General features: G+C 59.4%; 46 protein-coding genes, 3 tRNA genes and 3 rRNA genes (2 of these 52 cut by a window edge). 37 read left to right on the top strand and 15 right to left on the bottom strand.

Features of this window, described 5'->3' with window-relative positions:
* A protein-coding gene (locus HYG82_RS33240; protein ID WP_179261323.1) for a hypothetical protein crosses the window boundary here: on the bottom strand, positions 1-528 show its 5' portion. Its footprint begins 30 nt before the window's first position; the window shows 528 of its 558 coding nt (coding positions 1-528); the start codon lies at positions 526-528; its stop codon lies beyond the left edge, outside the window.
* A 419-nt stretch (positions 529-947) separates the two neighbouring features.
* Positions 948-2477 carry a molybdopterin-dependent oxidoreductase gene (locus tag HYG82_RS33235; protein ID WP_179261322.1) on the bottom strand — a complete coding sequence of 510 codons (1530 nt, stop codon included), beginning with the start codon at positions 2475-2477 and terminating at the stop codon, positions 948-950.
* A gap of 349 nt (positions 2478-2826) precedes the next feature.
* On the opposite strand from HYG82_RS33235, the gene HYG82_RS33230 reads away from it, so the two are divergent.
* On the top strand, positions 2827-3483 hold the full coding sequence (locus tag HYG82_RS33230; RefSeq protein WP_179261321.1) for an HAD family hydrolase: 657 nt from the start codon (positions 2827-2829) through the stop codon (positions 3481-3483).
* A gap of 5 nt (positions 3484-3488) precedes the next feature.
* Here HYG82_RS33230 and HYG82_RS33225 read toward each other — a convergent pair whose 3' ends face one another.
* The 3 genes from HYG82_RS33225 to HYG82_RS33215 all read right to left on the bottom strand — a co-directional run bounded on the left by HYG82_RS33225 (position 3489) and on the right by HYG82_RS33215 (position 7218).
* Positions 3489-5843: a DEAD/DEAH box helicase gene (locus HYG82_RS33225; RefSeq protein WP_179261320.1), complete on the bottom strand. Its 2355-nt coding sequence runs from the start codon at positions 5841-5843 to the stop codon at positions 3489-3491.
* Positions 5844-6033: 190 nt separating this feature from the next.
* Positions 6034-6645 carry a DUF7978 family protein gene (locus tag HYG82_RS33220; RefSeq protein WP_179261319.1) on the bottom strand — a complete coding sequence of 204 codons (612 nt, stop codon included), beginning with the start codon at positions 6643-6645 and terminating at the stop codon, positions 6034-6036.
* 57 nt (positions 6646-6702) lie between these two features.
* A complete protein-coding gene (locus HYG82_RS33215) occupies positions 6703-7218 on the bottom strand; it encodes a PH domain-containing protein (protein ID WP_179261318.1) in 516 nt (171 codons plus the stop codon).
* Between the two features lie 165 nt (positions 7219-7383).
* On the opposite strand from HYG82_RS33215, the gene lipA reads away from it, so the two are divergent.
* The 5 genes from lipA (at position 7384) to HYG82_RS33190 (ending at position 13979) form a co-directional block, all read left to right on the top strand.
* Positions 7384-8367 (top strand): lipoyl synthase, encoded by a 984-nt coding sequence (gene lipA, locus HYG82_RS33210; RefSeq protein WP_179261317.1) that lies wholly within the window; start codon positions 7384-7386, stop codon positions 8365-8367.
* A 267-nt stretch (positions 8368-8634) separates the two neighbouring features.
* The gene (gene pdhA / locus HYG82_RS33205) at positions 8635-9744 is read left to right on the top strand and encodes a pyruvate dehydrogenase (acetyl-transferring) E1 component subunit alpha (protein WP_179261316.1); all 1110 of its coding nucleotides are present in this window, start codon (positions 8635-8637) and stop codon (positions 9742-9744) included.
* Between the two features lie 2 nt (positions 9745-9746).
* On the top strand, positions 9747-10739 hold the full coding sequence (locus tag HYG82_RS33200; protein WP_179261315.1) for an alpha-ketoacid dehydrogenase subunit beta: 993 nt from the start codon (positions 9747-9749) through the stop codon (positions 10737-10739).
* Between the two features lies 1 nt (position 10740).
* Positions 10741-12405: a 2-oxo acid dehydrogenase subunit E2 gene (locus tag HYG82_RS33195; RefSeq protein ID WP_179261314.1), complete on the top strand. Its 1665-nt coding sequence runs from the start codon at positions 10741-10743 to the stop codon at positions 12403-12405.
* A gap of 62 nt (positions 12406-12467) precedes the next feature.
* Complete coding sequence (locus HYG82_RS33190) at positions 12468-13979, top strand: dihydrolipoyl dehydrogenase (RefSeq protein WP_179261313.1); 1512 nt, start codon at positions 12468-12470, stop codon at positions 13977-13979.
* A 146-nt stretch (positions 13980-14125) separates the two neighbouring features.
* On the opposite strand, the gene HYG82_RS33185 is transcribed toward HYG82_RS33190, so the two are convergent.
* Together HYG82_RS33185 and HYG82_RS33180 are read right to left on the bottom strand one after the other, a co-directional pair.
* Positions 14126-14422 (bottom strand): DUF7521 family protein, encoded by a 297-nt coding sequence (locus HYG82_RS33185; RefSeq protein WP_179261312.1) that lies wholly within the window; start codon positions 14420-14422, stop codon positions 14126-14128.
* Positions 14419-14796, bottom strand: coding sequence for a winged helix-turn-helix domain-containing protein (locus HYG82_RS33180; protein WP_179261311.1), 378 nt, complete (start codon positions 14794-14796; stop codon positions 14419-14421). Before HYG82_RS33180 ends, HYG82_RS33185 begins: the two co-directional genes overlap by 4 nt.
* A gap of 909 nt (positions 14797-15705) precedes the next feature.
* Here HYG82_RS33180 and HYG82_RS33175 point away from each other — a divergent pair.
* The 18 genes from HYG82_RS33175 to brxL all read left to right on the top strand — a co-directional run bounded on the left by HYG82_RS33175 (position 15706) and on the right by brxL (position 41167).
* Positions 15706-17179: ribosomal RNA gene (locus HYG82_RS33175) — 16S ribosomal RNA — on the top strand.
* Between the two features lie 160 nt (positions 17180-17339).
* Positions 17340-17411 (top strand) — tRNA-Ala (locus tag HYG82_RS33170).
* Positions 17412-17635: 224 nt separating this feature from the next.
* Positions 17636-20556 (top strand): 23S ribosomal RNA (locus HYG82_RS33165).
* A gap of 145 nt (positions 20557-20701) precedes the next feature.
* Positions 20702-20823: ribosomal RNA gene (gene rrf / locus HYG82_RS33160) — 5S ribosomal RNA — on the top strand.
* The 16S, 23S and 5S rRNA genes sit together here with 2 tRNA genes alongside, the layout of an rRNA operon.
* Before the next feature lie 156 nt (positions 20824-20979).
* Positions 20980-21055 (top strand) — tRNA-Cys (locus HYG82_RS33155).
* A gap of 747 nt (positions 21056-21802) precedes the next feature.
* A complete protein-coding gene (locus HYG82_RS33150) occupies positions 21803-22555 on the top strand; it encodes a CPBP family intramembrane glutamic endopeptidase (RefSeq protein WP_235217685.1) in 753 nt (250 codons plus the stop codon).
* A 149-nt stretch (positions 22556-22704) separates the two neighbouring features.
* On the top strand, positions 22705-23175 hold the full coding sequence (locus HYG82_RS33145; RefSeq protein WP_235217684.1) for a hypothetical protein: 471 nt from the start codon (positions 22705-22707) through the stop codon (positions 23173-23175).
* Between the two features lie 68 nt (positions 23176-23243).
* Complete coding sequence (locus tag HYG82_RS33140) at positions 23244-24230, top strand: hypothetical protein (protein WP_179261310.1); 987 nt, start codon at positions 23244-23246, stop codon at positions 24228-24230.
* A gap of 79 nt (positions 24231-24309) precedes the next feature.
* On the top strand, positions 24310-24561 hold the full coding sequence (locus HYG82_RS33135) for an AbrB/MazE/SpoVT family DNA-binding domain-containing protein (RefSeq protein ID WP_179261309.1): 252 nt from the start codon (positions 24310-24312) through the stop codon (positions 24559-24561).
* Positions 24562-24996, top strand: a complete 435-nt coding sequence (locus tag HYG82_RS33130) for a type II toxin-antitoxin system VapC family toxin (RefSeq protein WP_179261308.1) — start codon at positions 24562-24564, stop codon at positions 24994-24996.
* 266 nt (positions 24997-25262) lie between these two features.
* Complete coding sequence (locus tag HYG82_RS33125; protein WP_179261307.1) at positions 25263-25751, top strand: hypothetical protein; 489 nt, start codon at positions 25263-25265, stop codon at positions 25749-25751.
* Positions 25752-26204: 453 nt separating this feature from the next.
* Positions 26205-26855: a BrxE family protein gene (locus HYG82_RS33120; protein WP_179261306.1), complete on the top strand. Its 651-nt coding sequence runs from the start codon at positions 26205-26207 to the stop codon at positions 26853-26855.
* Positions 26856-26864: 9 nt separating this feature from the next.
* The gene (locus tag HYG82_RS33115) at positions 26865-27674 is read left to right on the top strand and encodes a BrxA family protein (protein ID WP_179261305.1); all 810 of its coding nucleotides are present in this window, start codon (positions 26865-26867) and stop codon (positions 27672-27674) included.
* On the top strand, positions 27664-28233 hold the full coding sequence (locus tag HYG82_RS33110) for a BREX protein BrxB domain-containing protein (protein ID WP_179261304.1): 570 nt from the start codon (positions 27664-27666) through the stop codon (positions 28231-28233). The genes HYG82_RS33115 and HYG82_RS33110 overlap by 11 nt, the downstream gene beginning before the upstream one ends.
* A complete protein-coding gene (gene brxC / locus HYG82_RS33105; RefSeq protein ID WP_179261303.1) occupies positions 28226-31870 on the top strand; it encodes a BREX system P-loop protein BrxC in 3645 nt (1214 codons plus the stop codon). Before HYG82_RS33110 ends, brxC begins: the two co-directional genes overlap by 8 nt.
* A 364-nt stretch (positions 31871-32234) precedes the next feature.
* Positions 32235-35921: a BREX-1 system adenine-specific DNA-methyltransferase PglX gene (gene pglX / locus HYG82_RS33100; protein WP_179261302.1), complete on the top strand. Its 3687-nt coding sequence runs from the start codon at positions 32235-32237 to the stop codon at positions 35919-35921.
* Positions 35922-36147: 226 nt separating this feature from the next.
* On the top strand, positions 36148-38574 hold the full coding sequence (locus HYG82_RS33095) for a PglZ domain-containing protein (RefSeq protein WP_179261301.1): 2427 nt from the start codon (positions 36148-36150) through the stop codon (positions 38572-38574).
* A gap of 565 nt (positions 38575-39139) precedes the next feature.
* Positions 39140-41167: a protease Lon-related BREX system protein BrxL gene (brxL, locus tag HYG82_RS33090; protein WP_179261300.1), complete on the top strand. Its 2028-nt coding sequence runs from the start codon at positions 39140-39142 to the stop codon at positions 41165-41167.
* A gap of 399 nt (positions 41168-41566) precedes the next feature.
* On the opposite strand, the gene HYG82_RS33085 is transcribed toward brxL, so the two are convergent.
* Together HYG82_RS33085 and HYG82_RS33080 are read right to left on the bottom strand one after the other, a co-directional pair.
* On the bottom strand, positions 41567-42211 hold the full coding sequence (locus HYG82_RS33085; protein WP_179264491.1) for a helix-turn-helix domain-containing protein: 645 nt from the start codon (positions 42209-42211) through the stop codon (positions 41567-41569).
* Between the two features lie 306 nt (positions 42212-42517).
* Positions 42518-43411 carry an alpha/beta fold hydrolase gene (locus HYG82_RS33080; RefSeq protein ID WP_179261299.1) on the bottom strand — a complete coding sequence of 298 codons (894 nt, stop codon included), beginning with the start codon at positions 43409-43411 and terminating at the stop codon, positions 42518-42520.
* 270 nt (positions 43412-43681) lie between these two features.
* Here HYG82_RS33080 and HYG82_RS33075 point away from each other — a divergent pair, with 270 nt between their 5' ends.
* The 9 genes from HYG82_RS33075 to HYG82_RS33035 all read left to right on the top strand — a co-directional run bounded on the left by HYG82_RS33075 (position 43682) and on the right by HYG82_RS33035 (position 50673).
* The gene (locus HYG82_RS33075) at positions 43682-44533 is read left to right on the top strand and encodes a DsbA family protein (RefSeq protein WP_179261298.1); all 852 of its coding nucleotides are present in this window, start codon (positions 43682-43684) and stop codon (positions 44531-44533) included.
* On the top strand, positions 44533-45498 hold the full coding sequence (locus tag HYG82_RS33070; RefSeq protein WP_179261297.1) for a glutathione S-transferase family protein: 966 nt from the start codon (positions 44533-44535) through the stop codon (positions 45496-45498). The genes HYG82_RS33075 and HYG82_RS33070 overlap by 1 nt, the downstream gene beginning before the upstream one ends.
* A 10-nt stretch (positions 45499-45508) precedes the next feature.
* The gene (locus tag HYG82_RS33065; RefSeq protein ID WP_179261296.1) at positions 45509-46267 is read left to right on the top strand and encodes an AzlC family ABC transporter permease; all 759 of its coding nucleotides are present in this window, start codon (positions 45509-45511) and stop codon (positions 46265-46267) included.
* On the top strand, positions 46257-46577 hold the full coding sequence (locus HYG82_RS33060) for an AzlD family protein (RefSeq protein ID WP_235217682.1): 321 nt from the start codon (positions 46257-46259) through the stop codon (positions 46575-46577). Before HYG82_RS33065 ends, HYG82_RS33060 begins: the two co-directional genes overlap by 11 nt.
* A 451-nt stretch (positions 46578-47028) precedes the next feature.
* A complete protein-coding gene (locus HYG82_RS33055) occupies positions 47029-47445 on the top strand; it encodes a DoxX family protein (RefSeq protein WP_179261295.1) in 417 nt (138 codons plus the stop codon).
* Between the two features lie 6 nt (positions 47446-47451).
* Positions 47452-48654 carry an MFS transporter gene (locus tag HYG82_RS33050; RefSeq protein ID WP_179261294.1) on the top strand — a complete coding sequence of 401 codons (1203 nt, stop codon included), beginning with the start codon at positions 47452-47454 and terminating at the stop codon, positions 48652-48654.
* Between the two features lie 42 nt (positions 48655-48696).
* The gene (locus HYG82_RS33045) at positions 48697-49629 is read left to right on the top strand and encodes a winged helix-turn-helix domain-containing protein (RefSeq protein ID WP_179261293.1); all 933 of its coding nucleotides are present in this window, start codon (positions 48697-48699) and stop codon (positions 49627-49629) included.
* A gap of 73 nt (positions 49630-49702) precedes the next feature.
* Positions 49703-50287, top strand: a complete 585-nt coding sequence (locus tag HYG82_RS33040; RefSeq protein WP_179261292.1) for an NADPH-dependent FMN reductase — start codon at positions 49703-49705, stop codon at positions 50285-50287.
* Between the two features lie 2 nt (positions 50288-50289).
* Positions 50290-50673 (top strand): winged helix-turn-helix transcriptional regulator, encoded by a 384-nt coding sequence (locus HYG82_RS33035; protein WP_179261291.1) that lies wholly within the window; start codon positions 50290-50292, stop codon positions 50671-50673.
* A gap of 192 nt (positions 50674-50865) precedes the next feature.
* On the opposite strand, the gene HYG82_RS33030 is transcribed toward HYG82_RS33035, so the two are convergent.
* Entirely contained in the window at positions 50866-51228 is a 363-nt protein-coding gene (locus HYG82_RS33030; protein WP_179261290.1) for a winged helix-turn-helix transcriptional regulator, read from the bottom strand.
* 239 nt (positions 51229-51467) lie between these two features.
* Between HYG82_RS33030 and HYG82_RS33025 the strand changes: the two genes are divergently transcribed.
* Positions 51468-51836, top strand: coding sequence for a DoxX family protein (locus HYG82_RS33025; protein WP_179261289.1), 369 nt, complete (start codon positions 51468-51470; stop codon positions 51834-51836).
* A 365-nt stretch (positions 51837-52201) separates the two neighbouring features.
* Here HYG82_RS33025 and HYG82_RS33020 read toward each other — a convergent pair whose 3' ends face one another.
* On the bottom strand, positions 52202-52993 hold the full coding sequence (locus HYG82_RS33020) for an alpha/beta fold hydrolase (RefSeq protein ID WP_179261288.1): 792 nt from the start codon (positions 52991-52993) through the stop codon (positions 52202-52204).
* A 217-nt stretch (positions 52994-53210) separates the two neighbouring features.
* On the opposite strand from HYG82_RS33020, the gene HYG82_RS33015 reads away from it, so the two are divergent.
* Entirely contained in the window at positions 53211-53897 is a 687-nt protein-coding gene (locus HYG82_RS33015; protein WP_179261287.1) for a helix-turn-helix domain-containing protein, read from the top strand.
* 394 nt (positions 53898-54291) lie between these two features.
* On the opposite strand, the gene HYG82_RS33010 is transcribed toward HYG82_RS33015, so the two are convergent.
* The 4 genes from HYG82_RS33010 to HYG82_RS32995 all read right to left on the bottom strand — a co-directional run bounded on the left by HYG82_RS33010 (position 54292) and on the right by HYG82_RS32995 (position 56447).
* Positions 54292-54365: transfer RNA gene (locus tag HYG82_RS33010), tRNA-Lys, on the bottom strand.
* An 81-nt stretch (positions 54366-54446) separates the two neighbouring features.
* The gene (locus HYG82_RS33005; RefSeq protein ID WP_179261286.1) at positions 54447-55148 is read right to left on the bottom strand and encodes a DUF7119 family protein; all 702 of its coding nucleotides are present in this window, start codon (positions 55146-55148) and stop codon (positions 54447-54449) included.
* 56 nt (positions 55149-55204) lie between these two features.
* Positions 55205-55345, bottom strand: coding sequence for a hypothetical protein (locus HYG82_RS33000; RefSeq protein ID WP_179261285.1), 141 nt, complete (start codon positions 55343-55345; stop codon positions 55205-55207).
* A gap of 730 nt (positions 55346-56075) precedes the next feature.
* A complete protein-coding gene (locus tag HYG82_RS32995) occupies positions 56076-56447 on the bottom strand; it encodes a DUF5518 domain-containing protein (RefSeq protein WP_179261284.1) in 372 nt (123 codons plus the stop codon).
* An 82-nt stretch (positions 56448-56529) separates the two neighbouring features.
* Here HYG82_RS32995 and HYG82_RS32990 point away from each other — a divergent pair, with 82 nt between their 5' ends.
* Together HYG82_RS32990 and HYG82_RS32985 are read left to right on the top strand one after the other, a co-directional pair.
* Positions 56530-57513 carry an NOG1 family protein gene (locus tag HYG82_RS32990; RefSeq protein WP_179261283.1) on the top strand — a complete coding sequence of 328 codons (984 nt, stop codon included), beginning with the start codon at positions 56530-56532 and terminating at the stop codon, positions 57511-57513.
* Positions 57514-57645: 132 nt separating this feature from the next.
* Positions 57646-57671 carry the 5' portion of an SDR family oxidoreductase gene (locus tag HYG82_RS32985; protein ID WP_425495343.1) on the top strand. 844 nt of this gene lie beyond the right edge of the window, so 26 of the gene's 870 nt are visible here — the first part of the coding sequence; its start codon is at positions 57646-57648; its stop codon lies beyond the right edge, outside the window.

The following is a 57671-nucleotide window of genomic DNA, read 5'->3' as shown; positions in this document are numbered from 1 at the left end:
GCTCTCCTCCGAGTCGTTCTGTTCGTCGACGGACTGTTCGTCTTCGTTCGACTGCGACTTCTCGGTGGTATCGTCGCTGACTTCGCCGTCGCTCTCATCCTGTTCGGACTCGGTTTCACCGGCGCCGTCGCCGCTATCCGTTTCATCGTCTTCGTCGGCCTCGTCGTCACCGTTACCCGGCGTCACTTCGCTGATGGCGTCGCCGAGGGATCCCTCGAGATCACCGCTCAAGTACGATGAAATTCGGTCGTGGATCGCTGTGACGTGATCGGGGACTTGATCTGGGAGGCCAACGGCCGGCCCCTGTCCGTTGCGTTCGTCAGCGGGAGTGGCGGACGCGGATTCGTTGTCGTTTCGGTTCTCGTATCCGTTGGCGTGTGGCTGGCCGTCGGGAGCAGCGGTTGGTTCGTCGGCATCGTCCGCGCCCGTATCTACGGGCGCGGGTGCATTTCCGGGCGCTGCTGCAGCGAACCCGGTTGCCATGATCAGTACTCCGCACAGGGCTGCGATGATGGTCGTTCGTTTCATAGCTCGCAACTGACTCTCGACGCTCGGATGAACTTCAAGGGGGGATGCCGTGAACCCGATTTTCGAGCAGTTGCGGCCATTTGATGGACGTTTTCCCCGGTTTGTGGCCCGTTCAACGCCGATCGATGGAGGGCGGGTCGACAACGTCCGGTGAGCCGATGATGTATCGAGCGAGGGAAGCGAACGGGCGCGGTGCGCGACCACTGTCGAGCGAGTGTGGTCTCACAGGATCGTCCGCCAAGCGTTGTCGACGCTTCTCTCCGGGATGCGTTGCTTCGTACCCCGCCCGAATACCCATTCTTTCCGTCCGGTCTCGAGAATCGCGGGACGAACCGATCCAGAAAGCGTTGTGGTACCTCGTTGCCTCGCGACCGAGGGTGACGGCGCTCGTTTCGCTTGCCCCTCCCGTTGCTGGCGGCTTATCGTTCGACCGTCACCGAGGCCCACCCGGTCGGTCCGTCGGGTTTCGGTCCCGACGGGGATTCGGTCTGAACCGTTCCGGTCCCGTCGATCGCCCGGGCGACGACGTCGTGACTGTCGCCGGTCGGCTCGAACGTATGGCGCCACTGTCGCCAGACGTCGTGAGGTTCCCCCTCGAGCGGTGCGGAGAGTTCGGCGTCGGTCCAGGTGGTTCCGCCGTCAGTCGAAACCTCGACCGCCCGGACGCCCTGAAGCCCCGCGTAGGCGTGACCACCGACGGTGATCGTACCGTCTTCAGTGCGATCGACCGACCAGATCTTTGCGACGGTCTCGACCTCGCCCGTTCCGTCCCAGCCGCGTTCCTCCCAGTAGCCGCTTCGATCCTCGTCGGTGAGTTCGATCTCGCTGATCCACTTGACGTTCACTTCACCCCAGTTGCCCGGGACGAGCATGCGAACCGGGTGGCCGTGTTCGCGTGGCAGAACGCGGCCGTTCATCCCGTAAACGATGTACGATCGCTCGAGGGCTTCACGGGTGACCGTGTTCCAGTAGTCGTCGACGGCCCGGACCACGGCGTATTCCGCCGCGTCGTCGGCGTCGGCCTCGTCGAGCAGGTCGGCGACGGGTACCCCGGTCCAGACGGCGGTGTCCATCTCGCGGTCGTTCAGGTACTCACCGACGCAGCGAAGCGTGCTATAGAACCGGGTCGCGTCGCGATCACGGAGGTCTTTGTACTCGAGTTCCGTCTCGGAGCTGACCGCGCCGGTGATCGACAGCGACCAGTCGTCTCGATCCACGACCGGATCGATCGAGTTGATGTCGACCGTGTAGAAGCCGCCGATTTCGCTGATCAGACCCGGTGCGTCGGGGAGGTCGAATGCGCCGTTTCGCGCCCGAGTCAACAGTTTCTGTTCGGCGGTCGGCGGTCCTGTTCCTCCATCGAGGTATTGAACGCTCGAATCGGGCGTGCGACGTCGGCCGACGACGTAACCGAGGCCGGCAAACGAGAGAGTCGCCAGGCCGGCCTGAAGCGTGGCTCGTCTGGATCGGTCGACGGTCCGATCCCTGCGGACGGATAGCGGGTCGTTCGCTGCGAGGACTTCGACGATCCCGACGACCCCCGCAGCGGGTGCGCTGGCAGCGACTGCGGCCACCGGCGCACCGGTGGCGACGACGGCGAGCACCCAGACGACGCCGCCCGTAAGCGCCACCGCGAGGTACTGGATGTCGACTGCGGCCTCGAGTTGAAGAGTCGCGAAGACGAGGACGGTCAGGACGGCGACGACGAGTGCCAGCGCGAGTGCGAAACTCGTGGGCTGTGCGAGCGGACCGAGCGCGTCGAGGGCCGCGTTGACGATCACGGCCGGCATAGCTCTCGTGACGACCCTGGCCGCAGGTTCGCCGACGAACGCCGGACTGAGTCCAGCGTAGGCGAACGAACCGGCTGTCGCGGCGACGGCCGCGAAGGTCGCCTCGAGTACGCGCAGTGTGACGACTTCGTTCGTCACACGAGATAGCGTGGTAGTCATCGTATGGTGTGTTGGGCTGTAACATGGTAAATGTGGCCACGATAGTAGCGTACCGACTGAGAGTCAGCCGCGTCGTCGAACCGCGACGAGGCCGCCGCTGTGACGTGGTCGACGATGCGTTCGTCGACGGCGATATTCTCACCGCGACGGCGTTCACCCGGAGATCGATCTGGCGCTGTGAGGTCTCGAGTGCGATCTCGGCGAGGTCGCGGCGGCTGAGGTCACAGGCGAATGGGGTCCGAACGCTGCAGCGAGCTCTTCGGCTAACAGCGATTCCGGGCAGCCTCGACGTATCGCCGACGACGGCGTGCCAAATGGCTATACGAGACGACCAACTACCCTGGTGTACATGTCTGCTGTGTTGTTCGATATGGATGGCGTGTTGGTCGATAGTGAGGACTACTGGGTCGATATCGAGCGCGAGGAGATTTTCCCCGCAGCCGTCCCTGACGCCGACGTCGATCTCGCCGAAACGAGCGGGATGAACTTCCGAGAGATCTACGATTATCTCGACGAGGAGTACGGGACGGCCATCTCTCGCGAGGAATTCATCCAGCGGTTCGACGAAGCCGCCGAGGAGATTTACACCGAACGCGCCGAGGTGCTGGACGGCCTCCACGACCTCCTCGCCGAACTGGACGACCGCGGCGTCCCCACCGCGCTCGTCTCCTCGTCACCCCACGATTGGATCGGCATGGTCACGGAGCGCTTCGACCTCGAGGGGTCGTTCGATCGCGTCATCAGCGCCGACGACATCGACGGCGCGAGCAAGCCAGCCCCGGACGTTTTCGCGTACGCGGCCGACGAGATCGGCGTTCCTGCCGCAGAGTGCGTAGTCGTCGAAGACTCGGAAAACGGGATCGAGGCGGCCGCTCGAGCCGGAACCGTCGTCGTCGCCTACCGGATCGAGGCCCACGGCGACATCGACCGCTCGCCCGCCGACGAGATCGTGGACTCGCCCGCGGCGCTTCGGGAATGTGTGCTCGAGTTGACGGCGGAGGAATAGCGGCGCTACCGCACGTCGACCGTCCGACTTGCCTCGATCGGTAACAGCGGCGTCTCGGGGAAGGCGACGCTGACGGTAAACTCGAGGCTCTCGGCGTCGGCACCGAAAACGCCGACAGGGACGGTCTCCGAGTCGCGTAGGTACGTGTTCGCACTCGTCATTTCGACCCCGTTGACGGTGACCCGGATACCGGCGCGCGCCGGTTCGCCAACGTTTCGCACCGTGACCTCGCAGACTTCGTTTTCGCCCGCCGCGATCACGTCGGGGAACTGCCCCCACTCGAGTTCGATCGAGGGAAGCGACTGTGCGCCCTCGTAGACGCGCTCTGCGACGCCGTCCGAGAGCCCGGCGTTGACTAGCCCCTCGACGCCCGTCTCGACGACGTCGCCGGGGGTCGACACGCCCTCCGTCGCGAGCTTGCTCGCCCGGCCCGGGCCGACGCCGTCGATCGCGGTCAGCCCCACCGCATCTTCAGCCACGCCGTTCTCGATACGGGCCTCGACTCGACGCGCGAGGTTCGCCGCGTGGGGGCCGACGAACCGATCAAGGAAGGCACCGAGCGCCGAGATGAGCCGCGTGGCGTTGCGCCGAATGACCCAGGCGTCGCTGCGAAGTTCCGCAGGCGTGCTTCCGCTGGCCGCCCCGCGGAGGATCGCGAGCACCTTCTGCTGGCCCGCGTCGAGGTCGTCCGTATCCGCGCCCACGAGCACTGCGTTGACCGCGTCGCGTTCGTCCTGACGGGCCGAAACCGAATCGAATTCCTCTGCGGTCGCAACCGTCTCGAGGATGTCCTCGGCCTCGAGCCTGCCGGATGTCGCGCGATCGCAGAGGTCGGCGAAGTGTGCCGCCGTGTCAAGCCGGAGGTAGTACTTCGAGGTGAGTACCCCGAGCGGCGTCGCCTCGATGGAGAGGTCCTCCCCGGTCTCGACGAACCCCCGATCGACCAGCCCCTCGAGGCAGTCTCGAACCCGCTGGCGCAGGTTCGGGAAGTCGTAGTCGTCGGGTCGTGACTGGCCGCGGACGTAGTAGAACGTCGTCTCGAGCCAGTCCATGACGTCCTCTAGATCGGTGATCGTCCCCATCGCTATCTCGGCGTTCAGGTGGGTCTCGAGGCTCTCTGCGAGGCGCGACTCGATCTCCTTTCCGTCGCGGAGCAGTCGGCGGTACTTGTCCGCCTCGGCGGCGTCGCAGACGACCCAGCCGTAGCCGACGTCGTCGTACCCCGGTCGGCCGGCGCGGCCGAGCATCTGCAAGACGTCGAGCGGGCTCATGTCGACTTCGCCTTCGAGGGGATCGTGGTGTTTCGTGTCCCGGATCACGACACAGCGGGCCGGCAGGTTGACGCCCCAGGCCAGCGTCGAGGTCGAGAAGAGCAGTTCGATGTGGCCCTCCTTGAACCACTCCTCGACGAGGTCGCGGTCGTTCTTCGAGAGCCCGGCGTGGTGGAAGGCCACGCCGTCGAGCACCGACTTGCGGAGCGTGGCGTCGTCGATCTCGTCTTTCGATTCGGTGTGGAAATCGTAGTCGCCGCGAGCGCCGATCGGGACGTCTCGCTCGGCGATCTCGTCCCGAGCCTTCTTGGCGGCCTGGACGGTGTCCTGTCGGGAGGAGACGAAGACGAGCGTCTGGCCGTCCTCCCGGAGGTGGGGTTCCGCGAGATCCAGCGCCCGGTACAGGCGGCGGTACTTGTCCGCAAAGGAGTTATCGCCGTGGGTATAGGTCTTGACGCCGGCGTTGAGTTCGACCGGCCGGTACTCCTCGCCGAACTCGAAGGTCGTCTCCGCCGGGGCGTTGAGCCACGCCGCTACGTCGGAGACGTTCGGCATCGTCGCCGACAACGCGACGATGCGGGGGTCACAGAGCCGGCGCAGGCGAGAGATCGTCACCTCCAGTACTGACCCGCGGCGGTCGGCGTCGAGCAGGTGCACCTCGTCGATGACGCAGACGTCGATGTCGGTGACGAAGTCGTAGCGTCGCGAATCGTGTTTCCGGGTCGCCGAGTCGAGTTTTTCGGGGGTCATCACGAGGATATCCGCTCGGCGCGCGCGGCGAGGATTCAGATCGCGCTCGCCGGTGACGACGTAGACCGAGTAGTCGAGCGACTCGAAGCGGTCCCAGTCGTCTTCCTTTTCGTTCGTAAGGGCTCGAAGCGGCGCAATAAACAGCGCCGTGCCGCCGTCGGAAAGGGCTTTACAGATCGCCAGCTCCGCGAGCGCGGTCTTCCCCGAGGCCGTCGGCGCGCTCGCGACGACGTTTTCGTCTCGCTCGAGCAGTGCGGGCAGCGCCTCACGTTGCATCCGGTTGAACTCATCGAAGGCAAAGGCGTCGGCAAATTCGGGCAGAACCTCGGCGACCTCCATCACACGGAAACGAGGAGTGCCGGGTGAAAGGCGTTTCTGTCCCGGCCCGGGCGACCGGGGACCGGTCCGACGCCGCTTCGCCCTACCCGCTTACGGGCTGCCTGCCGCCCCGCCTGTCGGTGCGATCCGCTCGATCGCTTCGGTCGCAGCCGTGATCGGACCTGTTCTCGAAACGGGGTGTGAAGCTCGGTTACCGCTTGCGGACGGCGACGGGCAGCGCCGCTCCGACGGTGGCAAACACGAGCGGGTAGATAATTCCACCGAGCAAGACGGCGGGCACGAGCGCGGGTGCAAACGAACTGCTCGCCTCGATTCCGAACGCGGTGCCTTCGGCGCTGTACTCGGACACGACCGCACCGATGCCCAATACTACGGCGTAACCGATTGCGACAGGTGCCCCGACGACGACGGCTTCGCCGAAATCGCTACCGTTCCATCGCACGGCGAGAAACACCCCGACTGCGAGCAACACGAGCGGCGGCACGACGTACAACAGATCGGCGTTCGAACTGCTCGACTCGGCGATGAAGTTCACGGTATCCGTCCTTCCCCACGATCCGATACTGCCGGTGGTCTCGATGTCGATCATGTGGGCGTTATAGAAGTACCAGGCGACCCCCTTCCATTCGGGGAGGTTTTCGGCGACGATATCGGGGGTATTCTCGCGAATCTCGCCACTGATCAGCGCGTACGTCACGAGATACCCGATCACGGCGGCGAACACCCCGGACCCAGCACTCGCCGCGACGGTCGAACGACGCGATCCGGCGGTGGTCTCGAGTGCTGCCGGCTGTGACACCATTTCGTCACACACAAACAACCGTTGATATAATGTTCTTACGACCCGAACCGAAAACAGTTATATTGTCGACCTGTCCGTTGCGATGCTCTCGAGCTGGTCGCGTATCCGGCTGCTGGCCCGATCTGGCCGCGGCACGCGCTCGAGGGTCATCTCCGGGTCACCGGAACCGGCGGTAGAGACAGTCAGGTCGCCGTACCCCAATAGGCGACCGATCCCTGACTGGCGTAGGCTGGTGTTCTGGACTCGATCGAGACGGAACTGGGTAACGTTTCTCGAAACGACGCCGCGTTTCTTGTACAGTTCAGAGGAGGTGATGACGTAGCGGGTAGTCGTCCAGACGAGGTAGCGGGTGAGCGCGACGACCGCGCCGACGACTGCAATGAAAACGCCGAAGACCGTCAGGAGACCGATGCCGTCGGTCCCGCTCCAGCCGGCGATAAGAAATCCGGCAAGTGCGAGCGCGACTCCGACCGGTAGCCCAGCCCCCATCGTGATCGGATGCGGACGGCTTTCCCAGACGATGCTCTCGTCGTCGCTCGCGTGGAACCAGTCGCGCGTCGAGCCAAGGGGCATCGCCCCCGCCTATTCCGTACCCGTTCGTAAAGCTATCGGGGTAATGGACTGCTTACCGGCAGTGTTGGGGTGATTCAGGTGATTTGACGGTTCGTTCGACCGCGTCTCTGCGGAGATGATAGCAGGATTGCCACGGTTTTTCACTGTCCGACCTAATGAAGAACCATGAGCCGTGCGCAAAAGCCCGACTGGCTAAAGAGTCGACCTCCATCGGGCCGGGAATTCGCCGGCATTCGGGAGACGCTTCGCGAACACGATCTACACACCGTTTGCGAGGAAGCGAACTGTCCCAACCTGGGCGAATGCTGGTCAGGACGCACCGACCCCGCCGAAAACGATGGACCGGGAGACGGCGATAGTGGCGGGACGGCGACGTTCATGCTGATGGGCGATCGCTGTTCTCGAGCCTGCAACTTCTGTGACGTGAAAACGGGCGGGATGGAGCCGCTCGATCCCGACGAGCCCGAAAACGTCGCGAGCGCCGTCGCGGAAATCGGCCTCGACTACGTCGTCCTCACGAGCGTCGACCGCGACGATCTCCCCGATCAGGGTGCCGGCCACTTCGCCGAGACGATCCGCGAGATCAAGGCCCGCCACCCCGGTATCCTCGTCGAAGTTTTGATTCCCGACTTTCAGGGCGAGCAGCGCCTCGTTCGGAAGATAATCGACGCCGAACCCGACGTGATCGCCCACAACGTCGAAACGGTCGAGCGCCTGCAATATCCCGTCCGCGATCGCCGCGCGGGCTACGAACAGAGCCTCTCGGTCCTCGAGTGCGTCGAGCGCGAATCGGACATCTACACGAAGACCTCGATCATGCTCGGCCACGGCGAGTACGACCACGAGGTCTACCAGACGCTGACGGATGTACGCGAGCGCGGCGTCGAGATCGTCACGCTCGGACAGTATCTCCGGCCGTCGCGCGATCATCTCGAGGTTCGTCGCTACGATCACCCGGACAAGTACGAAACGTGGCGTCGCGTCGCCGAAGAGGAGTTAGGATTTCTATACTGTGCCAGCGGCCCGATGGTGCGTTCGTCGTACAAGGCCGGCGAACTGTTCGTCGATGCCGTTTTGCGCGAGGGAAAAAGCGTCGCGGACGCGAGAGCCGATGCGCGCCGGATACCGCCACGACAGTCCGAATCCTGAGCGGTACGTCGACTCATCTGCCCAGCCCGTCCCCGCCGATACGTCTGTCGAGTAACTCCGAGTTCGTCCAGTCTTCTCCCTGCCCCGGACATTAAATTCGACGAATGCTAAAAAATAACCACATCCGTCCACCTACGTCCACTACAGTCGCCCGTTGCACGGTGGTTCTGCGGATGCCTGGCAAGAATCTCATTGATAGTAAACTACTTGGGAAAATCCTTTACCCTGAGCGATAGTTCACTGGGGTATGTGCAGGTGGGTCTTCCCGTGAGCACGATACAGCGCGATCCCCGTGAACGAGTACAGGTCCTCGACGAAGCGGGCAGGGTCAGGGAGGGAGCCACCGTCCCGGACCTCTCCGAGGATCGGCTCGTCGAGATGTACGAGCAGATGCGACTCGTACGGCGCTTCGACGAACGCGCCGTCAGCCTTCAGCGCCAGGGACGGATGGGTACCTATCCGCCTCTGTCTGGCCAGGAGGGCGCACAGGTCGGCAGCGCCCACGCCCTGGACGCCGACGACTGGGTTTTCCCCAGCTATCGCGAACACGGCGTGGGACTGGTTCGCGGACTGTCCCTCGAGCGCACCTTGCTCTACTGGATGGGCCATGAACGCGGCAATTACGTGCCCGAAGACGTCAACATATTCTCGGTCGCCGTCCCGATCGCGACCCAGATCCCCCACGCAACGGGTGCGGCCTGGGCCTCGACACTACGCGACGAAGAGAAGGTCTTCGTCTGTTACTTCGGCGACGGCGCGACCTCGGAGGGCGACTTTCACGAGGGGCTCAACTTCGCTGGCGTCTTCGATACGCCGACCGTCTTCTTTTGCAACAACAACCAGTGGGCCATCTCCGTCCCGCGCGAGCGCCAGACGGCGAGCGATACCCTCGCCCAGAAGGCGAGCGCCTACGGCTTCGAGGGCGTACAGGTCGACGGAATGGACCCGCTCGCCGTCTACAAGGTCACCCGCGAAGCCGTCGAAAAGGCGAAAGACCCCGATGCGGACGAACTGCGGCCGACGCTGATCGAAGCGGTCCAGTACCGGTTCGGGGCTCATACGACGGCCGACGATCCCTCCGTCTATCGGTCCGACGAGGAGGTCGAACGCTGGAAACAAAAGGACCCGATCCCCCGACTCGAAACGTACCTGCGATCGAACGGCGTACTGGACGACGAGCGGGTCGACGCGATCGAATCCCGAATCGAGGACGCCGTCACCGACGCCATCGACGCGGCCGAGTCGGCCGAACGTCCCGACCCCGAGGAGATATTCGCACACGTCTACGAGGGGATGCCGCGGCGATTACGGGACCAACTCGAGTACTTCGAATCGATCCGCGAAGACCACGGCGACGACGCGCTTCTGGAGGGATAACTATGGCAGCACAATCACAGTCGGAGAACCTCACGCTAGTGCAGGCGGTACAGGACGGCCTCCAAACCGAGATGGAACGCGACGACGACGTCGTCGTCATGGGCGAAGACGTCGGGCAGAACGGCGGCGTTTTCCGCGCCACCGAGGGCCTGTACGACGAGTTCGGCGAGAACCGGGTGATCGACACCCCGCTTGCGGAGTCGGGAATCGTCGGGACGGCGATCGGGATGGCCGCCTACGGGATGCGGCCGGTCCCCGAGATCCAGTTCATGGGATTCATCTATCCCGCGTTCGATCAGATCGTTTCCCACGCCGCGCGATTGCGCACGCGCTCGAGGGGACGGTTCACCTGTCCGCTGGTCGTTCGAGCCCCATACGGCGGCGGCATCCGCGCGCCGGAACACCACTCCGAATCGACGGAGGCGATGTTCGTCCACCAGCCCGGCCTGAAGGTCGTCATCCCCTCGACCCCCTACGACACCAAGGGACTGCTAACGAGTGCCATTCGAAGCCCCGACCCGGTTATCTTCCTCGAGCCGAAGCTGATCTATCGGGCGTTCCGCGAGGAGGTGCCCGACGAATCCTACGAGGTGCCGATCGGCGAGGCAGCCGTCCGTCGCGAGGGCTCTGACATCTCGGTCTACACCTGGGGCGCGATGACCCGGCCGACCCTCGAGGCTGCCGAAAACCTCGCGGGCGAAATCGACGTCGAGGTGGTCGACTTGCGGACGGTGTCACCGCTGGACGAAGAGACGATCGTCGACTCCTTCAAGAAAACCGGTCGCGCCGCGGTCGTCCACGAAGCACCGAAGACGGGCGGTCTCGGCGCCGAAATCACCGCGACTCTGCAGGAGGAGGCCCTCCTGTACCAGGAAGCGCCGGTCGAACGCATCACGGGCTTCGACACGCCGTTTCCGTTGTACGCGCTCGAGGATTACTACCTGCCGGAAGCGGCTCGAATCGAGGACGGGATACGGGATGCGGTGGGGTTCTAACATGGTCAGGGAGTTCGAATTACCGGACGTCGGCGAGGGCGTTGCTGAGGGTGAACTGATCACGTGGCTAGTCGAGGAAGGCGATCCGGTCACGGAAGATCAGCCTGTCGCAGAGGTCGAGACCGACAAGGCGCTCGTGGAAGTACCCGCACCGGTCGACGGAACGGTTCGCGAGCTACACGTCGAAGCAGGCGAAGTCGTCCCCGTTGGAACGGTGATCATCTCGTTCGACGTTGCGGGCGAGACGGACGAAGCGGTCGACGCGGGGACCGATTCAGAGGGTGAGCGGACGGGTGAACCCGCGGACCGCGTCGAATCCGGCGAGTCGGGGGTCGAAGGCGACGCATCCGCTGGTAGTTCCGGTGCTACTGGGGCAGACACCGAGGCGGCTGCACCGCCTGACGATCGGATCTTCGCACCGCCGCGAGTGCGTCGCATGGCCCGCGAGCAGGGGATCGACCTCTCTCATGTGCCGGGCAGCGGACCCGGCGGTCGCATTACCGCGGCCGACGTGCGGGCGGCGAACGACGGCGAGTCGGGCGAGCAACGGGACCGATCCCGGCCACAGACGGGCGGACAGCCGGCCGACGAGACAGAATCTGGACTGGAAGACTCGAGCGGTGCACCCGAAGCCGCCGGCGAAGCTCCGAAACCGGGTACCGAGGCCGGGACGACAGCTTCGAGTTCCCGGAGGACCGAACCGCCGGCGCAGGTCGAGTCAGCGGACCGCGACGGGACGCTCGCCGCCCCCGCGACGCGGCGGATCGCCGACGAAGAGGGCGTCGATATCGACGCCGTTCCCGCAGTCGAAAAGCGGGACGGGGGCGCGTTCGTCACGCCGGAAGCAGTTCGAGAGTACGCCGAGGCGCAGCGACAGGCTCAAGAGGCGGACAGGGAGGCCCTCGAGGCCGGCGAGCAGGTCGGGGCGAAAGGGACCGAATTCGCCGAGGGCGAGCGCGAACGCCGCGAACCGTTCCGCGGGGTGCGAAAGACTATCGCCGATGCGATGGTCGAGTCGAAGTACAGCGCACCCCACGTCACTCATCACGACGAGGTCGACGTGACCGAACTCGTCGCCGCTCGCGAGGAACTCGAGTCCCACGCTGAGGACCGCGGAATCCGGCTGACCTACATGCCGTTTATCATGAAAGCCGTCGTGGCAGCGCTGAAAGAATACCCCGAGATGAACGCGGTCATCGACGAGGAAGCCGAGGAAATCGTCTACCGCGATTACTACAACATCGGGGTCGCGACCGCGACCGACGTCGGACTGATGGTTCCTGTCGTCGAAGACGCCGACCACAAGGGGCTGCTACAGCTCTCCTCGGAGATGAACGAGGTCGTCCAGAAGGCCCGCGACCGCACGATCAGCCCCGGCGAACTGCGCGGTTCGACGTTTACGATCACCAACGTCGGCGGCATCGGCGGCGAGTACGCCACGCCGATCATCAACTACCCCGAAGCGGGAATCCTCGCGATCGGTGAGATCAAGCGCAAGCCGCGCGTGGTGACCGACGGGAACGGCGCCGAATCGATCGAGCCCCGCTCGGTGATGACGCTGTCGCTGTCGTTCGACCACAGACTTATCGATGGAGCCGTTGGTGCTCGATTTATGAACACCGTTATGGAGTATCTGGAGAACCCGAGTCTCCTCTTGCTCGACTGATCGACGATGGTGCTATCGAACATGATCACACTATTTGCACGCACGATGGAGGACAATAACTGATGGTCGTCGGAGACGTCACCACCGGAACGGAGGTGCTCGTCGTCGGTGCGGGCCCCGCAGGCTACGTGGCCGCGATCCGCGCCGGCCAACTCGACCTGGACGTTACGCTCGTCGAGAAAGACGCCTACGGTGGGACCTGCCTCAACTACGGCTGCATTCCGTCGAAGGCGTTGATTACTGCCACGAACGTCGCTCACGAAGCTGCCACCGCCGAGGAAATGGGTATCCACGCCGATCCCGCGATCGATCTCGCCGGGATGATGGACTGGAAAGACGGCGTCGTCGACCAGCTTACCGGCGGCGTCGAGAAACTCTGTAAAGCGAACGGGGTCTCCCTGTTAGAAGGAACCGCCCGCTTTGCAGACGAGAACACCGTCCGCATCTCGCACAGTGGCGACGGGCAGGGTTCGGAGAGCCTCGAGTTCGAACACGCGATCGTCGCAACCGGCTCTCGTCCCCTCGAGATCCCGAACTTCGAGTTCGACGACGAGCCCGTACTCGACTCGAGGCAAGCGCTGGCCCTCGAGTCCGTCCCCGACTCGCTGGTCGTCGTCGGCGCCGGCTACATCGGGATGGAACTCGCGAGCGTCTTCGCCAAACTGGGGACGGAAGTGACCGTCATCGAGATGCTCGACTCGATCCTTCCCGGATACGACGACGACCTCAAACGGCCCGTAAAGCAGCGAGCGACCGAACTCGGGATCGACTTCGAGTTCGGCTACACCGCATCGAACTGGCACGACCGCGACGGGGGCGGAATCCGCGTCGTCGCCGACCCGGCCGAGCAGGCCGCCGCAGACGGAGGGAGCGAGGCGCGCCGCGCCACGCAGTCGACGGATGAAACCGCAGACGGTACGAAAACGGCTCCGGACGAACGCCTCGAGTTCGACGTCGAGAACGTGCTCGTCGCCGTCGGGCGGGAACCGGTTTCGGATACGCTCGAGTTGTCGGCGGCGGGGGTCGAGACCGATGATGGAGGCTTTATCGTAACCGATACGCGCGCGCGTACGAACAGCGATCACATCTTCGCCGTGGGAGACGTCGCCTGTGAACCGATGCTCGCACACAAAGGCAGTATGGAGGGGAAAATCGCTGCGGAGGTGATCGCCGGCGAGCCCGCGGCGATCGACTATCAGGCGATGCCGGCCGTCGTCTTTACCGATCCCGAGATCGCCACCGTCGGTATGACCGAGTCCGAGGCACAGGAGGCGGGCTTCGATACCACCACCGGTCAGTTCCCGTTTCGAGCCAGTGGACGGGCCCTGACGACCGGACGTACCGATGGCTTCGTCAAGGTCGTCGCGGACGATGGAGACGGGTTCCTCCTCGGTGCGTCGATCGTCGGCTCCGAAGCGTCCGAACTGGTGGCCGAACTCGGGCTCGCAATCGAATTGGGCGCGACGCTCGAGGACGTCGCCACGACGGTCCACGCCCATCCGACGCTCTCCGAGTCGGTGATGGAAGCTACCGAAAACGCACTCGGCCATGCGATTCACACGCTGAATCGGTGACGCTGTCAGCGTGCGTCGTCCCGTGTTCGGTCGCGATTCGGTCGTCATTCCGTCCACGCGGCTCGAATACGGTTCGTTGCCGGTGGATCGTTCGAGTCTCACCTGCCAGTCCTCGATGCCCCACGGCAACTCCCCGCCAGCGATCGTTATTGTACGTACATCGAGTACGCGATCACCAGAAAGCCGACGAGTACCAGGCAACTTTCGAGCAGGATTCCCGTCGCGAGTTCGACACCGAGTACCTCGTATAACATTCCGGCAAGTACCAGACCGAGCGTCACGAGGCCGAACCCGCCCGCGAGATAGCCGAGCGCTCGCTGCCGGGTCCGGCGGTACGCTTTGAACGCGAAATACGTGATGACGCCCCCGACCACGAGAACGAGCGTCTTGACGATGGCCAGTGCGAGCATCGTCTCGGTCGGCCCCGTTGGGAACGGATTCATGTTTCCTTTCGCACCTCCGACCACAGTTCCGCGAGTCGTTCGTCTGCCGTCCGGGCCGGTCGCTCGATCTGCACCGACAGCGATCGATCCTCGTCCAGGCCGAGCGTGATTTCGTCGAATGCGACCAAATACTTGCTCGCGTGGTGTCCGTCCTGTCGAATCTCCGTTGTCTCCTCGAGCAGCGTGGACTCGGTCAACAATTCGAGTTTCCGGTACAACGTCGATTGTGGGATCTCACATTGTTTCGTTAGCTCAGACGCCGTCATAGGTTCCTCGAGCTTCCGAATTATTTCGCGGCAATCGGGATCGTCCAGCGCGGAGCAGATTTCCTCCGCGGATGGCGACGTCTCCGAAGCGAACGGGTCCCGGACCATTCGTGTCTCTCTTACAACGCACGTGGTTTATCGGCATCGATGCGTCTCCTCCCGGTCGCCGACCCTACACGACACCTTCTTGCGCGTGTGTGCTCGAGTTCGACCACGCGGGTATCATCCGGCCCGACCGTACCTTCGAGGGTGGGATGACCGGCCGACCTCCGCCCGCGTAACATCCTCCGAGCGACCGACGTGAACCCCTCGAGCGACGGGAATCTTTATTAGTATCATCTCGACGATTGTCTCGTGGAAAACCGTCCCATGGTATCGGATTTCGATGCGGCTCCGGTCCGACGGCCTTATATATTAACCCCGTCTTCGAAACTAATGCGAACGACGTGGCGCACGCCGCCACGTTCCCTCCGGCCGAAACCCGGCGCGGAGGTAGGTTCATATCCCTCCCTCGGTCCGGCCGTCGGTTCGATCCGACGGCCTTATCCGTACACGGGCGTTCTGGAAAAGACGTGCTCGCGGCCGGCGACTATGGTCGCGGTGATCCGACGCCCTTATACGTAACCGGGTATTCAGTTTGGATCGCACACGCCCTCGCCGGATGCGGTTTTCGGCGTGGGATCGATCCGACGCCCTTATATGTACGAGGGCAGTTGGATATGAACGCAACAAACGCGTGATCGACGGGCCGTTCAATCCGGTCCGTCATCTCGGACGCCGCGAGTTCGAAGGGGTTATGTATCCCTGACGGCTTACGAATACGTCCGAAGGAAATGAGGATCCTACCCCTGCGGTCCGCCGTACAGATGGGATCTGATGTTAGCCTTGGTAGTTCGGTGACGCCCGACCGGTCGTCGCGACCGGCTGTCGTCAGCGAACGTGGACCATTTATGTGTGAGTGTGTACCAACATTCACCGCCAATCTCCCCGGCTTTGCCGGGGAAACTTATAGCATTCATTCCGGTTGATCCTGCCGGAGGTCATTGCTATTGGAGTCCGATTTAGCCATGCTAGTTGCACGAGTTCAGACTCGTAGCAGATAGCTCAGTAACACGTGGCCAAACTACCCTATGGATCCGGACAACCTCGGGAAACTGAGGCTAATCCGGAATACAGTTCGCAGCCTGGAGTGGCGCGAACTGGAAACGTTGCGGCGCCATAGGATGTGGCTGCGGCCGATTAGGTAGACGGTGGGGTAACGGCCCACCGTGCCAATAATCGGTACGGGTTGTGAGAGCAAGAGCCCGGAGACGGAATCTGAGACAAGATTCCGGGCCCTACGGGGCGCAGCAGGCGCGAAACCTTTACACTGCACGAGAGTGCGATAAGGGGACTCCAAGTGCGAGGGCATATAGTCCTCGCTTTTCACCACCGTAAGGAGGTGGTAGAATAAGTGCTGGGCAAGACCGGTGCCAGCCGCCGCGGTAATACCGGCAGCACAAGTGATGACCGCTATTATTGGGCCTAAAGCGTCCGTAGCTGGCCTCGCAAGTCCATCGGGAAATCCGCGTGCTTAACGCGCGGGCGTCCGGTGGAAACTGTGGGGCTTGGGACCGGAAGATCCAGAGGGTACGTCCGGGGTAGGAGTGAAATCCCGTAATCCTGGACGGACCACCGGTGGCGAAAGCGCTCTGGAAGGACGGATCCGACGGTGAGGGACGAAAGCTTGGGTCACGAACCGGATTAGATACCCGGGTAGTCCAAGCTGTAAACGATGTCTGCTAGGTGTGACACAGGCTACGAGCCTGTGTTGTGCCGTAGGGAAGCCGTGAAGCAGACCGCCTGGGAAGTACGTCCGCAAGGATGAAACTTAAAGGAATTGGCGGGGGAGCACTACAACCGGAGGAGCCTGCGGTTTAATTGGACTCATCGCCGGACATCTCACCAGCATCGACAATGTGCAGTGAAGGTCAGTGTGATGAGCTTACTGGAGCCATTGAGAGGAGGTGCATGGCCGCCGTCAGCTCGTACCGTGAGGCGTCCTGTTAAGTCAGGCAACGAGCGAGACCCGCACTCCTAATTGCCAGCAACACCCTTGTGGTGGTTGGGTACATTAGGAGGACTGCCAGTGCCAAACTGGAGGAAGGAACGGGCAACGGTAGGTCAGTATGCCCCGAATGTGCTGGGCGACACGCGGGCTACAATGGCCAAGACAGTGGGATGCCACCCCGAAAGGGGGCGCTAATCTCCGAAACTTGGTCGTAGTTCGGATTGAGGGCTGAAACTCGCCCTCATGAAGCTGGATTCGGTAGTAATCGCCGTTCAGAAGACGGCGGTGAATACGTCCCTGCTCCTTGCACACACCGCCCGTCAAAGCACCCGAGTGGGGTCCGGATGAGGCCGACGCAACGTCGGTCGAATCTGGGCTCCGCAAGGGGGCTTAAGTCGTAACAAGGTAGCCGTAGGGGAATCTGCGGCTGGATCACCTCCACAGACCGAGACCAGGCCGTCGCGCCTGGCTCACTGCGGATCGCGGTTTTCGAACCGCACCCCACGTTCGATCGAGACAGTCACTCGACTGGCCGATCGGGCACCCTAGAACTACCGAGGCTAACACCCAACTCCCTGCCCGCCTCTCCTGAGGCGGGCGTGGGCCCATAGCTCAGTGGTAGAGTGCCTCCTTTGCAAGGAGGATGCCCAGGGTTCGAATCCCTGTGGGTCCATGTCTCGGAGGAAATCTCGGATCGTGTCCCTTAAGTGGGGGACGGCCCGACGATTGAATCCGAACGAACCGATGCACCACCCCGCGCAAGTGCGGGTGGGAAGGGTTAATGCAGGCCAGCTGTCTACTGGCGTGCAGATGAGACCGTGTGTACGTGTAGTCCAGGCGTCCACTGGACCCGTTCCCGGGTCACGATGTTGCGACTTTGTCGCAACGCCGATCCGATGAACGTGGCTACTGTGCCAGCTGGTGGATCGCTCGGCTTGAGAGCTGAAGAAGGACGTGCCAAGCTGCGATAAGCCTATGGGAGCCGCACGGAGGCAAAGAACATAGGATCTCCGAATGGGAATCCCCACCGCAATTGCTTCGCGCAATGGGGAACGTCGGGAATTGAAACATCTTAGTACCGACAGGAAAAGAAAGCAAACGCGATGTCGTTAGTAATGGCGAATGAACGCGACGCAGTCCAAACCGAAGCCTTCACGGGCAATGTGGTGTTCGGACTGACGATCACTTCCTGAAACGCGACACGAAGTCTCCTGGAACGGAGCACGAAACAGGGTGACAGTCCCGTACTGTCGTCGAGTAGAGAACGAGTCAGCTCCAGAGTATCGGGGGTTGGATATCCCTCGTGAATATCGCGGGCATCGACCGCGAAGACTAAACACTCCTCAAGACCGATAGCGAACAAGTAGCGTGAGCGAACGCTGAAAAGCACCCCACGAAGGGAGGTGCAATAGGGCGTGAAATCAGTTGGCGATGGAGCGACAGGGCATAGAAGGTCCCGGACAAAACGACCGTAGCGCGAGCTACCAGTAGGAAGTTTGGGAAGCCGGTGTTCTGTCGTACGTTTTGAAAAACGAACCAGGGAGTGTGCCTGTTTGACGAGTCTAACCCGATTATCGGGGAAGGCGTAGGGAAACCGATATGGTCGCAGTGCTTTGCACCAGGACCACCGTGTTCAAGCGCGGGGAGTCAAACGGGCACGACCCGAAACCGGACGATCTACGCACGGACAAGGTGAAGCGTGCCGAAAGGCACGTGGAGGCCTGTTAGAGTTGGTGTCCTACAATACCCTCTCGTGATCTGTGTGTAGGGGTGAAAGGCCCATCGAGTCCGGAAACAGCTGGTTCCAACCGAAACATGTCGAAGCATGACCTCTGCCGAGATAGTTCGTGGGGTAGAGCAACGGATTGGGGGACCGCACTCCGAGAGGAGTGTGCCCCCCTGTCCAACTCCGAACCTACGAACGTCGTTTGACGCAGGGAGTCCGGTGCGCGGGGTAAGCCTGTGTACCGTGAGGGAGACAACCCAGAGCTGGGTTAAGGTCCCCAAGTGTGGATTAAGTGCGATCGAAGGTGGTCTCAAGCCCTAGACAGCCGGGAGGTGAGCTTAGAAGCAGCTACCCTCTAAGAAAAGCGTAACAGCTTACCGGCCGAGGTTTGAGGCGCCCAAAATGATCGGGGCTCAAATCCACCACCGAGACCTAGCAGTGCGGATCAGACCGCAATCTTGTAGGTTGGCGTTCTGTTCGGGCGGAAGCACGGTCGAGAGATCGTGTGGACCGTTCAGTAACGAAAATCCTGGTCATAGTAGCAGCGTTAGTCGGGTTAGAACCCCGACGGCCGAACGAGTAAGGGTTCCTCAGCAATGCTGATCAGCTGAGGGTTAGCCGGTCCTAAGTCAGCCCGTAAGTCGAAGCTGACAACAGGGAAATAGGTTAATATTCCTATGCCAGTGTGCACTCAAAGCCGACGCTTTGGGGCCGCCTGAGCCGGGTTTTCGCCCGGTCGAATCGTCGAAGAGCGTGGAAGCCGTAATGGCACGAAGCGTTCGAATGACGAGATAGCGCAAGTCAGGTCAACCTAGAGCCCGTGAAAAGGCGAGCACACTGTCCGTACCGAGATCCGACACAGGTACTCGTGGCGGCGAAAGCCAAGGTCTGTCGGGAGCAACCGACGTTAGGGAATTCGGCAAGTTAGTCCCGTACGTTCGCAATAAGGGATGCCTGCCTCGGAAAGAGGCAGGTCGCAGTGACTCGGGCGCTCCGACTGTCTAGTAACAACATAGGTGACCGCAAATCCGCAAGGACTCGTACGGTCACTGAATCCTGCCCAGTGCAGGTATCTGAACACCCCGTACAAGGGGACGAAGGACCTGTTAACGGCGGGGGTAACTATGACCCTCTTAAGGTAGCGTAGTACCTTGCCGCTTCAGTAGCGGCTTGCATGAATGGATCAACGAGAGCGCCACTGTCCCAACGTTGGGCCCGGTGAACTGTACGTTCCAGTGCGGAGTCTGGAGACCCCCAAGGGGAAGCGAAGACCCTATAGAGCTTTACTGCAGGCTGTCACTGAGACGTGGTCGCCATTGTGCAGCATAGGTAGGAGGCGTTACACAGGTACCCGCGCTAGCGGGCCACCGAGCCAGCATTGAAATACTACCCGATGGTGACTGCGACTCTCACTCCTGGCGGAGGACACTGGTAGCCGGGCAGTTTGACTGGGGCGGTACGCGCCTGAAAAGATATCGGGCGCGCCCCAAGATTTCCTCACCCGTGTCGGAGACGCGGGGAAGAGCGCAAGAGCAAAAGGAAGTCTGACAGTGTCCGGCACAACGACGGACGCTGACGCGAAAGCGTGGTCTAGCGAACCAATTAGGCTGCTTGATGCGGCCAATTGCTGACAGAAAAGCTACCTTAGGGATAACAGAGTCGTCACCCGCAAGAGCACATATCGACCGGGTGGCTTGCTACCTCGATGTCGGTTCCCTCCATCCTGCCCGTGCAGAAGCGGGCAAGGGTGAGGTTGTTCGCCTATTAAAGGAGGTCGTGAGCTGGGTTTAGACCGTCGTGAGACAGGTCGGCTGCTATCTATTGGGGGTGTAACGGTATCTGACGGGAACGTTCGTATAGTACGAGAGGAACTACGAATGGGTGCCACTCGTGTACCGGCTGTCCGAGAGGGCACGTGCCGGGCAGCGACGCACCACGGGGTAAGAGCTGAACGCATCTAAGCTCGAAACCCACCTGAAAAAGAGATACCATTGAGATCACTCGTAGAAGACGAGGTCGATAGACTCGGGGTGTACGCGCCAAGGCAACGAGGCGTTGAGCCCGCGAGCACTAACTGATCGAGCCACACACTCATAACTACATAACGCATTGGATCCGTGACGCGAGAACGGGTCCGGACGCAAACTGGACTACACGTACACAACGGTCAGACGCCATAGGCAACGACGCCACGACCGATACTGGTATTACGACGGTTCGAATCCGTTGATCGGCATTACGGCGGCCACAGCGGCGAGGTACCTCCCGTACCCATCCCGAACACGGAAGATAAGCTCGCCTGCGTTACGGTCAGTACTGGAGTGGGCGACCCTCTGGGAACCCCGTTTCGCCGCCGACCATTCATACTCCACCCATTACCCCCACGGAGCGACTGCATCGGGCAGTCGCCGTGGGGGTTTTCTCTATTGCAGTCCGGCGGGCGGAGACGGCAATGCACGTCCTGATTACGTCGTACCGCTATGCTTAAACGAACGCAGAAACAAGCATCCAGTGCGCCAAGGTGGCAGAGTCCGGCCGAACGCAGCGGCCTGCAGAGCCGCCCATCGCCGGTTCAAATCCGGCCCTTGGCTCTACAGCGTTTCTCGCGGCAGATTTCAGGGCTTGAGTAGCGGTTGTAGATCATCGACTGAAGGCCGTCGAAGTACAACAGACCGTCACCGTGACCAGAAAATCGCAAGATGACGAAGGGACAGTCCAATCAATCGCAGCGGTGCCGAAGCCTTCTGCCGTAGAACTGAATGAGAAGGAGCAACTCGACTACCAGAACCATCTCCGCGATCTCGTCCAGTGGAGTGACAACGTCGCTTCAAGACCGAAAATCGACTAGCATCGAACGGCTCGCGTGCTTCCACTGCGGTCAACAACCCATCCTCAATAGCGATCGCTATCATCCGCGTCACAATTCGGTTCACAGAGAACCGGACAGGGGCAGTCTCAAGCGCATCCTTCAACCCGGTGATCCCGTCATCGATCACGATTCCGAGGACGAAGATCGCCGGCAAACGAATCTGCGCCGGCTCATTCTCGCTTCCAACTGGACACTGGAGGATACATCGAGTCCGGCGGTCTCGCCCAGGCCCACGCCGGCGAGCGAGCACTGAATCCTGCCGAGACGAAGCGTCTCGAGGAACTCGGGGACGGGACGACGATTCACGTTGATAGGATCGAGGCCAGTTCGTCCCGCGAAGGCTGCGAGGCTATGCGAGGGCTGAAAGACGAGGTGTTGTCTGGGTTGTGGTGGCCTTGTTGTAATAATTAAGAAGTGAAACGGTCTCACTTGGCGCGTTGAAGAGACAGCACGAATCGGTCACAAGTTGGTGGTGCAGACGCACTCATTCAGAGCGCTTAGAACAGATATGGTTAATTTTAATAATATAAAACCACGGGATAAATATGTGGGAAGAGAGATATCCAGCCCAGTGTCCGCTATCGCCCGCCTTCCTCCACTTACTCTCGTGAATATGGCGCTCGCCCTTCTCGGATTACCCATATTCATCATCATCTTGAATATGACCAATACTGATGTTTCTCCGATCACTGCTACCGTTGTCTACTGGGCACTGGCACTCATCGTTCTCGGGATTGCGGTGAGGGGTGAGGGCCTATCACTAGCCGACCTTGGCTTCCGGCAACCTGCCCTCGTCGATCTCGGATACATTCTCGTCACGTCCATCGCTATTCTGCTCATATACATTGGGACGGGACCACTCATCGAGTCCGTCGGACTCCCGGTGAGTGAGGGGGCTGGCGCGATGGGTGCAGGAGCTGGAATCGGCGTAGCGCTCGCTCGTTCGGTAACAACCGGGATCGTTGAGGAAATTTTGTACCGAGGATATCCTATCGAACGACTGCTTGCGTACACTGAAAGCCCACTCGTTGCCGGTGGAGTCACGTGGGTGGTGTTCACGGCGGCACACGCTATGAATTGGCCAATTGGGACCCTTATTCAAACCGCTCTCGTTGCTGCCGTTCTGACTGTTGTCTATCTCCGTCGAAGGACGCTTGTGCCCGTTGTCGGTGCACACGTTCTCGTGTGGGTTTTTGCGACCCTTGGCCAATTCTATGGGTAATTGACGACCTGACTTCCCTCTGCATTCGTGGCCAATCTCCCAGCGTTTCCACCTTAACGGGGTACGCCTACAGAACTCCGTCTTTTGAAGCCTCTGTATTCAGCACCCGTGTTCTGTCAGCCGTTGAGGGTTTCAACTGAGTCGTTGTAATGAATCTCACACTGATCCATACCGACGAGTTTCCGACCGAGCTCCGAGTGTTCACGGTCGGAAACAGCAGTACCAATCGTGATAATGCGGATCTAATCATCCCCGGCGAGGATCTGACCACCGTCGAGGACTCGGCAATCGAGATCACCCGACGGATCCAGGAGTGGAAAGACAAGGCGTCGGTCGCGATCAAAGACACGGCAGTCGGGACGTCGGAGAGTTACGTCGGGGAAATCACGTCCGGTGACCGGATCGAATTCTGGGTGCCTTACGCCTCGAGGATAGAGATGGTTCCAGCGTCGACGATGGACCGGATATCCACACCGGACGCCGCTGGACTGGGTGGGCGCACTCACCCGCCCGTTCGAGTCACGGTAGCGGACGCGTCACGATATCGTTCGATGCGACCGACTTTGTATTCGAGACGCTGTCGAATCGGATCGCAACAGACGCGTTCGAGAATACACTGATCTCCGGCACTCCGGATGCGATCGTCAATCAACTCCTTCGGAATCATGCACCAGAGACCGACCGATCGATGATTGATGACGTCGGCACACGGACCGATCGAGAATTCAATGGTCGCGACCTCACGGAGATCTGCGCGGATCTCGCGGAGACTGCCAACGCGTTGATGGCGTCGAAGGGGACGAGTCTGGTCTATCGCCCATACGAGGATATTCCGGTCAAGCACACGCTTGGCTGGGACGACGTCTATGGCGAGGCGTCTGTCGAACCTGATGATACCGAGATCGTCAACGACTGGCGGATCGACGGTGGAACGGGAATCGAGGATGACCAGATCAACGACGAGACGAATCTCGAGAGCTACGTGACCGTAACCGAGGATAGTCTGCTCACCTACCAGCTGGATACCGATCGAAATCGTCTCACTCGAGCCGATCTTTGGATACGGAGCACAGGGTCAGGTGAGGACCTTACTGTCGGTGTTCAGGCTCCGAACCTGGAAGGTACTGGACCTCGAGACCCGACGGATACGACCAAGCACATCGTCTCAGATCGAACCAGCGCAGAATTCCTCGCTGCTGGCGGGTGGCGGGATCGTTTCCGGTCCACGCACGAACCGCTCCCCCATGATCCGTGGCTGGTGATCACATCGGGCGGGCAGTCAGGTCAGGAGATCGGCGTCGACGTCGACGGGAATCCGATCTTTCGGACCCACTATCCCTATCCGATCAACGTTCGCGTCGACGAATCTGAGTCGATCGAGAGGTATCGACTCCGGCAAGCACGTGAGAAAAAGACGATCCTCTCGAGTTTCGACGCTGCACGAGACGTCGCGGAAGCGAACCGTCGTCACTCAGCGTACTCCGACGAGACGGTCTCCTGTCGTGCTCGATCGCTGCGAGCACATCAGTTTACGCCGGGCGACGTCGTCGACGTCTCGTTCCCTGAAATCCTCGTCGAGGGCGAGCACATTGTCATCGAACGCACCGGGACCGACGACGCCGGACGGAATGGGTTACATACGGAGCTGACGATTCAGGATTTAGCCACGATTTGAGCCACCAGGCTCTCGAGTTCCTCGTGTTAGTGTGCGCCCACACTAGGGTTTATAGAGGCAGGGCCCTCTAGTCCCATGTATGAGTAGTGAGAGTGTTGACTCCGAGAGCAAGGTTTCGGGAAATCAAGCGAACATCCCCGCCCGTATCCGTCAGGAACTCGATATCGACGACGGTGACAAACTCCGCTGGCACATTGAGGACGACGGCACGCTCCGCGTTCAGGTCGTTCAACAACGGAACGGCACGTTCAGCAACTTCAACGGTTACGACGGCGACCAAGAGACAGAGGTTACGACCGAGCACGACACGTGGGGCGTTGACGTCGAATAGATGCAGCGCGTACTCGTCGATACGAGTGTCCTCTTCGCAGCGGTCTACCGCCGTGATGGTGCGCACGATGACGCCCTTCCTATCCTCATGGGGGTCGACACCGGCGATTTTCCTGAAGCGGTGATTCTCGATTACGTCCTCACCGAAACGCTAAACGGTCTGACGACGCATGCAGGGCACGATGCCGCTGTCGACTTTCTTGATCGGATAGAGGAGAATACCCGATTCCATATTGATTCCCTGACTGCGGACACGTTCGCCACGGCGAAAGCGCTCTTCCGGCAGTACGAGCGGTTCTCGTTGGTCGACGCTGCTATAGTTGCGTACATGCAAACGGAAGATCTCAGCTACCTCTACGCGTTCGACGATGACTTCGATGTAGCTGCTGACGTCTATCGTCTGGACACCGCGACTAACCCATACCAACCTGGGTAGAGAGACAGCGGGAGTTAGAGTTCCTCGGACTACTCCAAGACATTCAGAACAAACAGCGACGAGCACGTCACCGTCCGGACCCGAGGCCACGAAAAGCGCCTCGAGAGCCTCGAGGAGGAACGCGAACCGACAATCGAAAGCACGCTCATTCGGCGGGTATCCGAGACAGCCATTTCCAGTGACTCCGTCTCTGAAACCACCGTTGACAATCCAGTTCTCACCTACGATACCCCTGGGAAGGGGTGGGATCAGAGTGAGTTCGACTCATGACCCAGGTTCACGCCCAAGCGACAGCCGAGACGAACGTCTACGTCGGCGTCTACGATCTCGAGTTGATCGATGACAGGATTCCAGGATGGCCGGGGCTGACGATCAAGGAACGGCTTCGCTTTATTCGCGAGGTCCTCGAGCCCATTGAGGAGTCCTGGTCGTCGAACACGACCTGCGTAGGGCTCGACGAGGCTCGGGCCCTGCAACCCGATCAGTCACGGACCGTCGACGACAAACCCCTCGAGATTCGAGACGGGGTCCCGGTTGAACCAGGTTCCGACGTTTCGGTGCAGGTCCGTACAGTGATCCCGGTGAACGGGACGGCAACCGATCCAACAGATCCACACACCAGCACGTTGAGTGGCTCTCGCGTGGCGACTGAGATCTCCGAGTGCACTACTATGGCAATTTGCAGATTCAGTTCCGCAAATACCACATCGACATCCTCGAGTCACGTGTCGAACAAGGTCCGGTTGGTGATCTAAAGAGTACAGCGAAAGCTCACGGATCACCTGACCTGTGGTACTTTACTCAGGACGGTCAACTCGAGTGGATCGCCGTCGAAACAGGTGTCGTTGCCCGGTGGGCCATCAAATTCTCTGGGACCGACATCACGTTCACAGAGACGGTCGGCGGCCAGTTGTCAGACACGGTGTGAGAGTTCTGAATTGGCTTGCTCGTAGTGGCGGGAGAACGCTGTTAGTGCAACAGGGATCAGGAGTTCGTTTCGACGATCGGTTTTGGCATCGCCGATGTTGGTTGTGGCTTTCTATACCGAGCGAATATCGTCGATGTCGTTCAACGAATCATACCGGACGACCGGGTAACCATTTCATACCCGTCGGACGGTATTGAACCCGCGATGTGCTCAACGCACAGTCTGCGCTCCAGAAACGAGAGGCGTTGGTTCTAAGCCACCCCCTCCTGTGGATGTAGATATGACTGCAACCGATCTCGTCGAGGCATTTGTCTCGACGAGGCAAACCCTCCACGAAGCAGGCGTTGAAGATGAGTTCTTTCTGGATCTTATCACTTCGCGCTTGCTAATAGAACGCGTGGGTGAATCGAATAACCAGGGCTGGTGGGACTCACGGATCCTGTCCGAAACCGGGCGTGCACGACTCGAGGAGGTAACGCCAAAAACGCAACTGCAATCCCGTATCACTCTCGCAGCGAAAGTAGGACAGAAAGCAGAAGCAGACCGGCTATCAGCAGATGTCATTTCTCTGTTTTCACTCGGTCCACAAGTTGAATCCCGATTGACGGCCGCTATCGAAGAAATCGAAGCACCTGCTAGCCTCTCTTTAGAGGCGCTGGAGAATCTCTCCGTTCGGGCGCTCGATAACGGATGGACAGATGATGTTCTCGAACAAACCGGCTCAAACGTCACAGTTGATTCGCATTCCCTCTCAGAACCAGATACAGGTGGGTCCGTTTGCATCGACGACGATGGATACACGCAGTCTGAAATCGAGGCTGAAAAGTGGCGGTTGCTTGTAACTCTCTTGTCCGGGTATGGATACAGCACTGATCGACTCGTCGTCCCATACTATCCCCTCAAGTCAGAGTTCGACTCGGAACTCGCATGAGGGATCTATATGAGCAATGAATATGTCGGATCGGAGGAAAGCGAGGACTCAGAACAAGTGAGTCTTGATCCCAAAATCGCCCATCACAGTTCGTATATCGACGAGACAAAGCGGATTCTGCGCACATACGTGGAGTGTAAATCGTACGAAGAACTGGAGAAACGGATCGTTGACGATAATATCCTCAACAAGGATACGGAGGAGTATCGGACGAACATTCTCCGTGAAGTCACGCGTCGACACGTCCCGAGCAAGGAGACGTACAGGGAAACGCCATTGATGCGGATCGTGGCAGCCAACGTCCGAAGCGACGTGACTGACTGGTGTCTCTACTACGAATTCGCACAGGACCCGTTCATCCGGTTCGTCACACTCGATTTCCTCTACCCGGAATTCGAACGGGGAACCCTCGCTGTTCAAGCGACGGACATCGTCACGTTCATCGAATCCATTCAAGATGACTACGCTGACCTGCGTGACCGGTCCGAGTCGACCATAAACGAGGCCGCCACGAAGTACCTCACCGCGCTCCGGAACTACGGGCTCCTGGAAGGCACTCAACGCAAGAAGTTCGCGGTCACTTACGTTCCCGACGAGGCAGTCGCGTACGTCGTCTACCGGCTCTTCCAGAAGGGAGCGAAGTCCGCATCAGCTGTCATCGAACACGACGACTGGAAGTTATTCCTGATGAATGAATCCGAAGTTCAGCGGCGGATCCGAGATATCTCACCCCAGTACGTAAGCTACGAGAAACGTGGATCGACAGAACGACTAATTACAAAGCATGACAGCATAGTGGATCTAATAGATGCTTTCTGACTTTCAAACACGTCTCGAAGAAGTCGAACGACTTGTCAGAGATGATAGAGACGAAGTCGGAAAGCGCGCTGGGGTCCCCTTCATCGTCTTCACCTACGACCCTAGTGACGAACTCGAAGTCGATGAAGAGGTTCGAAACCTTATCGAGAAACTGGAGTATCACGACCAAACCGTCGCGGGAATCGACATGCGCGAACTGGTTTTCAGCATTCTCGAAGAACGCGGTATTTTGGAGAACGTGATCGATCTCGAACGCCGGAATCGAGACCAGTTACTCGACGGGTTGAAATCGTCGCTGCTGGATGACGGTGGGATGGGTCAGTTAGCGTCGGCCATCGCAGCGCAGGCAGAAGACGCCGATACAGTGATCGTCTACCGGATGGGAATACTGTATCCGTTTGCCAACGCCTCTACACTGATGGGTCAATTGGAGATGAATACCCCGGGCGATACGCCCCTCGTATTCTGTTATCCGGCGACGGTCGATGACAAGAGTTTAAGATTCCTCGATGAATCTGAAGGGACGTATTACCGCGCAAGGGTGATCGGACATGAGTGATACTACTACCTCCCATCAGATTAACGAGATCTTCTACCGGCCGATCAACCGGAAGATCGATCGGGTCGTTAAAGTGGATAATGACGATCCGAGCGTCGTTAAGAAAGAACTCGAAGAGTACATTCTTACCCCGCAGCTCGAACGGCACTTTTCAGACGCTCTCGAGTCCGTCATCGATACGGAACACGCACAAACGGAAGACGTCGGAATGTGGGTTTCCGGATTCTTTGGCTCGGGAAAAAGCCACTACATGAAAATCCTCGGGCACATCCTCGAAAACCGGGAGTTCGAGGATACGTACGCGGCCGAGATGTTCCGGGATCGCATCGAGGGCAACGAGATGCTCGACGGAGCGGTCTCATCTGTCACCCAGAAGTTCGACTCCGAGGTATTGATGTTTCAGATCGGCGCGAAAGCCGACGCATCCGGGAGCGAATCCATTACGGAAATCATCCACCGCGAATTCAACATTTCTCGTGGCTACGCCTCGATGCCCTGGGTCGCGCAGATGGAACAAGAACTCGAATCGCGCGGCGTGTACGACGAGTTCGTCGACGCTATCGAGACGAACACCGGAAAAAACTGGACGGAAGCCCGCAAGGACGCTATGTTCGTCCGGTCGGATATGGAGACTGCGTTGGTCGAGGTCGCTGACGAATTCGACGACGAAGACGACGCAGCCCGCGCAATCGACGACGTCCAGAGGAACGTCTTACTCAATGCCTCCACGCTCGCCGAAGAAATAGTCGATTACGTCGAACGACGGGAAGCAGAAACCGGGAATAACTGTCGATACTTCGTATTTATCGACGAAATCTCCCAGTTCATCGGCGACGATGGCCAACTTCTCTTGGAGCTACAGAGTATCGTCGAGGAGCTTGGGCAGAAAGGCAAGGGAAAGGTCTTCCTCGGGGTCACCTCCCAGGAGCAACTTCAACAACTCATTCCCGGCGTCCTCGAGAAGGAAGCCGAGGAGTCGAAAGTCATCGACCGTTTCCCACACCGGTTTGACCTCACCTCCGAGAACCTCGACAAGGTCGTCCGCGACCGCGTTCTCAGCAAGAAAGGCGAACTCAGAGGTATCATCGGCGACCTGTATGATCGACACGAAGGAATCCTGTCTGCAAGATACAAACTCGATTCCAGTCAAAGTCTGAAACCGATCACTCGAGCGAACTTCGCCGACTGTTATCCCTTCCTTCCGTACCAACTCGATATCCTCCCGGAAATGTTCAAGGCCCTGGGGAAGGGATCAGACGACCAACTCGCGGGGAGTGAACGGACACTGATCGACGTCACGCAGAGCGTCCTCAAAGACGAGGACCACCTCTACAACGACGAACTGGGGGCGCTCGTTACGCTGGACATGATCTTCGACGAGATCAGTAACGACGTCCCCAGCAGTGACGTCAAATCGATCCGTGAGGCCCGACCGAAAGACGCCGATCCGGAAATCGCACGCCGCGTTCTCAAATCGCTCTACCTCCTCCAGCAACTTTCCTGGATTCCGAACACGGCCGATAACATCGCGACGTCACTCCAGACAGAACTCGGACCCACGCAGCAACTGGAGGATGCCGTCGAAGCGACGCTCGATGCCCTCGTCGATGCCGGTTACGTCGGCCGGAGCGAAGAAGGGTATCGGTTCCTTCGGGAGACAGAGCGCGAACTCGAGAACGAAATCAAAGGCATCGAAGTCGGCCCAGGCGACGTCCGCCGATCCTCCAAACGGTTCCTGAACGACATCCTCGATGAGACGTCACGCGTCAACTACGAAGGGAAAACGTTCCGGTTGAACCTGAGCATCGATGGCGAGGAAGTCACCTCGAAGGGCCACATCGACCTCAAAACGTACTCCCCGATCTACCAGCGATACGAGGACTTCGACCCGGACGGCCTGAAAACGCAGAGTTTCAGCGAGGACGATACGCTATACTGGATCGCTGACGACGAGAAGCAACACGTCATCTTCGAAAAGCTGAAGTCCATCTATCAGATCACCACCGTCGTCAAGGAAAAACGCGGCACCGAACTCAGCCAGGAGGAACAGGAAGCTCTCGGCCAGAAGCAGAAGGATCTCCAGCGTCTCCGCAACGAGGTCGAACGCGAGTTCAAACGAAGCTTTCAACGCGGTACCCTGATCTACAACGGCGACGCAAAAGAGTTCGATACGACGAGCACCTCGCTATCGTCGCTCGCGTCCAGAAAGACAGACAATGCTATCCCGAAGGTCTTTCCCAGCTTCAAACACGGCTCCGCGTCCGTCAGAGACCGACACCTCGAGCAACTATTCGGTGACCTGCAGGGCTCGTCGAACCCGTCGGTCTTCTCCGAACTCGGTATCGTCCAGAATGGCGAGCTCATCGCCGAAGCCCGCATCGCCTCGGAAGTCGAAGACGCGATCCAGCGCCGCGAGAACGCCGGTAAATCACGGACCGGAAGTGACCTGATCGACCACTTCGCCGAACCGCCGTACGGGTGGAACCGAGAGGTCGTCAGACTCGCCGCTGCGGTCCTCTTCCGAAACGGTTCCATCATCCCGACCTACAAGGAACGGACGTACGGAACGTACACAGAGGACGGCGCACAGGAGCTGTTTACCCAGGTCACGAAGTTCAAATCAACCTCGTTCGACGAGCGCGAAACCGTCGATGTCGACACACGGACGGACGCCAAGCAACTCCTCGACCGGCTGTTTGATCGCAAAGTTAAATCGACAGACCAAGCAGTCGACGAAGGCGTTCGAACGGAAGCAAACCGGTGGGTCTCGACTACCAGCACTCTTCTCTCCCAACTCAGGCGGGTCGACTTCCCGCTGAGTGACGACGTCGAGCAGTTCCAGACCCGGCTCAACAACCTTCTCGAGCAACCCACGTCGGCCAAGCGGATCAAGAAATTCGTCGAGTTCGAGAACGAACTCGAAGATCTAACGAAGACCGCGAAAGACGTCGCCGAGTTCTGTGGCGAGACCGGCGGTGAAAACCGCCTGAAAGAGTACGAGACGATACAGCGATTCATTACGACCGAGTGGGAATCTCTCGTCGACGAAGCAGACGACCACTCCGGACTCGTCGCCGTCAGTGACGAGGCCCGCGACGCCGCTTTCCGCGTCGCGAACACGCTTGACACCGAAGGCGTCGTCAACCAGTGGAACAACGTCAAGACGGATTATCGAACCGCAGCAGAAGCTTTTACCGCGACGTACGAATCTCTGTACGAGAGGCGCCACGAAACATACAGCGACTCCATCGACACGGTCACAGCGTATGCCGGTTCCGACATCGACGAGACGGATCTCAACTCGGCGCTGGCGGACCTGACGGAACGACAGGGCGACGGATCGGTCGACCTGGACATCTCGAACGAAGACCACATCAACCCGAATCCCTCGCTCACTCGCCTCATCGAACACATCCAGACCGTCGACGCGTACGAGGTCAGTGCGAAAACCGAAATCGACGACCTCGATGATGCTGCCGACGAGGGAACGGTCCGCGAGAGCGTGGATATCGACGCCATTTTCGGAAACGTCGTCGTTACTGACCCGAGTGACCTCGAGAAGCCGATCTCTGATCTCCGAGCAGAGATCGAGGGACTTCTCGATCAGGAGAGTGACGTCGAGATACGCTTCCGGTAGGCAACCGCTGCCGTTCGTCACGCCACCCTCGCGGCTTCACCTCCGCTGGTAGTGACGTCCGATTGTGGTCGAGAACAGTCGACGTATACGTTGCTCAGCGATGGATCAAAGCGGATCGCCTGGAGGTCTAGTGACGTCCTCTATGCCGTAAACAGCGGGGAGATTCGTTCGCTGCTCGAAGATAGATACCACGAATTTCGTTTGTCTCGTCTTTCGGACCGTATCTGAACGGTGCCGACGTCGTATCCCCACAAATATAAGACACGCTAACTGCTTGTCGGTGGTATGTCATCGCGGGAGGGAACCAGGAAACGACGTACTGCCGTCCCGCCCGTATCGTGGCAGTATGCCCCTTTTACTATCAATGTCCACAACACACGGTCAACCCGGTCTCTCGTCGGAGCAGCGGTCGACTATTCGAAGCACCATCCTCCGCACACGTCACGCACTCGAAGATGAGCTTCGCCGACAGTTCGAAAAGTACGGCATCTACGAGAAGGAGCGCCTCTCGATTGACACCCTGACGCATCTCTCTGACGAGGAAATCCACACTCGCCGGACGCTGGACGCAGCCATCGAACGGGAACTCGAATCCACGGAAGGCGACGTAGAGCGGTCGATCACCAATTACGTCCGCGAAGCCACGAAGACCTACCTCAACCGGTTCGTCGCGCTGAAAGCTATCGAAGTTCGCGGACTCGTCGAGGAAACCATCACCGAGCGCCCGGAGTACGGCAATCGGTCGTATATGCACCACACCGTGGCCGAAATCGCCGGCGAACTAACTAACGCGCCCGATGACGGTTTCGGTGCTGCACTCGACCTCGCATACCAGGAGATTGGCGCGGAGATTCGGATGATCTTCGAGGAATCCGAACATACCGTTATCGAACTCGACGCACAAGTGCGAGAAGAGGTACTCGACGAACTAGATGCGATCGACGACGAAGCCTGGGAGAGCGACGAAGCACTGGGCTGGGTGTACCAGTACTTCGGAGAGGAAGAACGCGAGGAGATTGACGAGCGCATCGACGACGAGAACTACAAAATCGCAGGAACGGACATTGCGACGAAGACGCAACTGTTCACTCCCCGGTACATCGTCGAATGGATGGTTGACAACTCGCTCGGGCGGACGTGGCTCGAAATGCAAGGCGGCCACACGAATATCGACGACGAAGAGAATTGTTTCTATCTCGCCCCGCTAGAAGAGTCGCTAATCGACCGGGAAACGAAGCCTGTTGAAGAGATTACGGTGCTCGACCCTGCATGTGGCAGTGGCCATCTGCTCTTCTATGCGTTCGACGTCCTCTATCAGATGTATCTAGAGGAAGGTGAAGTACCCGAGAAATATATCCCGAGAGAAATCCTTCGAAATAATCTCTATGGAATCGATATTGATTCCGGTGCAGCACAGATTGCCGCTTTAGCGCTGTATCTCAAAGCGAAGGAACGGTCACCTGACGTCACTATTCCTCGACTGAACATCGTCTCAGCGGACGCCGTGTTGATTAACGGGGATCGAAAGCAAGAAGTGTTGAACAGGGCGCGTTCTGAACTCGAGGAAGAAATTCTCAAGCAGATCTGGCGGAGCTTTGATAACATCCGAGAGTGGGGAAGTCTCGTTCAAATCGATGATCCTATCGACCAAATCGTCGACGAACATCGAGACACGTTCGAATCGAAGGGGCAGACCCAATTTACACCTGAGGGAGAGATCACCGCCCAATCGACGTTCGTGTCCGGTGGGAAGGAAGAAACCTGGGAGGAACTCAAGGTTCGGTTAGTCGAGAATGTGAGGGAAGTAGCAGACGCAGCGTTAGAGCAGGACGACCTTGTTGAGGAGATGTTCGCGACTGAAGTCGGAAAGACTGTACAGCTACTCGATGTCCTTCACGAACAGTACGATGTTATTGTCAGTAATCCTCCATATCTCCAGAGCAAAAAAATGGGTGAAAATCTAAAAGAATTCATCCGATCAAACTACGCTGCGAAAGTAGACGCCTACGGAGCGTTCATCGAGAGATGCCTGAATTTTGCGAAGGAGGACGGGTATGTATCGATGATTACGCCTGAGACGTTCATGTATCAGTACTATTTCCGTGGATTCCGATCCGCCCTCATATCAGACGCAAATCTAACTGATCACTTACATATAAGCAATCGAGATCAAGCTTATATGAATATCGCATCGATCATGCGGCCGATTGCGGACGAATCTCCGCTTCCGTCGCGGTATTTACGAATCGTTGAAGCAGATAAGAAACCAGCGGCTGCCAACCGCATCACGAGGTCGTGTCGACAAGGTGAGGAGAACGATCAAATATTTACAATCGATCAGGAAACGTTCGCTGAGATTGATCGCACTCCGTTCCTGTATCGCTTCGGAAAGGAAGTTCTTGATCTGTTCGTCGAACATTCTAACTTCGGAGATCGTTGCGAAGTCAAACAAGGCCTATCGACGGCGGACGATGAGCAATTCGTCCGAAAGTGGTGGGAGATTCCGACTTCAAGTATCGGTGAGAGATACGTCCGTTACCAGATGAGTGGAACAAATTCAGTCTATTACGATTATGCTGCGGACTATCTGGACTGGGAGAACTCAGGGGAAGTCGTTAGAGAGGCGGGTGCGAATTTCCGGAACGAAGATCATTATTTCGAACGGGGTGCCTCGTTCCGAGGATTCGGGAATTATCTGGTTGGACGATTACACACCGAGGATATGATCTTCGGCCATACCTCACACTTCGTGTCTTCCGAGGAGTATACCGCAGAAATCATTCTCGCACATCTGAACTCGACGATCCATCGATTTATTGCAAATGGGCTCAATCCCGGTCTTCACTTCGAAGTTGGTGACGGAAAACGCCTCCCGATCAAGAACAAGTTACAGTATAGAGATGCGATCGAGGCCCTCGTGAACGTCGGAATCGACCAGCGACGACGGCTTTCCAAAGTAACTGAGACGAGCGCCGACTACAGTCCTGAATTTTTCGTTGACGTATGCGAATCCGGTGTATTGGACCTTTGTCGATTTGAGGACGCTTGCAAAGCAAAAATCCTCACCGCCCACGGGCTTGTTGATTCCATCTTATTCGACGAGTACGATATATCACGTGACACGCAGGAACAGATGTATTCTGACCTCCCGAAAAACGTTGCCCACTATCCTCTCACACAGAGTGATTATAGCTCTTCGTGCGACGAATTCAACGATCGTCTAACTGTTGAGCAACTGGATCCCGCCGATCGTAAAAAAGCAGTCGCAACGATTAAAGAGTCCGACGAAATGGACCTTCGTGAACTCGCCCTCGAAACCGAACTATCCCCATTGACGATAGCCGCTCTCAGAGAAAACCACGAACTCTACACGGAGGCAGAGAAAGAACGCGCAGCCGGTAGAGTACTCTCGTTCATCGTTGGCAAGATCTTCGGGCGATGGGAACCCGATCCCAGTCAGAAGGCGACGTCGAACGAGATTCTCGTGTTTGGCGCTGATTCCGATTCGCCCGCGCGTCTCGTCGAGAACGTGATCGATGAGACGTTTCCTGCCCCCGCAACTATCAACGAACAGTTGACAGATAGCCTCGGTCGAGACCCGATCTCGTGGCTCCGAGACCGTTTCTTCAGATATCATCACGTGGATGAATATAAACGACGTGGCCAACGAAATCCACTTTATTGGCAATTAGAAAGTCCTGAAGGGGCATTTAGTTGTCTTGTTTATTATCACGGGATAGATACCAACACGTTGCCAAAGCTACGAGGACGATATCTGGATTCCCGTATCGAGAAACTCGAAAATGAACTCGAAACCCTGAACAGCCAGATAACCGGTGACGATCCAGAAAAAGAACTCCTTCAGCGGAAGGAGACCGTTCGGAACGACCTTGCGGACGTGAGGGAATTTCGCGACACTATCGATGAGATGATTGATGACGGGCTGACAGTGGATATCGAGAAGGGAATCTGGGAGAACATCAAAGAGTGGGATCAATACGAAGTGTTGGAAACGGGGCTTCCCAAACTGAAATCCAGTTACTCTCGATGAGGCCGCGTCGGTCCGTGTTCGAACTTCCTGTTCCAGAAATAATCATTCAGCAAGGACGACTGATTTGGGACAGACAGTAATCTATGCAGATATTCGAGACTGCCACTGTGACCGGCGACGTGGAAGAAGAGGGTGCTCTGGTACAATTCGAAAGCGAATTGCAAGCGACGGACGGATCGGGGCTCACCCGAAACAACCTTCAGCCTATCATAAAAAAGGGGTTTTAATGGGAGATCTTGCGGATAGCATCGTTACGGAACTTCGGCAGAAATTCGACCGACACCCGATCTGGGTGTGGTACGACGCCCAGGAGAAGTACACGGGCGTCCTCGACGAAGTCGACGGAGCACTCGATGATGTTATACTCGCACGCTACGACGGCAGTTACCTCGAGTTGAAACGCCGACTCCGTGATGAGGACCCGAACTACTCGAAGAACTGGCTATTTTACATCCCCGAATCTCGGAACGACGCCGAGTGGTTCCGTGACGTTCACGCACTCGGTCACCAGTATCGCGTCGGCCAGAATATCGACGACACGCCGGTAACTCAGTTTCTCGTCGAACACGACGAAGAGATCCCCGACGCGTACGAGGACTGGGGACAGAACCGCGAGTATCAGCGACTTGCGTTCTTCTGTGTTCTCTTCGATACTGCCGGGCCTGCGACCGACGACTGGGTTCGAACCTATCTCGCTGCTCCCGAAGCATATCGTGAGCGGATCGAGGACAATGCGATGGCCGATGCATGGGACGCACAGTTACGTGAAGAGTATGGGATTGACGCCGGACTCGACCCGAAAGAACTCGCGACACAGATCCTCTTCGGTGAGGTGGCAAACCGAGCACCGACGACCCGGTACGACGAACTCGCAGCGGACGATACCCAGGCTGTGGCGGCGTTTTGCGATGAGTGGCAGCAATATGCCCCTGCCGAGTTCACGCGCTACGCACGAACGATCGAAGCGGACTACGACCTCGCTGCGGCCGTAATCGATTCTGACCGGATTCACTGGGACGCCACGGCGTTCAAGGGCGTGGACGTGGGTCTCATTCAGCTCGTGATGGAACGCCTCGCTGAAGAGACGTACGCCGATCTCCCCGATATCGCGGCGGACCTCCAACGAACAGTCACGGAACGACAGGATAGCTTCTGGAGCAACGAGGACCTCGTCGATTGGTCGGTTCCCGTTCTGGCGGTCGAAACTCTCCAGCAGATCGGAACCATCGACGCCGACGAAGCCACGACGCTCTCGTCGGCGGAACTGGCCCAGCGGTACACGAGTGATGGCGGCTGGTGGCAGGTCGACGCGGCCTATCGACGCTACATCAACGCTACTCGGAAAGCCACGGTCCCCTATCCGAGCGAAACCACGGTGAAACAACGGGTCACCCAACAGTATATGTCCTTTCTCCAGGGAATCAACCGCCCGCTCGCGGACGTTCTGAGTGACGATCCGACCCTCGGGATGCCGGCGACTTCGTTCTACGAGGAATTTGCGGACCTCGAACGCGGCACTGCGATCATCGTCTGTGACGGGCTCCGCTACGAGCTCGCGGAGGCAATCAAACGAAATCTCGGTCGACGAACTGACTTCGAGCAGGACCTACGTGCGGTCAGCGCGGCGTTGCCCTCCATCACCGAGGTTGGGATGGCTGCACATCTCCCTGGCGAACTGGGGCTCTCACTCGAAAACGACGACCTCGTCGTAACCAGTGGCGGTGAGGTGATGGCCGGGAAAACAGACCGCGACGAACGACTCGGTGCCGCCGGCTTCGAAGTGGGTGACATGGACGAGGTGAGCAATATCCCGTTGGAGGACCTGACTGAGTCGGACCCCATTCCTCGTATCGTCTACTCTGGAACGATAGACAAGCTCGGCGAAAGCCTCGACGACGACGCCGCCTTTAGCCAGGTTGCCTCCCACGTCGACGATGTCGAGCGAACAGTCCAGCGACTGAAGCAAGCAGGATACACCCGGTTCGTCATCACGAGCGATCACGGATTCCTCTATACGGACCGGTTGTCAGATGACCTAAAGGTCGAAGCCCCCGACATCGCTCCCGTCGTCAAACGACGGTTTGCGGTTGCCGATGGCGATGCCCCACTCGTCGATACGGATGAATTCATCGAGATCGACCACCAGGCGCTGTCCGACCTCGACATCAACGCTCCCGAACTCCGGCTACTGTTCCCCCGAAGCGTCGCGTGTTTCAAGGCTCAAGGCGGTAATATGCGGTATTTCCACGGAGGGATTTCGCTCCAGGAGCTCCTCGTCCCGTGTCTGACGGTGACCACAGGCGAAATCGAGAAAAGTGCATCAATCAGTTACGACGTCTCGATTCCCGACCCGATTACGAACTCGATACTTCCTGTCGAGATCGAGGCCAAAAGCGGGCAAGTGGCATTCGACTCAGCACCGACCCTAGAGGTCCGTGCGAACATCGACGACGAGCCAGTTGCGGACCCTGTTTCGATAGAAATATCGCCTGGAGCCAATAGAGGACGGGTAAGACTCAAACAGGGTGCGATTTCCGGAGAACGTTCAGCTCAGTTTGAAGTCATCGACACTGATACCCGAGAAACGATCACACGGAAAACTGTCGAACTCGATCTGCTCTTCGGTGACGACGATATGGGATTTGACGTCTGAATTTTCTGCGAATTCGAAGCCGAGCTCGCATGGTTTTCGACTCAATCCGTGGTCGTGAACGTCGAATTAGCCGTCTTCTGGCTGAGACCACACTAGTTTCCCCCGAAGAATGCCGCTATTGCGTATTGGCGATTCAGTAGAATCCGTTCGTACTCACGACGCCCGATAGCTACGAATTCCCCGGGGACGTAACCGTGATTCGAAAGCGATGTCGTTCGTCGCCCGAAGGCAGTGGTGTCGCTTCCTCGAGGTGTTCTTCGGTAGCCTCGTATCCGTTTTCCGCTTCTGCAATGAAATCACAAACGTGGCGTGCTGAACCAGTTGCCTCCGCGAGAGAACCACTGAAAGTCGTCTCGATACTGACTGGCGTGTCGAGTTTTCCAGTCTTCGCACCCATCAATAAATCAAAATTATCTGATAGCTCGTCGAACGTCTCTTTTGCATCTGCGTTTGTAAAATCAGACTTTCCCATCAGCGATGGGTTACTGTCGCCGGCCTAATAAAGCAATCTTCAAGAATGGTTTGACCGACACCAATATGCCCCCTGCTACACTTTCGGTACACAATGACAACTGCGGACGTCGATCAGAAAGCTCTCGACGTCTTTCCCGGCCGTGTCGTCCGGAAGGATCTCGTCCAAGATATCAAGTCCGGAGTGAACGTCCCCACGTATGTTCTCGAATACCTCATCGGACAGTATTGCGCCACGGACGATGAGGAATCGCTCGAAGAGGGACTCGAGAAGGTCAAACAAATTCTATCGAAGCACTACGTCCGCCCCGACGAAGCCGAGTACGTCAAAAGCGAAGTACGCGAGCGAGGTCGATACCGCGTCATCGACAAAGTAACCGTCAAACTCGACGAGCAACAGGACGCCTACATCGGCTCGTTCGTCAACCTCGGTTTGAACGACGTCGAGATACACGAACACCTCGTTAGCAACCATCCAAAACTCCTGGGTGGCGGCGTCTGGGCCATCATCGATCTGGAATACCGTCCGGACAACGCGAACGGACCCAAGAGTCTGTTCGGCATCGACTCGTTCAAACCGATTCAGGTGTCGAACCTCGACCTCGAGCAACTAAAGGAGCGTCGACGGAACTTCACCAGAAACGAGTGGATGAACCTCCTCCTTCAGAGCGTCGGCTACGATCCCTCCGCATTTAGCGACCGCGAGAAACTGCTCTTCCTGACCCGCTGTCTCCCGCTCGTTGAATCTAACTACAATTACGTCGAGTTGGGTCCGCGTGGAACAGGGAAGAGCTATCTGTACCGAGAGATCAGCCCACATTCGATCCTCATTTCGGGCGGAAAAACCACCGTTGCGAAGCTCTTCTTGAACCTCAACACGGGACGAATTGGACTCGTCGGCCGATGGGATGTCGTCGCATTCGACGAAGTCGGCGGACTCCAGTTCAGTGACTCAGAAGCGGTCCAGATGCTCAAAGACTATATGGAGTCCGGAAGCTTTTCACGGGGGACTGAAGAGCTGACGGCCCGGGCCTCGATGGTTTACGTCGGAAACATCGATCTGGATGTCGAAGGCGTTCTCAAAAGTTCCCACCTTTTCGAACCGTTCCCGGAAGATATGCAGGACCTCGCGCTGATCGACCGCTTCCATTATTACCTCCCGGGCTGGGAAGTACCGAAGATGCGTTCCGAGTTCTTTGGTGATCAGTTCGGATTCATCGTCGATTATTTTGCCGAGTTCGTCCGCGAACTGCGGAAGGAATCGTACGGCGATGCGATACACGAAGAGTTCGCATTCGGAGACCACCTGAACCAACGAGATGAAAAAGCCGTCCGGAAGACGGTATCTGGACTGCTCAAATTACTCCACCCGCACGGAGACTACACGAAAGAAGAGCTCCGGGAATACCTCGAATTCGCCATGGAGGGGCGCCGTCGCGTCAAAGAACAATTAAAACGGATGGGTGGGATGGAGTATCGTGCCGTCGAGTTTTCGTATCTGGACGTAGAAACGAAAGAAGAACGATATGTTCCAGTTCCGGAGGAAGCCGATGAGGCACTTATTCCGCCGGGCACACAGCAAGCAGGAACGGTCTACACGATCGGGGAGAGCGACGGTCGTCACGCTCCGTTCCGAATCGAAACCCAGGCGCTGCCCGGCTCTGGCAAGACGAACATCTCGGGCACGCCGGGGAAAGAGATGAAAGAGGCGTTCGAGACCGCCTGCGACTACCTCCGGGCGAACATGCGAGAGCTTCGCCGCGATGAGACTTTGGACGACTACGACATCAACGTCCAGGTGCTCAATCCCGCTGATGCGAATGCGGGCGGTGAAACGAGCGTTGGACTCCTCGTAGGGATCGTCTCTGGTATTCTCGGTCGTCCCGTCAGGTCCCAAGCCGTCGTATTGGGTGCGATGAGTCTCATGGGCGAACTGGTGGCTGTGAGTTCGTTGGTCGAGACGCTCCAATTGGCCGCCGATTCGGGGTCAAAGACGGTGTTGTTGCCCGCTACGAACAAAGAGGACCTGGCGAAGATACCCGACGAACTTCTCGATCAACTTCAGCTCGTGTTCTACACTGATCCACTCGATGCAGCGCGGAAGGCGATAGAGCTGGCGTGACCTCCTCCCCAGCGTAACCGCCGAGGGCTTCCCACAAGCCGAGGCCCGCTGCGTTACGTTCGTCCGATCGGTACTTGTCCACGTGTGGCTGGACTCGTATCGCCTCTACCGATCGGTACTTGTCCACGTGTGGCTGGACTCGTATCGCCTCTACCGATCGGTACTTGTCCACGTGTGGCTGGACTCGTATCGCCTCTACCGATCGGTACTTGTCCACGTGTGGCTGGACTCGTATCGCCTCTATCGATCGGTCGATAGCCGAAACGAGGGGTGCGCCGCGTCTCGAGTGGCGGTCCCACTTCGCGTTTGGGCGGGCGGCCAGCAGCGGCAACTCCCGATGTGAGGTAGCAAAACCCCTCAACACGGATGATGAATGCGGACCGAACAGTTGCCGATATATTACCGCGTCTCGGTGTAGTTTCTGATAACTGCTGCCTCGGCTTTTCGTATCAGTTCCCCCGCTGTACTCGTCGAGCAGTCGAGTACGGATGCGACGTCAGCGACCGTCCCGTCTCGAGGCACTTCGTAATAGCCGACGGAGACCGCCGCTTCCAGGGCTGCTCGTTGCCGGGCGGTAAGGTGTGATGGGGAATGTGTCCGTTCGAAGTCGTGGACGTGTTCGATCGTGAGGTCTCCGAGGGTGGAGAGTTCCTCGTGAAACGTGCTGAGGGACGTCGCTTCGCCGACCGCCTCGAATTGTACCGTCCCCGTGTCGAAGAAGACGACTGGCGGGAGAAAGATCACCTGCGACTCGGCGATCGTATCCAGTACCGTCGGCGAAAATTCGTAGTCGTCTTGCTGGAGGAAAGTATAGGTGCCGTCGGAGTCCTCGACGAAACTGCTGCGGAGGATGGAATCGATACCCGCAATCGCCGACTCGGTCGCTGTGCGATCGCCGTCACACCAGAACAACGCCGTCGCGTCTGCCGTTGGACTCCACATCAACAACTCGGCCCGTGTGATCGACGTCCCCCGCATGATCTGCTGGTGGAGCGGGTGTACGAACTGGTCTGGATAGGTGATCGAGAACTGAACGCGTTTCATGCCGCCGTTTCCGGACGTTCGTCCGATCTGCATATCAATCACCGTGATCCCTTCTGGCCGATTCGACGGCCAACGTGACGAGACAAGTGGAAACGATCTCCGAAATGAGCCACGAACCCCTTGCTCCCGATCAACAGACGCTATCCACGATCGATTCGGGATATTCCATGTGACGCGCCACGGGGGCCCATCGTGTCGTTCCCGATGGAACTGGCGGAGACCGGTCGTCAGTTCGGTTCTGAGGCGGTCGACGATGACGCACCAATTCGGCGTTCCCCAGCATTTGTCTGTGGCGGCCTGGGGGAATTATCGGTGTTCCGCCAGCACGTCGGGAATACATCGGAGGAGTGTCTGAAGATGATCGGCGTCGTCGAGAACGCGCAATTCGGCTGTCGGTATCTTCGCTCTGAGACGTCGAACGGCGGAGATCGGCACGTTCGTATCGTTCTCGCCGTGCCACAGACACACCTCTGTATCGATGTCGTCGAAGCTGACGTCCCAGTTTGTCGTCGCGTTGTGAAACTCGGTCACCGCGCCGCGGCGGTACCGAGCGAACGCCTCGAGGAAGTCCTCCTTGACGACCTCCGCGGCAGCGTCGGGTATCGACTCGACGGTGTTTTCTGCAGTGTACTGCGCGACGATGAACGACGGGGGAAGATGAGTGGCGATCCACGCCTGTCCGCGGAAGAGCCCACGAAGGACGAGTGGCGTGTTCGTTGCCAATCCGGCGAGAAGCCGTTGTGTCGCGGGCGTCTTTTCCCTATCGTCGGGTGGTGTCGCTCCGGCGATGACGTCGACTCGGCCGATTCGATCAGTGTGTGTCGCCGCTGCCGCAAGTGCGTACGGGCCACCGCCGGAAAATGCGATGAGACCAGCGGTCGATACGCCCGCATCGTCTAGCACAGTATCGACGACCTGACCGATATCGTGTACCGAGTGAGTCGGCCACGGTGAGGAACGACCGTATCCGGGCCGGTCGGGTGCGAGCAACCGAATGCCGCGTTCTCGCGCCGCCGTCTCGAATAGTGCTCCCAATCGACGAGAGCCAGGCGTTCCGTGAAGAAATACGACTGGAACACCGTCCGAACACCCGTATTCGGCGTATGCGAGCTGTCGATCATCGCCAACCGGGACGGACGTGGTCTGACTGCCGTCCTGTTCGAGTCGTCGTTGCGTCGAGTTGGGTGTCGGCGTTGCCATCGGTTTGAATTACTCGTCGACTGGCGAGTGAGTAACGCCGGACCAATACGGTGGTTTATAAGTTTGGATCGGAGCACGTTGCTCCGTCGCTGCTCGTGCGAGCCGATACGTGCGTCTCACTGTCCTGAAGTCACCTCGCTTCTCCTCTCACAATGGAATCACCGGGCAGTCAGTTACCGGGACCGACACTCACTTCCCGGTTTATCGTGGGATACCTGATATAGTATAAGATGCCTGAAATATATCTCTCCGTGGACGATAGCTGGTCGTATGTCTCCGACAGACACCGAGAGCGATCGACCGACGATAACGCAGTTTACGGACCCGATGTGTACGTGGTGCTGGGGGTCAGAGCCCATCATCCGACGTCTTCGCACCGTGTTCGGTGATCAAATACAGGTCAGATACGTAATGGGTGGTCTAATCGAGGATTTCGAGGACTTCTACGATCCGGCTAACGACATCTCTGAACCCAGTGAGGTCGCCCCACATTGGGTTGAAGCGTCCGAGCAACACGGCATGCCGGTCGATACGGAAATCTTCGAGTCGGACCCCGCGCAGTCGACGTATCCCGCCAGCGTGGCATTCGTCGCCGCACGCCAACAGGATACCGGGCTGGCCCATCGATATCTTCGTCGCCTCCGCGAGGCGTACACGACGCAAGCGCGTAACGTGAACCATCGTGAGGAACAGGTCCAGCTGGCAGCGTCGGTCGGTCTCGATGTGGACGCCTTCACCGCGGCACTGGACGACGGAACTGCACGAAACGCATTCGAGGACGACCTCGCTCGGACCCGTACAGCCGGCGTTCGGTCGTTTCCAACCTATCACGTAAGTGGGCCTGGCGGCGAACGTCGAGCGCCTGGGTTCAAGTCGTTCGACGATCTTGTGTCCGCATTGATGACCGTTTCCACCTCGTTAGAACCGACTTCACCGCCGCCGATGCAGGATTTCATCGACGAATACGGTCCCGTTGCGACGAGGGAGGTCGCGGAGGTATACGAACTCGACGACGGCAACGCACGACAGGTGCTCCAGTCGCTCGTCGACGACGGACTTCTGCGCCGTGAACCGCGGGGTAACGGAACGTTCTGGCACGCGAACGACGGAGGTGACGACTGATGGGCCTGCTTCACGACGGCGAGTGGGACCCCGACGCCACGCGCGATCAGTACGACCACGACACCTTCGACGACCGGATCGAAGATACATCCGACGCCGAGTTCCCCGCGGAGGCTGGCCGCTACCACCTCTACATCTCGCGGGCCTGTCCGTGGGCCCACAGGGCTGCGCTCACTCGACGACTTCTCGGGCTCGAGGGCGTCATCTCGATCGACGTCGTTGATCCCGTTCGCCACAACCAGGGATGGGAATTCTCCCCCGAGAAGGAACACTGTACACCGGATTCGATTCACGGTCACGATACCCTCTACGAGGTGTTTCAGACGGCCGATCCGAACTACACGGGTCGCGTCACTGTCCCGGTTCTCTACGACCGGGAAACAGACTCGATCGTTCACGAGGAGTCCGCGGAAATCGCCCGAATGATAGCGACCGAGTTCGACCATCACGCATCGGAACGACGCGACCTCTATCCTGCGTCGATGCGGGACCGTATCGACGGTGCCATCGATGACATTCACGCGTCTATCAACACCGGCGTCTACCGTGCCGGGTTCGCCGATTCACAGGCCGAGTACGAGGTGGCCGTTCGCGATCTGTTCGACGCGATGTCGAGATGGGACGATACCCTTGCGACCCGCCGCTACGTCGTGGGTGATCAGCTCACCCTCGCGGACGTGTTTCTCTTTCCGACTCTGTATCGGTTCGACGCCGTCTATCACACGCACTTCAAGTGCAACGTCCGTCGACTGATCGACTTCGAAAATCTCTGGGACTATGCCAGGGACATCTATCAGACACCCGGGGTCGCCGAAACCTGTAACGAGGATCACGTAAAAGAACACTACTATCGGAGCCACGAGGACATCAACCCGACCGGATTCGTGCCCGTTGGTCCCGAGATCGACTGGGAAGCACCCCCGGACAGAGACGAACAGCAGGGAAAACGACGTACTCGTAACTAGCGCTGGACGGATGTCTCGAGAAATAGCGGAAACCCAATCCGCTACTGACGAGAGTGATCGGTCGGTGCCGTCCGGTTTCGAAGGGGATCTCTCGTTCTCTTTTGCTGGGATTCGTGCCGGCTTCGTCACGTGTCTCCCGATAGCGTTCGGCGTCGGTGCGTACGGTATCGCATTCGGTGTCCTCGCCCGCGAGGCCGGATTGAGTCTTCCGACCGCGATCGCGATGAGTGCAACCGTGCTCGCGGGTGCAGCGCAATTCGTCGCCGTCGGGGTATGGGATCGGTCCATCCCCGTCGGGACCGTCCTCGTGACGACACTGATAGTAAATCTCAGGTATCTGTTACTGGGTGCGTCATTACGAAAGTGGTTCACCCGACTCTCCGCACGACGTGCGTACGGGAGTCTCTTTTTCCTGACGGACGAGAGCTGGGCGCTCACCGTCGAAGATCTTCGATCCGGAAGCGGCCGGGGCGCGTTCTTGCTCGGCAGCGGACTCGCAATCTGGGTCTGCTGGGTCACAGCTACTGCGGTCGGGGCGGTTGCCGGTGGGATGATCAGCAATCCCGATGTGTACGGGCTCGATTTCGTGTTACCGTCGATCTTTCTCGCACTAAGTGTCGGGTTCTGGGACGGACGCGAGACGCTCGCTCCGTGGATGGTAGCGGCTATCGTCGCGGTAACTACCAGCGTTTTCGTCCCCGGACAGTGGTACATATTGGCCGGTGGCCTTGCCGCGAGCCTAACCGAGGTGAGAGGCGGTGTTCGATGATCTCTCGCTGGCTGCGCTCGCAGTCGTGTTCGGCATGAGTGGCATCTCGTACGTAACGAAGGCAGGTGGATTCTGGCTGCTCAACAGAGTCGACCCCTCCGACACGACCAGGGACGCTCTCGATGCGCTCCCCGGTGGTGTTCTCATCGCCTTCCTTTCCGTCCGCCTATTGAACGGCGGTCCGCCCGAATGGGGCGCCGCGCTCGTGGTGGTTGCCATCGTTCGCCAAACCGATAGCGTTCTCCTGGCGATGGCCAGTGGCGTCGGCGTCGTCGTGATCCTCCGCGGTGGTATTGGAACCCTGGCCTGAGCACCCTCCTTGGAACGGTATCCGAACCCGTCGAATTGTCCCAGCGTGGCGCGAACGTACCACGCGGACAAACTCCAGCCTGAATGTCAGACCCTCAATTCGTCGTGAGTCACGCCCCCTACAATTAGACGCTCGAGATATTGTTCTGGACGACCGGCAATCGCATTATTGTCACTTTCGAAACACGCGTCAGTCGGCATTCTTGTGTCGTCAAGATACCGCCGATAGAATGGCCGAAACGCTACTCTGATTCGTGCTTCGAACGGACCCGACGATCCGGTTTCGTGCGGTATACCTGATTTAGTGTAATATGCCTGAAATATATCTGCCCGTGGGCCGTCCCTTCTCGTGCAACGATGTCACTGAACGACACTCGACGCACGACGATCGGAAGCGGCCTGACGAACAGCGACGTACCCAGCCCCGGCCCGGCGAACGGAGGTGGCGCCTGATGGTGTTTTCCTCGGTGCTGTCCGAAGCGGCGTTCCTGCTCGCCCGAGCGCTTTTTGCACTCGTCGTCGGGTACCTCGCGCTCGGTAACATACTCGACCTCGAGTCGTCGGTCGGCTACGCAAAGAGCAAGGGTGCCCCACTCGCGTCGGTCACCGTTCCGCTCGGAAGTCTCGGACTGATCGCGGGGGCCATCGCAGTCCTCGTCGGTGTGTATCCCGCCGTCGGGGCGCTGGCGGTGATCGTCTTTCTCGTCCCGATCACGGGTATCATGCACGACTTCTGGACCCTGGAGGGCCAGGACCGACAGAACGAACAGATTCACTTCCTGAAGAACGTCGGTCTGATCGGCGGCGCACTGGTATTCCTGGCGCTCTCGTCGGTTGTGTGGCCGCTGGCGGTCGGTGTGGGGCTCTGACGATCGATGGGCGCAACCGAGACGTCGACGAGCGCCGACCGTTCGGTGGGTGTGCCGTGGCGCTCGCCGGCACTGGTCGCCATCCTCGCGGCCACGTTAATGACGCCCATGGACGTGCCGCTGATTAGTTCGGCGCTCCCGGAGATCCAGTCCGTCTTCGGCGTCTCCGAGTCTCGTGCCGGTCTCTTCATCACGCTTTATGCGCTCCCCGGAATCCTGCTAGCCCCGCTCATCGGTGCGCTTGCAGACCGCATCGGCCGGCGCTACGTCCTCTCGGGAAGTCTCGTGGTTTTCGGCCTCGCCGGGACCGCCATCGCGTTCACGACCGACTTTACGGTCGCGCTTGGCCTGCGCATCCTCCAGGGATTCGCCGCCGGAAGCCTCCTCTCCGCGCTCGCGATGACGGTGGTCGGCGACCGGTATACTGGCCGGCAACACGATGCCGTCATGGGCGTCACGTCGGCCATGATCTCGCTCGGGACCGCGGCGTACCCGGTTATCGGGGGGTACCTCGCCGCTCGCGCCTGGAATGCCCCGTTTCTCGTGTACGCGCTTTCCCTCCCCGTCGCAGGGCTGGTTCTGTTCACGCTGGACGAGCCTGCGTCATCATCTGATGGCGGTGACGGGGGATACGTCCGGGAGGCGCTTCGTCTCATCCCGGCCCGTCAAGCAGTTGCCCTGTACGGTGTTATGTTCGCCTCGTTTACCCTCCTCTTCGGCGGGTTGTACACCGCACTCCCGTTCTACCTCACCGGTGAGTTCGGCTACACCGCGACGACCGTGGGGCTCGTCACCAGCGCTGTGTTGCTAGCGACTGCCCTGGTCTCGACCCAGAACGGCAGACTAGCGACCCGTGCCTCGACGACGACTCTCCTCACGGCCGGGTTTGCTCTCTACGCGCTCGGCTTTCTGGGTGTCGCCCTCGCCGGTACTCCCCCGGTGCTGGTGGGGGCACTGCTCGTGTTCGGCGTCGGTAGCGGTCTCGTTACGCCCACGTTGTTCGCCAGTATCAGCGCGCTAGCCCCGGATCACGTCCGAGCGGGTGTGATGAGTCTGCAGACGACCACGATCGGGGTGAGCCAGGCCGTCGGACCGGCTCTGTTTACGCTCCTGGGCGGCGCGATCGGCTACCGGGGGACGATTCTCATCGGGTGTGCCGGGGCTGTCCTCGGCGTTGCCGTCCTCGGCCTGGTCCCACTCGAGTCCTGACGGAACTCAATATTTATGTTCGGTTGCGTTCGCCTGACACGTATGGTCGATCCTTCGTCTGACAGAGCTCAGGCTGCGACGGATGCCGAATCAGCGTTCATGACCCTGAGCCACGACCGTCGGCTGGAAATCTTGCTCGCACTGTGGGACGCATCCGGGTTCTCGCTGTCTTTTTCGGAACTTCGCAAGGCCGTCGGTGTACGTGACTCGGGAAGCTTCACGTACCATCTGTCCGAGTTGCAGGGACATTTCGTCGCCAAAACGGACGCCGGCTACGAACTCCAGTATCCCGGCCACCGCGTGCTCGATGCGATTCAGAGTGGGGTCTTCCACGAGCAGGTAGCCGTCGGACCGGTCGACCTCGAAAGCGACTGCCGGGAGTGCGGGGAACGGCTGACTTTCGAATACGATACTGACTACATCGCTCGGATTCGATGTCAGGACTGCGGGAACCGTGCGCTGGAGTGGCCCTTCGACCCCGGAGGGATCGCCGGCCGCGACAGCGACGCGATGATCAGGGCTTTCGACCGGCGGACGAGACTGATCTGGTCGTGTGCACTCGACAGCGTCTGTCCGTTCTGTGCCGGACGGATCGATCCCGAATTGACGGGCCATGTCCACGAGGAGGGGGCCTGTGTCGGCGTAATCGAGCAACTAGACCGGTACGACGAATACTTTGCCCGGGACCATCCTGCGGTTATTTCGGTAGACTGCGAACGGTGCAGTTTCTACAGTTTCGTTCCCGTCGGCGTCGTCCTCTTGACGCGTCCAGCAGTTGTGGGTCGACTCCACGAGGCCGATATCGACCTTCGAGAGACGCCGCTGTGGGATCTCGGTTTCGTCGTTGATCCAGATGCCGTCACAGTACGGCAGACCGATCCGATACGCGCCGAAGTGATGATTCCGGACGCAAACGAGTCGCTTGGCTACCTCGTTGACGGATCGCTCGACGTCATCGACGAACGCGACCGCTGATATATCTGATTGTTTACTGGAACCGATTTCACCGAGTGCTTAATTGGGTACAGTGCGTGTAATTCGATAGAGTATGAACGTACTCGATAGAGAACATATCATCGCACTAAGCGGAAGCCAACGCGGTGGAAGTCACACGCGTCGCGCGCTCGAGCAGACGTTGGCAGCGGCCGAAACTAGCGGGGCCACAACCGATCTCGTAGATCTCGCGGCGCTGGATCTCCCGGTATTCAACCCCGATACTAACGACGCCGGCGATGCGGCGGAACTCCGCCGGCGCGTCCGGGACGCAGACGGAGTTTTGCTGGGAACGCCGATGTACCACGGATCGTACGCATCGCCGTTGAAGACCGCGCTCGACTACTGCGGGTTCGACGAATTCGAGGGAACGACCGTCGGCCTCCTGGTGGTCTCTGGCGGCGGGTTCCCAACTCCTGCGCTGGAGCACCTCCGTTCGGTCGCTCGGGCACTCGACGCCTGGGTACTCCCCCACCAGGTCGCCATCCCAAATGCGCACAGCGCCTTCGAAGACGGTCGGATAACCGACGAGGGTCTAGTCGAGCGCCTCGAGACGCTCGGGACCGACCTCGTCGAATACGCGGGCGTTGAATCGTACCCGGAAAGCACCGCGGCCTGCGCCGTTCCCACGGCTGATTGACGATGTCTGCCGAAACCGAATCACGACAGGACGAGATCGTGACGCAGAACGCGTCGGCGTGTCCGGTCGTTCAGGCCATCGACCAGGTCGGGACTCCCTGGCGAATGAACGTGATCTACGCACTGGACGGGGGAGAAAAACGGTTCAACGAACTCAAACGGGCGACCGGTGCTCGTTCGAAGACCCTCTCGGACGCGCTCGACGAACTGGTCGAAAACGACGTGGTTACCCGCAGAATGGAAGAAGACGCACCGGTCGCCGTCTACTACGCCCTCTCGACGAAAGGTGAGGAACTCCTCGCCGTCCTGGCCGAACTGGACGAGTGGGCACGGAACTGGGGTGAAGAGGCTCCGGACGGTCCCAGCCCTCGACTCCGTGATGACTGACGGTGTCGCCGTCTTCTCGCCCGTTTACTTTTCGCTCGTGTTTCGATAGAGTCCCCGCGACAGGCGTGAACGCCGTGTCAAAACCGTCGTCGTTCGTGATCGCGGCCACACGCTATTCGTTACTGACACCTCGGGCCAGTTAGTCGGTCATGGTGACATGATGGGCGATAGACCTGTCTACTCGCCATATCGCTACTCGGGGCAGCCAAGCTGCTCTGAACCATATCGATCCATCCAGGTCTCCAGTTCGCGAAACGTCGGTTCGAGTGCCTCTAGTTTTTGCGTGGCCTCGTATTCCACGCGCGGCGGAATTTCGTCGTACTGCGTTCGCTCGAGAAATCCGACCTCGACCAGTTCCTCGAGTCGTCGAGAGAGCGTATTCGGAGAGAGACCGAGCGTCTCCTGTAAATCGCCGAACCGGACCGGCTGGTCGTCTCCGAGGACGACTTCGTTGAGGATTTCTAACGTATGCGCCTTTCCAAGAAGTGAAAAGAGCGTGCTTCTGTCGATCGCCGCAGTTCGTTCCGATGTCTTTGCCGTTCCGGAATCGCTCATACCCTCACTACCGTTTCCGTAGTATTCTATGTTCCGACGGCTTGCATCCGGTGTGGACCGTTCCTCTCGGGGAAGATCGGCCGCTTCCTTCCACAGTCGGTAGTTACGACCACACTCCTAACTTGGTAGCTTTTAAATTCCAATCTCGTAGTATAGGGTGCACCGATGAGAGACACTCTGATTTCGGAGCGGCTGCCGACACACGATCGACGAACGAATTTCTCGGATGTGAGTCACCGATGAGCGTCCTCAGTACGGCACTGGTCGTCGCTCAAGGGGTACTCGCTCTGGCGATGGGTGCTGCAGGGAGTGCGAAAGTGACGGGTTCCGAGTCACAGATACAGGACTTCGAGCGATTTGGGTATCCCCGGTGGTTCCGACTGGCTACGGGCGGTATCGAACTCACCGCAGGGATCGGACTCGCGACGAGCCTGTTCGTGGCATCCGTACTGGCGATTCCAGGGAGCCTTCTCGTCGTCGGTACCATGTCCGGCGCGATCCTCACACACGTACGCGTGAACGATTCCGCGGGAGATATCGCACCCCCTGCTATTCTCCTCGCGGTCGCGCTGGTCGTCCTCTGGGTTCACTCGGGAGTCTCCATGTAACCGTGCTGTCCCAACCGATCATCTGACAGTCGCACGTATCGTCGTCTGAGATACCCGTTTCTGGCCACACGACTCCGGCAATCGGGACTAACTCGGTCGTTCCCAGGCGACGCCACCTTCAAACTAGGGCGCGAGAGGGATTCCGAACCCGAATTCGATACCGGTCCACGGCGATTCGACGGCCGGTGGCGCCTCCGGTTTCTCTGTCAACGACCGGAGACCGAAAGTTCAGCGCTCGTGACGAACGGGAACTCGGGCCCAGAATTGCGACGCCGAGTCCCGCCGCGAGCGCTTATCGGCACACTCCCGTGACCCGGACGCACTGGGTCGAGCGAGGTATGCCACCCGTCCGGGACCGCTCTCGACTACGCACGAAGGAAGGCATCGACTTCCGCGGAGATCAGCTCCGGTGCTTCGGCGGGGCCGCTGTGACTGATACCGTCGAACTCGACGAGACGGCTGTGCGGAAACGCTCGGTGGACCGCGCGGGCGCTCTTACGGAGAAAGTCCGGGCCGTCGGTGCCGGTCAAAACGAGCGCGGGGGCGTCGACGTCGAGACGGTCGGGAAGCCGGTACCGCTCGACGGCACGATTCATCCGGATCACTTCTTCGGCGAGGGCCACGCAGTCCGGCCAGACCGGCCACTCCGCCAACCACGCGTCGAGGTCGTCGATCCCCTCGGGGTGGAGGACCTGCTCGATGTACCGCTTTACTGCCTCGCGGCGGTGGCCGTCCTCGAGGAGCCGCTCCATTCGGTCGGCGAGGTCAGCTTCCTCTCGAAAGCGTTCGGGGAGTACCGCCGGTTCGTACGCGACGACGGCCTCGACCGCCGCATCCGTTGCGGCTTCGATCGCGGTGAGTGCGCCGTAGGAGTGTCCGAGCAGGATCGGATCGCCGTCGACGCCGTCGACGAGCGTCCGGACGTAGTCGGCCTCCCGATCCAGCACCTCGTCGGCGCTCGTCTCTTCTGGATCGTCGAGACAGGTACCGAATCCCGGCCGCTGGGGGATGATAGCGGCAAAATCGTCGAAATGCGGTACGACCGGGTCCCAGTACTCCCGCGGAGCCATACCCCCGTGGAGGAGTATCAGCGGTCGACCGTCGCCGTGTCGTTCGTCTGCCAATTCGGTTCCTGTTGCGGACTGTGTCGTCTGCATGCAATCCCGCCTTTGTACCCGTCCGGGCTGAACCGTTCTCTTAGTGATGGTGCCGTTTAAGTGGGGGTCGCGGTGGGACGCTTGGGATCGCTGGCCGAACCGGTTCCAGCAGAGCTTGGTAGCACAAACCGATCGAAGACGGCATATTCTCCCTGCACCGTCTCGTTTTGACCGTCCGTTTCGGTAGTCCCATTACCGCTGACAGAAGTGATACCGTATGGGACTTGTCGCTGAATTCAAAATCCACTGCGAGGCTCTCCCGCTCGTCGAGGTCGCGGCGACGGTGCCCGAGGCGACACTGCTTCTCGACCTGCAGTTCAATCACGGAAATCGGCCCCTGTTTCTCGTCACCGTGACCGGCAGTCAGCCAGCAGCGATCGCACGTGCCCTTACCCACGCTTTCGACGTTGGCGAGTGGACCCTCGTCGGTCAGGCTGGTGAGACGCGCCGCTATCAGGTGCTTCCGGCGCTCAGTCTCGAGGAACAACTCGGCGATCATATCACCAACCTCGCGGGACTTAAAGGCCTCGCCACGGCCGACGCTATCATCGAGCGGATCGAGGTCGTCGCTGACGGATGGCGCCAGACGGGCTGGTTCGCAAACCGGGACGCCTTCAGGACGTTCTCCTCTTTCTGGCAGCGAAACGCCGGCTTTCGACTGCACCGTCTCACTCAGGACGGCGAGTCCGAGCCTCCCGGTGAGGGACTTACCGACCGCCAACGCGAAGCGCTCCGAACGGCCTACGAGATGGGCTATTACGACATCCCTCGACGGGCGACCCTGGAAGAAATTGCGACGGACTTAGACATCTCGGCATCCTCGGTCTCCGAGCGACTGCGCCGTGCTCAGACCCAGCTCATCCAGGAGACGGTGGCGACAACGTGGCCTCCGCTCCCCGACTGATCCTCCTCGCCGCGACCGATCCTCACGTACCCGACCTCGGATACGAGCCCGACTCGAGAGTGGAAACTGACTCCGATACCGCTGACAAAATACGGTTCGCGAGGTCGGATACGGCGATACGCCGGAGATACCGGCCTACGATACTACTGGGGACGTAGCCTCTATTTTAGCGTCGATGACGACAGATTCAGTGACTGTAGAGACACGTGTTCGAACCTCGAGAGTCCCCTCACTTCTCGCGTACGCGTTTGGAGCTAAAAGCGAAGCAGGCCGAACGCGATTCGAACACACGGTCTCACGGTCGCTCGCTCCACTCGCGCTGCGTGTTCACTGCGATTCAATCCGTGCCTGACCGGTCTACTCTCCGATTCGCTCCGCTCATCGGGTCGTTGCACGGGCCGGGCGCGATTTGAACACGCGACCGTCTGGTTAAAAGCCAGACGCTCTGCCAGACTGAGCTACCGGCCCTCTGGTTTCTTCTTTCGGTGAGTAGCGGTTAAACGTTTCTTTCTTCGATGCGCCACGGACCCGATGCTCGACCCGCTCGAATCACTCGTACTCGAAGTACTGTTCGAGCGCGTCAGTGGCGATCTGACCGGGTTGAATGCCGTCGATAGACGCACGACGGCGGATATCGCGGTAGGTGGATGGTGTGAGGGTGAGCTCGATCGTCCCGAGGGTGACGCCGTGTTCTGCGAGGGCCTGGTCGATAGGGACGTCGTTGTTGACGGCGCTGGCGATGCTCCGGACGTCGCGAACGGTGAGATCGCCATCGAGAGTGGCCCACGCGAGGAGCAATCGGGCTTCGCCGGCGACGCGTGCGATGTGCTTTGCGGCAGTGGGTGCGATCTGTCCGAGTGCGACCTGTTTGCGGACCGATCGCGGGAGGTCGTGAACGCGCGCCCATTTCCGAATGAACGCAACGGTGGCCTCGTCATCGACGCGTTCGGCGGCGGCTTTGTAGGAGCCTTCGCCCCGAACGAGGGCGGCGCAGGCGGCTGCGCCGCGGAGCATGAAGAGGTGATCGTCGTTGGCCGCACCGACGGCGAACTGGCGAACGGTTTCGGCGGCGTCTGCGAGGCTTTCGGCGTCGTCGGGATCGAAAATGACGGCTTCCCGGGCCCGATTTCCAGTGACAGATTCGTCGCCGCGGATCACCGGCGCTCCGACGGGCGATTCGCGGTCCGTTGGAATCGAGCGATCGTTCTCACCGCGGTGGCGCGAACGATCTCCGGGCCGGTTGTCAGTCATGAATTTCAGTACGGACTCGACATTAAAAAGGTCGTGGCCGGGCCAACGATCGTGAGTTACTCCTCGCGCTTCTCAGCGAGGTGTTCCCAAATTTCCGTACAGCCGGCTCCTTCTTCGATATCGTCGAGGTGGGCGTCCTCTCGCTCGTCCCTGTCCTGCTCGACCGGCTTCGGTTCACATTCGGCTGCATCAGTCATGGACTGGCGTTCGAACCCTGTCGGGATAAGTATCGCTTCGCCTGCAAGCGATACCCGTGCTGTGTCTTATGGGAGTATTATGCCGCTATCTCTGACGACTCGTGGGTACGACCGGCGCTCGGTACTTCCTCTGGCGACAACGATCTGTCGCAGTTTCGGCGCTGAAACGGCAGCTGTCTGCCGTACTGGTCAGTATCGTCGGGTGGTATCCGACGCGGTGAACGACGTTCGGCATGTCGGTGCGAGCGCACTCGACACCTGTCGATAGTACCGAGAGATGGGAAATTTGGGTCGTCGGTACCGTCCGGTAAGTTGGCCTCTATCCATCGAGACGCCCGAAGTAGTCCGACCGAAGAATTGTATTCCTTCCATCACTTCGGCGTAACCACTCCACCGCGATCCTCAGGTATCCGCCTGTCGTCGACAACGGTGTCGATACCGAAACACCCGGTATGTTCTGTTTCAATCGGGTTTTCTCCAGACGTGGCGCGTAGAAGAACGGGTCACGAAGGGGAAAATTATGCCGATATACGGGGCAGGTGTCGGTAAAATGAGCTGTGGTACCAATTGGCATAAATCGGTTCGGGCGAGGACGAAACCCGCGTTCGGTTCCAGTCAGACGCCGATCGGTCGGCTTCAGAGCCGTCCGTTCGATCCCCAGACTCTACTCCGGTGCAGTCGAAACCGACGGATCATGCAGGAACCGACGACAACTCGACTGCCCCCGATTTCAGGCGTTGACAGCCGCACCAACTGCGCCGGCGACCGCACTTTCGAGGGCCATAATTACCGAAATTCCGACGACGAGCACGAAAATGCCGATGCCAGCCGCGCCGGAGATCGCTCCGCCGATCGGCCCGAGCGCGAGGCCGATGATGCCGACGGCGACGCCGATGAGCAGACCGCCGATGATCCCGCCGAGCGAGCCTGCGAGGAGTCCATGCCAGAAGCCGCTTCCCAGACCACCACCGGCCATGTAGCCAGCGACGAAGCCGCCGATCAATCCCGCAGCGAGCTGGCCGAGCCCGGGAACGGCGAGCCCGATGAACCCGAGGACCGTCACGACGAGGAATCCGACGAAGACAGCACGCCAGTTTGTCATGCTAGATGGGACGAGGGCGACGGGGATAAGCTCCCGGCGGACAACGAACGCCCTTTTATGACCGCGCGTTCTACCACTGACCATGATTTTCGAAGACCTTCCGACGACGCCCACGTCGGAAGAGCTGATCGACAAGGCGTTTTCGCGGGCGGCACGGGCCGGCAAGGCCAAGGGCGGCCTCGAGGCCCAGCAGTCGATGCTCCAGACGGCGGCGAATATCATCTCGGACAACTTAGAAAACGTCGTGACGGCGTGGCCGGACTTCGAGTACGATGCGCATCCGTTTTACTACGAACTGGCTGACGCGATCGTCGACGTCGACCGACTCCGCCAGAGTCTCTCGGAAGTGATGTGGGCCAGCCGAAAGGCCCGCGAGATCCACGAGGAGTACCAGCCCCGCCTCCGAAAGACCGACGTCGACACGGCACGCAAGCACCGGAAACAGGCCTTCGCTCGGCTCGCGGACATCGTCGAGCAGATCGACGACGAACTACTGTATATCAACGAATCGCGCAACGATCTCCGGGACCTGCCGGATATCGATCCCGACGCACCGACGATCGTCGTCGCCGGCTACCCGAACGTCGGCAAGTCCTCCCTGGTCAACGACGTCACCAGTGCCCGCGGCGAGACCGCATCCTATCCGTTCACGACGAAGGGGATCGGTCTCGGTCACTTCGAACGCGACCACATCCGCTACCAGATCGTGGATACGCCCGGCCTGCTCGACCGGCCACCTGCAGACCGCAACGAGATCGAATCGCAGGCGGTCAGTGCGATCGAGCACCTCGCCGACTGCATGCTCGTCATGGTCGACCCCACTGGCGAATGCGGCTATCCGATCGGCTCGCAACTCGAGCTACGAGACTCGATCGTGGCTCAGTTCGAAGACGTTCCCGTCTTTACGGTCGCGAACAAGGCGGATCGATTCGACGCGGACGAACTGGACGAGGCCGCCGCCGCCGATCACGCGATGAGCGTCGAAACGGGCGAGAACGTCGAGACTGTCCTCGAGGCTGCCGTCGAGGCGATCGACTACGAGCCCGAGTTGCCGTTCGACGGCTGAGGGCGTCACGATCGAACCGAGACCGGTCGCCGGTCCCGGTAGACGCCCGGTCGTTCGGTCGCCACGTTTCCACTCGAGACGGTAGCGTGGCACGTTTCCGGATCTATTAGTGCATTGAGAGAGTGCCGTTGGATGATGATCGACGGGCCAGACCTGAC

It is taken from the genome of Natrinema halophilum (genome assembly GCF_013402815.2).
Taxonomy (GTDB): Archaea; Halobacteriota; Halobacteria; order Halobacteriales; family Natrialbaceae; genus Natrinema; species Natrinema halophilum.
The sequence above is the reverse complement of the archived record's forward strand: the minus strand, read 5'-3'. Positions and strand labels throughout refer to the sequence as shown.

What these genes read in the sequence shown, in the direction of transcription:
- HYG82_RS33235 (WP_179261322.1), bottom strand. Translation starts at nt 2,477, where the DNA reads ATGACTACCACGCTATCTCGTGTGACGAACGAAGTCGTCACACTGCGC.
- HYG82_RS33230 (WP_179261321.1), top strand. Translation starts at nt 2,827, where the DNA reads ATGTCTGCTGTGTTGTTCGATATGGATGGCGTGTTGGTCGATAGTGAG.
- HYG82_RS33225 (WP_179261320.1), bottom strand. Translation starts at nt 5,843, where the DNA reads ATGGAGGTCGCCGAGGTTCTGCCCGAATTTGCCGACGCCTTTGCCTTC.
- HYG82_RS33220 (WP_179261319.1), bottom strand. Translation starts at nt 6,645, where the DNA reads ATGGTGTCACAGCCGGCAGCACTCGAGACCACCGCCGGATCGCGTCGT.
- HYG82_RS33215 (WP_179261318.1), bottom strand. Translation starts at nt 7,218, where the DNA reads ATGCCCCTTGGCTCGACGCGCGACTGGTTCCACGCGAGCGACGACGAG.
- lipA (WP_179261317.1), top strand. Translation starts at nt 7,384, where the DNA reads ATGAGCCGTGCGCAAAAGCCCGACTGGCTAAAGAGTCGACCTCCATCG.
- HYG82_RS33200 (WP_179261315.1), top strand. Translation starts at nt 9,747, where the DNA reads ATGGCAGCACAATCACAGTCGGAGAACCTCACGCTAGTGCAGGCGGTA.
- HYG82_RS33195 (WP_179261314.1), top strand. Translation starts at nt 10,741, where the DNA reads ATGGTCAGGGAGTTCGAATTACCGGACGTCGGCGAGGGCGTTGCTGAG.
- HYG82_RS33190 (WP_179261313.1), top strand. Translation starts at nt 12,468, where the DNA reads ATGGTCGTCGGAGACGTCACCACCGGAACGGAGGTGCTCGTCGTCGGT.
- HYG82_RS33185 (WP_179261312.1), bottom strand. Translation starts at nt 14,422, where the DNA reads ATGAATCCGTTCCCAACGGGGCCGACCGAGACGATGCTCGCACTGGCC.
- HYG82_RS33180 (WP_179261311.1), bottom strand. Translation starts at nt 14,796, where the DNA reads ATGGTCCGGGACCCGTTCGCTTCGGAGACGTCGCCATCCGCGGAGGAA.
- HYG82_RS33145 (WP_235217684.1), top strand. Translation starts at nt 22,705, where the DNA reads ATGAATCTCACACTGATCCATACCGACGAGTTTCCGACCGAGCTCCGA.
- HYG82_RS33140 (WP_179261310.1), top strand. Translation starts at nt 23,244, where the DNA reads ATGATTGATGACGTCGGCACACGGACCGATCGAGAATTCAATGGTCGC.
- HYG82_RS33135 (WP_179261309.1), top strand. Translation starts at nt 24,310, where the DNA reads ATGAGTAGTGAGAGTGTTGACTCCGAGAGCAAGGTTTCGGGAAATCAA.
- HYG82_RS33130 (WP_179261308.1), top strand. Translation starts at nt 24,562, where the DNA reads ATGCAGCGCGTACTCGTCGATACGAGTGTCCTCTTCGCAGCGGTCTAC.
- HYG82_RS33125 (WP_179261307.1), top strand. Translation starts at nt 25,263, where the DNA reads ATGACCCAGGTTCACGCCCAAGCGACAGCCGAGACGAACGTCTACGTC.
- HYG82_RS33120 (WP_179261306.1), top strand. Translation starts at nt 26,205, where the DNA reads ATGACTGCAACCGATCTCGTCGAGGCATTTGTCTCGACGAGGCAAACC.
- HYG82_RS33115 (WP_179261305.1), top strand. Translation starts at nt 26,865, where the DNA reads ATGAGCAATGAATATGTCGGATCGGAGGAAAGCGAGGACTCAGAACAA.
- HYG82_RS33110 (WP_179261304.1), top strand. Translation starts at nt 27,664, where the DNA reads ATGCTTTCTGACTTTCAAACACGTCTCGAAGAAGTCGAACGACTTGTC.
- brxC (WP_179261303.1), top strand. Translation starts at nt 28,226, where the DNA reads ATGAGTGATACTACTACCTCCCATCAGATTAACGAGATCTTCTACCGG.
- pglX (WP_179261302.1), top strand. Translation starts at nt 32,235, where the DNA reads ATGTCCACAACACACGGTCAACCCGGTCTCTCGTCGGAGCAGCGGTCG.
- HYG82_RS33095 (WP_179261301.1), top strand. Translation starts at nt 36,148, where the DNA reads ATGGGAGATCTTGCGGATAGCATCGTTACGGAACTTCGGCAGAAATTC.
- brxL (WP_179261300.1), top strand. Translation starts at nt 39,140, where the DNA reads ATGACAACTGCGGACGTCGATCAGAAAGCTCTCGACGTCTTTCCCGGC.
- HYG82_RS33085 (WP_179264491.1), bottom strand. Translation starts at nt 42,211, where the DNA reads ATGAAACGCGTTCAGTTCTCGATCACCTATCCAGACCAGTTCGTACAC.
- HYG82_RS33080 (WP_179261299.1), bottom strand. Translation starts at nt 43,411, where the DNA reads ATGGCAACGCCGACACCCAACTCGACGCAACGACGACTCGAACAGGAC.
- HYG82_RS33075 (WP_179261298.1), top strand. Translation starts at nt 43,682, where the DNA reads ATGTCTCCGACAGACACCGAGAGCGATCGACCGACGATAACGCAGTTT.
- HYG82_RS33070 (WP_179261297.1), top strand. Translation starts at nt 44,533, where the DNA reads ATGGGCCTGCTTCACGACGGCGAGTGGGACCCCGACGCCACGCGCGAT.
- HYG82_RS33065 (WP_179261296.1), top strand. Translation starts at nt 45,509, where the DNA reads ATGTCTCGAGAAATAGCGGAAACCCAATCCGCTACTGACGAGAGTGAT.
- HYG82_RS33055 (WP_179261295.1), top strand. Translation starts at nt 47,029, where the DNA reads ATGGTGTTTTCCTCGGTGCTGTCCGAAGCGGCGTTCCTGCTCGCCCGA.
- HYG82_RS33050 (WP_179261294.1), top strand. Translation starts at nt 47,452, where the DNA reads ATGGGCGCAACCGAGACGTCGACGAGCGCCGACCGTTCGGTGGGTGTG.
- HYG82_RS33045 (WP_179261293.1), top strand. Translation starts at nt 48,697, where the DNA reads ATGGTCGATCCTTCGTCTGACAGAGCTCAGGCTGCGACGGATGCCGAA.
- HYG82_RS33040 (WP_179261292.1), top strand. Translation starts at nt 49,703, where the DNA reads ATGAACGTACTCGATAGAGAACATATCATCGCACTAAGCGGAAGCCAA.
- HYG82_RS33035 (WP_179261291.1), top strand. Translation starts at nt 50,290, where the DNA reads ATGTCTGCCGAAACCGAATCACGACAGGACGAGATCGTGACGCAGAAC.
- HYG82_RS33030 (WP_179261290.1), bottom strand. Translation starts at nt 51,228, where the DNA reads ATGAGCGATTCCGGAACGGCAAAGACATCGGAACGAACTGCGGCGATC.
- HYG82_RS33025 (WP_179261289.1), top strand. Translation starts at nt 51,468, where the DNA reads ATGAGCGTCCTCAGTACGGCACTGGTCGTCGCTCAAGGGGTACTCGCT.
- HYG82_RS33020 (WP_179261288.1), bottom strand. Translation starts at nt 52,993, where the DNA reads ATGCAGACGACACAGTCCGCAACAGGAACCGAATTGGCAGACGAACGA.
- HYG82_RS33015 (WP_179261287.1), top strand. Translation starts at nt 53,211, where the DNA reads ATGGGACTTGTCGCTGAATTCAAAATCCACTGCGAGGCTCTCCCGCTC.
- HYG82_RS33005 (WP_179261286.1), bottom strand. Translation starts at nt 55,148, where the DNA reads ATGACTGACAACCGGCCCGGAGATCGTTCGCGCCACCGCGGTGAGAAC.
- HYG82_RS33000 (WP_179261285.1), bottom strand. Translation starts at nt 55,345, where the DNA reads ATGACTGATGCAGCCGAATGTGAACCGAAGCCGGTCGAGCAGGACAGG.
- HYG82_RS32995 (WP_179261284.1), bottom strand. Translation starts at nt 56,447, where the DNA reads ATGACAAACTGGCGTGCTGTCTTCGTCGGATTCCTCGTCGTGACGGTC.
- HYG82_RS32990 (WP_179261283.1), top strand. Translation starts at nt 56,530, where the DNA reads ATGATTTTCGAAGACCTTCCGACGACGCCCACGTCGGAAGAGCTGATC.